General features: G+C 69.9%; 52 protein-coding genes (1 of these 52 cut by a window edge). 17 read left to right on the forward strand and 35 right to left on the reverse strand.

All coding sequences use genetic code 11. From position 1 onward, the window contains the following. Positions 1-7 precede the first annotated feature (7 nt). Positions 8-2,020 carry a DNA helicase RecQ gene (gene recQ, locus V2S04_RS07805; RefSeq protein ID WP_413637945.1) on the reverse strand — a complete coding sequence of 671 codons (2,013 nt, stop codon included), beginning with the start codon at positions 2,018-2,020 and terminating at the stop codon, positions 8-10. A gap of 60 nt (positions 2,021-2,080) precedes the next feature. Between recQ and V2S04_RS07810 the strand changes: the two genes are divergently transcribed. Then, on the forward strand, positions 2,081-2,623 hold the full coding sequence (locus tag V2S04_RS07810; protein ID WP_413637946.1) for an ECF transporter S component: 543 nt from the start codon (positions 2,081-2,083) through the stop codon (positions 2,621-2,623). 75 nt (positions 2,624-2,698) lie between these two features. Beyond that, complete coding sequence (locus V2S04_RS07815; protein ID WP_413637947.1) at positions 2,699-5,095, forward strand: ATP-binding cassette domain-containing protein; 2,397 nt, start codon at positions 2,699-2,701, stop codon at positions 5,093-5,095. A gap of 103 nt (positions 5,096-5,198) precedes the next feature. Here the strand turns inward: V2S04_RS07815 and V2S04_RS07820 are convergent, their stop codons facing one another. Then, the gene (locus V2S04_RS07820) at positions 5,199-6,362 is read right to left on the reverse strand and encodes an acyl-CoA dehydrogenase family protein (RefSeq protein WP_413637948.1); all 1,164 of its coding nucleotides are present in this window, start codon (positions 6,360-6,362) and stop codon (positions 5,199-5,201) included. Between the two features lie 138 nt (positions 6,363-6,500). Beyond that, on the reverse strand, positions 6,501-7,430 hold the full coding sequence (locus V2S04_RS07825) for a D-alanyl-D-alanine carboxypeptidase family protein (RefSeq protein ID WP_413637949.1): 930 nt from the start codon (positions 7,428-7,430) through the stop codon (positions 6,501-6,503). A 95-nt stretch (positions 7,431-7,525) separates the two neighbouring features. Here V2S04_RS07825 and V2S04_RS07830 point away from each other — a divergent pair, with 95 nt between their 5' ends. Next, a complete protein-coding gene (locus V2S04_RS07830) occupies positions 7,526-8,578 on the forward strand; it encodes an Rv2578c family radical SAM protein (RefSeq protein WP_413637951.1) in 1,053 nt (350 codons plus the stop codon). Here V2S04_RS07830 and V2S04_RS07835 read toward each other — a convergent pair. Both V2S04_RS07835 and V2S04_RS07840 read right to left on the reverse strand, forming a co-directional pair. Further along, a complete protein-coding gene (locus tag V2S04_RS07835; RefSeq protein WP_413637952.1) occupies positions 8,557-8,790 on the reverse strand; it encodes a hypothetical protein in 234 nt (77 codons plus the stop codon). The genes V2S04_RS07830 and V2S04_RS07835 overlap by 22 nt on opposite strands. Before the next feature lie 108 nt (positions 8,791-8,898). Further along, positions 8,899-11,172, reverse strand: a complete 2,274-nt coding sequence (locus V2S04_RS07840; protein ID WP_413637954.1) for a DEAD/DEAH box helicase — start codon at positions 11,170-11,172, stop codon at positions 8,899-8,901. 249 nt (positions 11,173-11,421) lie between these two features. On the opposite strand from V2S04_RS07840, the gene V2S04_RS07845 reads away from it, so the two are divergent. Further along, positions 11,422-12,339 carry an aldose 1-epimerase family protein gene (locus tag V2S04_RS07845; protein ID WP_413637955.1) on the forward strand — a complete coding sequence of 306 codons (918 nt, stop codon included), beginning with the start codon at positions 11,422-11,424 and terminating at the stop codon, positions 12,337-12,339. A gap of 115 nt (positions 12,340-12,454) precedes the next feature. On the opposite strand, the gene V2S04_RS07850 is transcribed toward V2S04_RS07845, so the two are convergent. From V2S04_RS07850 to V2S04_RS07865, 4 genes are all read right to left on the reverse strand, one after another. Continuing rightward, positions 12,455-15,604, reverse strand: coding sequence for an efflux RND transporter permease subunit (locus tag V2S04_RS07850; protein ID WP_413637956.1), 3,150 nt, complete (start codon positions 15,602-15,604; stop codon positions 12,455-12,457). 11 nt (positions 15,605-15,615) lie between these two features. Next, positions 15,616-16,188 (reverse strand): TetR/AcrR family transcriptional regulator, encoded by a 573-nt coding sequence (locus tag V2S04_RS07855; RefSeq protein ID WP_413637957.1) that lies wholly within the window; start codon positions 16,186-16,188, stop codon positions 15,616-15,618. An 85-nt stretch (positions 16,189-16,273) separates the two neighbouring features. Further along, the gene (locus V2S04_RS07860; RefSeq protein WP_413637958.1) at positions 16,274-16,636 is read right to left on the reverse strand and encodes a fluoride efflux transporter FluC; all 363 of its coding nucleotides are present in this window, start codon (positions 16,634-16,636) and stop codon (positions 16,274-16,276) included. Then, positions 16,633-17,022 (reverse strand): CrcB family protein, encoded by a 390-nt coding sequence (locus V2S04_RS07865; protein ID WP_413637959.1) that lies wholly within the window; start codon positions 17,020-17,022, stop codon positions 16,633-16,635. The genes V2S04_RS07860 and V2S04_RS07865 overlap by 4 nt, the downstream gene beginning before the upstream one ends. A 110-nt stretch (positions 17,023-17,132) precedes the next feature. Here V2S04_RS07865 and V2S04_RS07870 point away from each other — a divergent pair, with 110 nt between their 5' ends. Beyond that, positions 17,133-17,849 carry a Pr6Pr family membrane protein gene (locus V2S04_RS07870; protein WP_413637960.1) on the forward strand — a complete coding sequence of 239 codons (717 nt, stop codon included), beginning with the start codon at positions 17,133-17,135 and terminating at the stop codon, positions 17,847-17,849. Here V2S04_RS07870 and V2S04_RS07875 read toward each other — a convergent pair. The 10 genes from V2S04_RS07875 to V2S04_RS07920 all read right to left on the reverse strand — a co-directional run bounded on the left by V2S04_RS07875 (position 17,773) and on the right by V2S04_RS07920 (position 30,575). Continuing rightward, on the reverse strand, positions 17,773-19,158 hold the full coding sequence (locus V2S04_RS07875) for an FAD-dependent oxidoreductase (protein ID WP_413637961.1): 1,386 nt from the start codon (positions 19,156-19,158) through the stop codon (positions 17,773-17,775). The genes V2S04_RS07870 and V2S04_RS07875 overlap by 77 nt on opposite strands. A 50-nt stretch (positions 19,159-19,208) precedes the next feature. Next, positions 19,209-20,270, reverse strand: a complete 1,062-nt coding sequence (locus tag V2S04_RS07880; RefSeq protein WP_413637962.1) for a LacI family DNA-binding transcriptional regulator — start codon at positions 20,268-20,270, stop codon at positions 19,209-19,211. Beyond that, the gene (locus V2S04_RS07885; RefSeq protein ID WP_413637963.1) at positions 20,267-21,772 is read right to left on the reverse strand and encodes an arylsulfatase; all 1,506 of its coding nucleotides are present in this window, start codon (positions 21,770-21,772) and stop codon (positions 20,267-20,269) included. The genes V2S04_RS07880 and V2S04_RS07885 overlap by 4 nt, the downstream gene beginning before the upstream one ends. Then, positions 21,769-22,998 (reverse strand): Gfo/Idh/MocA family protein, encoded by a 1,230-nt coding sequence (locus tag V2S04_RS07890; protein ID WP_413637964.1) that lies wholly within the window; start codon positions 22,996-22,998, stop codon positions 21,769-21,771. The genes V2S04_RS07885 and V2S04_RS07890 overlap by 4 nt, the downstream gene beginning before the upstream one ends. After that, a complete protein-coding gene (locus V2S04_RS07895; protein ID WP_413637966.1) occupies positions 22,995-24,854 on the reverse strand; it encodes a glycoside hydrolase family 35 protein in 1,860 nt (619 codons plus the stop codon). Before V2S04_RS07895 ends, V2S04_RS07890 begins: the two co-directional genes overlap by 4 nt. A 110-nt stretch (positions 24,855-24,964) precedes the next feature. Then, positions 24,965-26,617, reverse strand: a complete 1,653-nt coding sequence (locus V2S04_RS07900) for an ABC transporter substrate-binding protein (protein WP_413637967.1) — start codon at positions 26,615-26,617, stop codon at positions 24,965-24,967. Between the two features lie 74 nt (positions 26,618-26,691). After that, positions 26,692-27,513: an ABC transporter ATP-binding protein gene (locus V2S04_RS07905; protein WP_413637968.1), complete on the reverse strand. Its 822-nt coding sequence runs from the start codon at positions 27,511-27,513 to the stop codon at positions 26,692-26,694. After that, positions 27,510-28,550, reverse strand: a complete 1,041-nt coding sequence (locus tag V2S04_RS07910) for an ABC transporter ATP-binding protein (RefSeq protein ID WP_413637969.1) — start codon at positions 28,548-28,550, stop codon at positions 27,510-27,512. The genes V2S04_RS07905 and V2S04_RS07910 overlap by 4 nt, the downstream gene beginning before the upstream one ends. Then, positions 28,547-29,461, reverse strand: a complete 915-nt coding sequence (locus V2S04_RS07915) for an ABC transporter permease (RefSeq protein WP_413637970.1) — start codon at positions 29,459-29,461, stop codon at positions 28,547-28,549. The genes V2S04_RS07910 and V2S04_RS07915 overlap by 4 nt, the downstream gene beginning before the upstream one ends. Before the next feature lies 1 nt (position 29,462). Continuing rightward, on the reverse strand, positions 29,463-30,575 hold the full coding sequence (locus V2S04_RS07920) for an ABC transporter permease (protein WP_413637971.1): 1,113 nt from the start codon (positions 30,573-30,575) through the stop codon (positions 29,463-29,465). Between the two features lie 277 nt (positions 30,576-30,852). Here V2S04_RS07920 and V2S04_RS07925 point away from each other — a divergent pair, with 277 nt between their 5' ends. Then, entirely contained in the window at positions 30,853-31,950 is a 1,098-nt protein-coding gene (locus V2S04_RS07925; RefSeq protein ID WP_413637972.1) for a hypothetical protein, read from the forward strand. A gap of 45 nt (positions 31,951-31,995) precedes the next feature. Here V2S04_RS07925 and V2S04_RS07930 read toward each other — a convergent pair whose 3' ends face one another. Next, on the reverse strand, positions 31,996-32,763 hold the full coding sequence (locus V2S04_RS07930; protein ID WP_413637973.1) for a MerR family transcriptional regulator: 768 nt from the start codon (positions 32,761-32,763) through the stop codon (positions 31,996-31,998). A gap of 154 nt (positions 32,764-32,917) precedes the next feature. Here V2S04_RS07930 and V2S04_RS07935 point away from each other — a divergent pair, with 154 nt between their 5' ends. Together V2S04_RS07935 and V2S04_RS07940 are read left to right on the forward strand one after the other, a co-directional pair. Then, positions 32,918-33,757: a DUF4097 family beta strand repeat-containing protein gene (locus tag V2S04_RS07935; protein ID WP_313366314.1), complete on the forward strand. Its 840-nt coding sequence runs from the start codon at positions 32,918-32,920 to the stop codon at positions 33,755-33,757. Next, positions 33,754-34,389, forward strand: a complete 636-nt coding sequence (locus V2S04_RS07940; RefSeq protein ID WP_413637974.1) for a PadR family transcriptional regulator — start codon at positions 33,754-33,756, stop codon at positions 34,387-34,389. The genes V2S04_RS07935 and V2S04_RS07940 overlap by 4 nt, the downstream gene beginning before the upstream one ends. 54 nt (positions 34,390-34,443) lie before the next feature. Here the strand turns inward: V2S04_RS07940 and V2S04_RS07945 are convergent, their stop codons facing one another. Then, entirely contained in the window at positions 34,444-35,625 is a 1,182-nt protein-coding gene (locus V2S04_RS07945; protein ID WP_413637975.1) for an MFS transporter, read from the reverse strand. A 77-nt stretch (positions 35,626-35,702) separates the two neighbouring features. Continuing rightward, positions 35,703-36,245: a universal stress protein gene (locus V2S04_RS07950; RefSeq protein ID WP_413637976.1), complete on the reverse strand. Its 543-nt coding sequence runs from the start codon at positions 36,243-36,245 to the stop codon at positions 35,703-35,705. Between the two features lie 154 nt (positions 36,246-36,399). Here V2S04_RS07950 and V2S04_RS07955 point away from each other — a divergent pair, with 154 nt between their 5' ends. After that, positions 36,400-36,585 (forward strand): DUF3073 domain-containing protein, encoded by a 186-nt coding sequence (locus V2S04_RS07955; protein ID WP_099194886.1) that lies wholly within the window; start codon positions 36,400-36,402, stop codon positions 36,583-36,585. Between the two features lie 107 nt (positions 36,586-36,692). On the opposite strand, the gene V2S04_RS07960 is transcribed toward V2S04_RS07955, so the two are convergent. From V2S04_RS07960 to purM, 3 genes are read right to left on the reverse strand one after another with little or no spacing between them, the layout of a single operon-like run. Then, complete coding sequence (locus V2S04_RS07960; protein WP_413637977.1) at positions 36,693-38,003, reverse strand: MFS transporter; 1,311 nt, start codon at positions 38,001-38,003, stop codon at positions 36,693-36,695. Continuing rightward, positions 38,000-39,466, reverse strand: coding sequence for an amidophosphoribosyltransferase (purF, locus tag V2S04_RS07965; protein WP_413637978.1), 1,467 nt, complete (start codon positions 39,464-39,466; stop codon positions 38,000-38,002). Before purF ends, V2S04_RS07960 begins: the two co-directional genes overlap by 4 nt. 5 nt (positions 39,467-39,471) lie before the next feature. Beyond that, positions 39,472-40,587, reverse strand: coding sequence for a phosphoribosylformylglycinamidine cyclo-ligase (gene purM / locus V2S04_RS07970; protein ID WP_413637979.1), 1,116 nt, complete (start codon positions 40,585-40,587; stop codon positions 39,472-39,474). A 231-nt stretch (positions 40,588-40,818) separates the two neighbouring features. Here purM and V2S04_RS07975 point away from each other — a divergent pair, with 231 nt between their 5' ends. Both V2S04_RS07975 and V2S04_RS07980 read left to right on the forward strand, forming a co-directional pair. After that, positions 40,819-41,148 carry a hypothetical protein gene (locus V2S04_RS07975; protein ID WP_413637980.1) on the forward strand — a complete coding sequence of 110 codons (330 nt, stop codon included), beginning with the start codon at positions 40,819-40,821 and terminating at the stop codon, positions 41,146-41,148. A 73-nt stretch (positions 41,149-41,221) separates the two neighbouring features. Next, complete coding sequence (locus V2S04_RS07980; RefSeq protein WP_413637981.1) at positions 41,222-41,821, forward strand: zinc-binding alcohol dehydrogenase; 600 nt, start codon at positions 41,222-41,224, stop codon at positions 41,819-41,821. A 34-nt stretch (positions 41,822-41,855) separates the two neighbouring features. On the opposite strand, the gene V2S04_RS07985 is transcribed toward V2S04_RS07980, so the two are convergent. Then, on the reverse strand, positions 41,856-42,179 hold the full coding sequence (locus tag V2S04_RS07985) for a potassium transporter Trk (protein WP_313366308.1): 324 nt from the start codon (positions 42,177-42,179) through the stop codon (positions 41,856-41,858). Positions 42,180-42,273: 94 nt separating this feature from the next. Further along, positions 42,274-42,630, reverse strand: coding sequence for a sterol carrier family protein (locus V2S04_RS07990; protein ID WP_413637982.1), 357 nt, complete (start codon positions 42,628-42,630; stop codon positions 42,274-42,276). 126 nt (positions 42,631-42,756) lie between these two features. Between V2S04_RS07990 and V2S04_RS07995 the strand changes: the two genes are divergently transcribed. Both V2S04_RS07995 and purD read left to right on the forward strand, forming a co-directional pair. After that, positions 42,757-43,437 (forward strand): NUDIX hydrolase, encoded by a 681-nt coding sequence (locus V2S04_RS07995; protein ID WP_413637983.1) that lies wholly within the window; start codon positions 42,757-42,759, stop codon positions 43,435-43,437. A 67-nt stretch (positions 43,438-43,504) separates the two neighbouring features. Further along, positions 43,505-44,782 (forward strand): phosphoribosylamine--glycine ligase, encoded by a 1,278-nt coding sequence (purD, locus tag V2S04_RS08000; protein WP_413637985.1) that lies wholly within the window; start codon positions 43,505-43,507, stop codon positions 44,780-44,782. Positions 44,783-44,905: 123 nt separating this feature from the next. Here purD and V2S04_RS08005 read toward each other — a convergent pair whose 3' ends face one another. From V2S04_RS08005 to V2S04_RS08020, 4 genes are read right to left on the reverse strand one after another with little or no spacing between them, the layout of a single operon-like run. After that, complete coding sequence (locus V2S04_RS08005; protein ID WP_413637987.1) at positions 44,906-46,744, reverse strand: heavy metal translocating P-type ATPase; 1,839 nt, start codon at positions 46,742-46,744, stop codon at positions 44,906-44,908. Between the two features lie 36 nt (positions 46,745-46,780). After that, positions 46,781-47,317 (reverse strand): GNAT family N-acetyltransferase, encoded by a 537-nt coding sequence (locus V2S04_RS08010; protein WP_413637989.1) that lies wholly within the window; start codon positions 47,315-47,317, stop codon positions 46,781-46,783. A gap of 31 nt (positions 47,318-47,348) precedes the next feature. After that, a complete protein-coding gene (locus V2S04_RS08015; RefSeq protein ID WP_413637990.1) occupies positions 47,349-47,783 on the reverse strand; it encodes a hypothetical protein in 435 nt (144 codons plus the stop codon). Further along, complete coding sequence (locus V2S04_RS08020) at positions 47,770-47,964, reverse strand: helix-turn-helix transcriptional regulator (protein WP_271638758.1); 195 nt, start codon at positions 47,962-47,964, stop codon at positions 47,770-47,772. The genes V2S04_RS08015 and V2S04_RS08020 overlap by 14 nt, the downstream gene beginning before the upstream one ends. Before the next feature lie 109 nt (positions 47,965-48,073). Here V2S04_RS08020 and V2S04_RS08025 point away from each other — a divergent pair, with 109 nt between their 5' ends. Then, positions 48,074-48,559 carry a hypothetical protein gene (locus V2S04_RS08025; protein ID WP_413637991.1) on the forward strand — a complete coding sequence of 162 codons (486 nt, stop codon included), beginning with the start codon at positions 48,074-48,076 and terminating at the stop codon, positions 48,557-48,559. Between the two features lie 33 nt (positions 48,560-48,592). Here the strand turns inward: V2S04_RS08025 and V2S04_RS08030 are convergent, their stop codons facing one another. Beyond that, entirely contained in the window at positions 48,593-50,071 is a 1,479-nt protein-coding gene (locus V2S04_RS08030; RefSeq protein WP_413638123.1) for a DHA2 family efflux MFS transporter permease subunit, read from the reverse strand. A 74-nt stretch (positions 50,072-50,145) separates the two neighbouring features. On the opposite strand from V2S04_RS08030, the gene V2S04_RS08035 reads away from it, so the two are divergent. The 3 genes from V2S04_RS08035 (at position 50,146) to V2S04_RS08045 (ending at position 53,001) form a co-directional block, all read left to right on the forward strand. Next, a complete protein-coding gene (locus tag V2S04_RS08035; protein ID WP_413637992.1) occupies positions 50,146-51,009 on the forward strand; it encodes a phosphoribosylaminoimidazolesuccinocarboxamide synthase in 864 nt (287 codons plus the stop codon). 107 nt (positions 51,010-51,116) lie between these two features. After that, complete coding sequence (locus V2S04_RS08040; RefSeq protein ID WP_099196106.1) at positions 51,117-52,445, forward strand: uracil-xanthine permease family protein; 1,329 nt, start codon at positions 51,117-51,119, stop codon at positions 52,443-52,445. Positions 52,446-52,524: 79 nt separating this feature from the next. Then, on the forward strand, positions 52,525-53,001 hold the full coding sequence (locus V2S04_RS08045) for a CinA family protein (RefSeq protein ID WP_413637994.1): 477 nt from the start codon (positions 52,525-52,527) through the stop codon (positions 52,999-53,001). Here the strand turns inward: V2S04_RS08045 and V2S04_RS08050 are convergent. The 3 genes in view from V2S04_RS08050 to V2S04_RS08060 are tightly spaced (at most 43 nt apart) and all read right to left on the reverse strand, a layout consistent with a single transcriptional unit that may run on beyond the window. Further along, positions 52,995-54,620: a carboxyltransferase domain-containing protein gene (locus tag V2S04_RS08050; RefSeq protein ID WP_413637995.1), complete on the reverse strand. Its 1,626-nt coding sequence runs from the start codon at positions 54,618-54,620 to the stop codon at positions 52,995-52,997. The two genes, V2S04_RS08045 and V2S04_RS08050, sit on opposite strands and share 7 nt — an antisense overlap. Before the next feature lie 13 nt (positions 54,621-54,633). After that, a complete protein-coding gene (locus V2S04_RS08055; RefSeq protein WP_413637996.1) occupies positions 54,634-55,398 on the reverse strand; it encodes a LamB/YcsF family protein in 765 nt (254 codons plus the stop codon). A gap of 43 nt (positions 55,399-55,441) precedes the next feature. After that, positions 55,442-56,256, reverse strand: partial view of a LacI family DNA-binding transcriptional regulator gene (locus V2S04_RS08060; RefSeq protein WP_413637997.1) — the 3' portion only. It continues 184 nt past the right edge of the window; only the last 815 of its 999 coding nucleotides appear in the window; its start codon lies beyond the right edge, outside the window — the gene reads right to left on this strand; its stop codon occupies positions 55,442-55,444.

Here is a 56,256-nt window from a genome sequence, read left to right on the forward strand (position 1 = left end):
CACACGGTCAGTGCGCCGCGATCACCTCGAGCACGGCGGCGCCGTAGGCATCCCGCTTCTTCTCGCCGATGCCGCTGATGCCACCGAGGCCGGCGACGGTCGTCGGCCGGTGCTCCGCGAGCGCGCGCAGCGTCGCATCGCCGAACACGATGTAGGCGGGCACACCCTGCTCGCGTGCGGTCGCCGCGCGCCAGGCGCGCAGCGCCTCGAAGAGGTCGCGGTCCGCGGCATCCAGGACATCCGCCGCGCTCGTCTTGCGGGCGCGCGACGAGCCACCTGAGCGCCCCATCGTGTCTTTGCGCAGCGGCACCTCGGTCTCGCCGCGCAGCACGCCGGTGGCGGCCTCGCCCGGCGCGAGGGTGCCGTACTCGCCCTGGGCGACGAGGATGCCCCTCGCCAGCAGCTGCCGCACGACGCTGCGCCAATCCTGGTCTGACAGGTCGGCGCCGATGCCGTAGGTGGCGAGCTGCTCATGGCGCATCTTTCGGATGCGGTCGTTCGAGGCTCCGCGGAGGATGTCGATCAGGTGGCCCGCACCGAACGCCTGGTTGCGCTCGCGTTTGAGGCGCACGATCGTCGACAGCAGCTTCTGCGCGGGGATGAGCCCGTCGAAGGTGTCCGGTCGCTCGAGGCAGGTGTCGCAGTTTCCGCACGCCGCGCTGTCCTGCCCGAAGTACCGCAGCAGGTTCTGCCGCCGGCAGGCGACCGTCTCGCACAGCGCGAGCATGGCATCGAGGTGCTGACCCATGCGCATCTTGAAAGTCCGGTCCCCCGGGCTCTGGTCGATGAGCCGACGCTGCTGCACGACGTCGCCGAGCCCGTAGGCCATCCAGGCTACCGACGGCTCGCCGTCACGGCCCGCACGACCGGTCTCCTGGTAGTAGCCCTCGACCGACTTGGGCAGATCGATGTGCGCGACGAAGCGCACGTCGGGCTTGTCGATGCCCATGCCGAAGGCGATGGTCGCGACCATGACGACCCCGTCGTCGCGCAGGAAACGGGCCTGGTTCGCCGCCCGCACCTCGGCCGGCAGGCCGGCGTGGTAAGGCAGAGCGTCGAAGCCCTTGGATGCCAGGTGCTCGGCCGTCTGCTCGACCGACTTGCGACTGAGGGCGTAGACGATGCCGGCAGCACCCGCGGGTTGGGATGAGATGAACTCGACGAGCTGTCGGCGCACCTCCACCTTGGGCACGATGCGGTACTGGATGTTCGGCCGGTCGAAGCTCGCCACGAAGTGCTGCGCGGTGGGCAGATGCAGCCGCTCGGTCAGCTCCTGGTGGGTCGCTCGCGTGGCGGTGGCGGTGAGTGCCATGCGCGGCACACCGGGGAAGCGCTCTGCCAGATCGCCCAGGGCGAGGTAGTCGGGGCGGAAGTCGTGCCCCCACTGCGACACGCAGTGCGCCTCGTCGATCGCGATCACGCTGAGCGTGCCGCGCTGCAGCAGCTGCGTGGTCTGGGCCGACGACAGTCGCTCGGGAGCGACGTAGATGAGATCGAGTTCACCGGCGACGTAGGCGCGTTCGACCTCGCGCCGCTCATCCGCCGCCTGGGTGGAGTTGAGGTACGCGGCACGCACGCCGTTCGCGCGCAGGGCGTCGACCTGGTCGTGCATCAGCGCGATCAGCGGACTGATCACAAGCCCGGTGCCCTCCCGCACCAGTGCGGGCACCTGGTAGGTGATGGACTTTCCGCCACCGGTCGGCATGAGCACGACGGCGTCGCCGCCCTCGATGACGTGCTCGACGATCGCGGCCTGGTCGCCGCGGAACGCGTCGTACCCGAACACGGTGCGCAGCGCCTCGATGGCGGTCGGGAACCGCGACGGTGCCGCCGCCGGGGGGCCGGATGCCGGGGTGCGCCCGGCCGACGCAGGCGGCGTCATCGGGCCGGATCCCCAGTCGAGCGGCGGCTCCCAGCCGTCTTCCGGCGGCACCCAGTCGAGTTCCTCCGGCGGAAGATCATCGTACGGGTCGTCGGGGTACGGCACATCCTCGTACGGGTCACGGGGAGGCTGCGGCATCCCTCCAGCGTAGCCACCGGCACCGACAGGAAGGTCTGCCCCGCCCGATAGCCTGGGAGGGTGGCATCCCGACCCGCGCTCAGCACGCGCACCCTCCTCGTCTGCGCTGCCATCGGCGTGGCCACCGGGATCCTCGGCGGCGTCGCCGGCCTCGTCACCGTCGGCGTGATCACGTTCGTGCCGTTCGTGTACGGACTCGTGCTCGGTGTGCACGTGCTTCCGGGCATCATCGCGCAGGAGGTGCTGCGCAAGCCGATGGTCGCACTGATCACGCACGTGATCGCGGCACTGATCTCGAGCGCCTTCACCCCGATGTGGGCGATGCGCTACATCGGCACGGCTCTGCTCTTCGGCGCGATCCAGGAGGGCGTCGCCGCCCTCACCCGCTACCGCGCCTGGGGCCGGTGGCGGTTCTTCGTGTCGGCGGGGATCATCGGAGTGCTGGTGGCGATCGTGGTCGGAGTCATCGTCGATCTGGCGCAGTTCGCACTGTGGGTGCAGGTGAGCTATCTGATCGTCTCGGTGCTCGGGCCGGTGGTGTGGACGGCGATCGGCATCGCCATCGGCAATGCGCTGCGCCGAGCCGGCATCGCCCCGCGCTGATCGACTCCCGCGCCGCGCGATGACGGTCAGGTCGGGCTAAATTAGGGGAACCACCCGCTCACAGAGGATCCGCCCGTGCGCCCTTCCGCGCCCCTGCTCCGCGTTCGCGACCTGAGCGTCACGCACGAGGGCGCCGCGCACCCCGCGCTGCGGGACGTCTCGTTCGACGTCCATCCGGGTGAGGTGGTGCTGCTGCTCGGTCCGAGCGGATCGGGCAAGTCGACTCTCACCCTCGCGCTGAACGGCCTGATCCCACAGTCGGTCGAGAACGCGGCCATGACCGGATCCGTGCAGGTCTCCGGTCTCGACTCCCGCTCTACCGCGGTGGCGCAGCTGAGCACCGAGGTCTCGATGGTCTTCCAGGACCCGGACTCGCAGCTTGTGACCGGAACGGTGCTCGACGAGGTCGCCTTCGCGCTCGAGAACCTGCGGATGCCGGCATCCGAGGTGCTCGTGCGCGCCGAGCAGGCGCTGCGCCGCATGGGACTCTGGGGGCGCCGCCGCTGGAACCCCGACCTGCTCTCCGGCGGGGGACGCCAGCGTCTCGCGATCGCTTGCGCTCTGGCCCTGCGCTCGCGCGTCATCGTGCTCGACGAGCCGACCGCCAACCTCGACCCGCAGGGTGTGCGCGACGTGTACTCCGCCCTCGGCGAGCTGATCCGGGATGCCGAGGAGCGTGCGATCGTGCTCGTCGAGCACGACGTCGATGCGGCCGCCGATCTCGCGACTCGCGTGATCGTGCTGGATCACGACGGACGCGTGCTGCTCGACGGCCCGGCGAGACAGACGCTGCGTCAGCACGCTGGGGCTCTGCGAGAGCTGGGCGTGCTCTCTTCCGACGACCGGACGACCGGCACCGGCGAGCGGGTGCCCGCCGCGGCTGAAGGCCGTGCACGAGAGGCGATCCCGCGCGCCCTCGACGCCGCCCCGGCGATCACCGCCCGCGATCTCATCGTCGACAAGCGCGGCGCACGCCTGCTCGACGTGCCCCACCTCGACATCGCGCGCGGCTCGTTCACCGTGATCATGGGGGCGAACGGCGCGGGCAAGACGACGCTGCTGCAGGCGCTCGGCGGCGTGGTGCCGCCGACGCACGGCACGGTGCTCATCGACGGGCTCGATGCCGGGCGCGCCTCGCCCCGTGCGCTCGCCGCGCACGTCGGCTTCGTCTTCCAGAACCCCGAGCACCAGTTCATCGCGGCGACCGTGCGCGACGAGCTGGCCCACGGCCTGCGGCTGCAGCGGATCGGCGCCGCCGAGATCGACGAGCGCGTCGACGAGATGCTGGCCCGCTTCGATCTCAGGGCCAAAGCTCACGTGCATCCGTTCCTGCTCTCCGGCGGCGAGAAGCGGCGGCTGTCGGTCGGCACCGCCCTGATAGCCCGCCCATCGGTCATCGCGCTCGACGAGCCGACCTTCGGCCAGGACAGAGCGCGGGCGACCGAGCTGCTCGGCCTGCTGCAGGAGCTGCAGCGGTCGGGTACGACCGTCGTCATCGTCTCGCATGATCGACGATTGGTCGCCGACTACGCGACCGACGCCGTGCTGGTCGCCGGCGGCGAGGTGATCGCCGTGGGTCCGGCGGCCGAGGTGCTCGCGCAGACGGAACCGGATGCGCTGGCACCCGGCCCGGCGGCCGGCCCGGCGACACCGGTGACCGAGCCCACGCCGATCGATCCCTACGCCGACGTTCCCGCACCTGCGCGCTTCTGGCTGCACGGGGTCAACCCGCTCGCCAAGTTCGGCGCCGTCATCCCGGCGATGGCGCTGCTGGCGTTCACTCGCGACCTGTTCACCCCGGCGATCCTGCTCGCTGCGGCGTACGCGGTGATCCTCACCGGCGCACGCCTCACGCGGCGCACCGCCGCGGTGCTGCTGCTCGGCGTGCCACTCGCCGTCGCCGTGCTGAGCGTCGGCTTCGGCGTGTGGGTCGACGCGGAGCAGGTCGCCGGCACGGCCACCGTCGTGCGGATCGGCGACTGGACGCTGCACTCGGGAGCCCTGCTCAGCGGACTGGCCACCGCGCTGCGCCTGGCGGGAATCCTCACCCTCGCCCTCATCGGCGGGCTCACCACTCGCGGCCCCGACCTCGTGCGCGCGACCGTGCAGCAGCTGCGGGTGCCGTATCGGATCGGCTACACCGCCCTCGCCGCCTACCGGTTCGTGCCGCGATTCGCCTACGAGCTGTCGATCATCCGTGCCGCGCACCGCGTGCGCGGCCAGGGCGGCGGACGCGGCCCGCTGGCGCGCGTCGCGCGAGCGTGGGGCTACATCGTGCCGCTGCTGGCATCGGGCATCCGGCATGCCGAGCGGGTGGCGCTGGCGATGGATGCCCGCGCCTTCGGCGCCCACGCGACCCGCACCGAACGGCACATCGTGCCGTGGCGCACCCGCGACACGGTGTTCACGGTGGCGGTACTGCTGGCATCCGCCCTCGTCTTCGGCTTCACCTTCCCCTGGCAGCCGAGCTGACCCCCGGGCGCAGCCGCTCAGAGATGGGAAGTGCGGGTTCCCGACATCGGAAACCCGCACTTCCCATCTCTGCACCGCGGCGGCAGAGTCAGCCTGCCTGGTCTCAGCGCTTACCGGCGATCTGACGCCCGACGATCTCGCGCATGATCTCGTTGGTGCCGCCGTAGATGCGGTGCACCCGGGCGTCGGTGAAGGCGCGCGCGATCGGGTACTCCATGATGTAGCCGTAGCCGCCGTGCAGCTGCACGCCCGTGTCGAGCACCTCCCACTCGCGCTCGGTGACCCAGAACTTCAGCTGCGCGGCCTCTTCGGCGGTGAGCTTCGAGGCGGCGTACGCTTTGAGCCCGCGGTCGACATAGGCCCACACCGCGTCGGCCGTGGTGGCCATGTCGGCGATGCGGAAGCGGGTGTTCTGGAAGTCGATGACCCGCTCGCCGAACGCATCGCGATCCTTCGTGTAGTCGACCGTCCACTTCACGGCCGCCTGGATAACGGCGGCGGCGGAGACGGCGATCGACAGGCGCTCGAGCGGCAGGTTCATCATCAGCTGGATGAAGCCCTGGCCCTCCTTGCCGCTGATGAGGTTCTCGTCGGGCACGAAGACGTCGGTGAAGCTGAGCTCGGCGGTGTCCCAGCCGTGGAAGCCCATCTTGCTGAGCTTCTTGCCCTGGTCGAAGCCCTCCATGCCCTTCTCGACGATCAGCAGGCTGAACGCGTCGGGCCGGTTGCCCTCGCCGGTCTTGACGAAGGTGACGACGATGTCGGCGGTGGTTCCCGACGAGATGAACGTCTTGGCGCCGTTGAGGATGTAGCCGCCGTCGACCTTCTTCGCGTTGGTCTTGATGCCGCGCAGGTCGCTGCCGGCACCGGGGTCGGTCATCGCCAGCGCTCCGAGGATCTCACCGGTGGCCATGCGCGGCAGCCACTTCTCCTTCTGCTCCTGCGTGCCCATGTGCACCAGGTAGGGCACGGCGAGGTCGTCCTGGATGCCGAGCGCACCGGCGAGCGATCCGGCGCCGGCTCCGATGACCTCCTCGTTCACGATCGCGCGGAAGCGGTAGTCCTGCAGCATGCCCGCGCCACCGAACTCCTCCGGGACGGAGAGACCGATGATGCCGGCCTCGCCTGCGGCCCGCATGGTCTCGCGGTCGACCTCACCGGCGGCATCCCACCGCTCGATCGACTCGTTCGAGACGTGTCGCTTGACGAAGTCCTTGACCAGGTCGCGGAAGGCCTCGTGGTCCTCTTCGTAGATGTCGCGTTCCATGGCATCCTCCTGAAAGTCGTGTGCGTCCTCGCACCGCGAGTCTAGGTCGGAAAGCCACCGCCGGACACTCATTTGTGGGAACAGGTCTCACAGATGATGACACTGCGTTTCGCGTTTGTGGGATGCCGCAGTCTGGCGTCAGTGCTCGTAATCGGGTGCCGCGGGCAGTCCGAAGAACTCCTCGAGAGTGTGGAATCCGCCATCGTGGTAGGCCTTCGCCAGCTCGGGGCCGATGTACCGGATGTGCCACGGCTCCGGCGCGTATCCGGTCGTGCCGGTGTGGCCGTGCTCGTAGCGCACGATGAACCCGTAGCGCCAGCCGTTCTCGGCGACCCAGCGCCCCTGCGAGGTCGGACCGAACGCCTCGATCCCCCCGCAGCCGGGATCGCACGCGACGAGATCGAACGCGAGCCCGCTCTGATGCTCGCTGAACCCGGGGCGCGCGGACACGGCATCCGCCCCGCTCTGCCCCCGATCGCGGACATGCTCACCGTAGGTGCGCTGCTGGAGCCCGTACGAGCGGTAGCCGTTGTTGACTCCGACCGTGCCCGCGCCCGCCGCGCGGGCGTCGGCCGCCATAGTCTCGAGCGCGCGCTTGGGCTCCGGACGCAGCTCGTTCGACAGCGTCGTGGTGCGCAGGCCGATGCCGGAGAGGGATGCCGGGGCGAAGCTCTCCGGCTGCAGCGGGCGCTGCTTGTTGACGACGACCCACGATCGCGACGGATCGGACAGCGAGATGCAGGGCGCATTGCCGCTGACCACGGCCTCGCGGAACTCGACGCCACCACCGAACGCCGCGACGGCGGCCGCGTCGTCACCCGCCTCGAGGTGTGCGCGCACCTGGTCGTCGGCGCATGGGTTCGCGGCGACGCGCGCGTCGACCTCGACCTGGGGGATCGTCATGGCGGCGGCCGGTGCCGGCAGCTGCGGCGGAGCCGACGGCTGGGCGGCGACGACGCCGCAGAGGGTCGCCAGCGACGCGATCGCCGTGAACAGCACGCCGATGGGGGTCGCCACCCGCACGGCGAGCGGTTCACGCGCGGCATGTCGAGATTGCGCGGCGCTCACCGATCCATTCTCTCCCACGGACTGGACGACCACTGCTCGAACAGAACTACGGCTTGCTGGTTGACAGAGATTGGTTTCTTTGTTCGAATAGTCCGATGAGGTGGCAAGGGCAGGCGATCGACGATCGGGACGCGGACGCGCTGCCGGGCCTCGAGAGCCGCACCGGTGTCGTGCGCTCTGTGACCACACCGGAGTTCGCCGGGATGACGTTTCACGAGGTTCTCGCCAAGTCGGCGCTGAATGCGGTGCCGGGCGCCTCGCGCATGCCGTTCGCGTGGACAGTGAACCCGTATCGGGGATGCAGTCATGCATGCGTCTATTGCTTCGCTCGCGGGACGCACGAGTACCTCGACCTCGACGGCGGTGCGGACTTCGACTCGCAGATCATCGTGAAGACGAACGTCGTAGAGGTGCTGCAGCGCGAACTGCGGCGCGGCTCGTGGAAGCACGAGACCGTCGCCCTCGGCACGAACACCGACCCCTACCAGCGTGCGGAGGGGCGGTACAAGCTCATGCCCGGCATCGTGCAGGCCCTCGCCGACTCCCGCACACCGATGTCGATCCTCACAAAGGGAACGCTGATCCGCCGCGACATCCCACTGCTCGTCGAGGCGGCGAAGCAGGTGCCCATCGACATCCAGATGTCGATCGCGATGTACGACGATGCTCTGCAGCACGCCGTCGAGCCGGGCACGCCGAGCACGCAGGCTCGGCTCGACACGGTTCGGGCGCTCAGCGACGCGGGCTTCCGCGTCGGCGTGTTCCTGATGCCGGTGCTGCCGCACCTGACCGACTCGCTCGGCGCCATCGACGAGGGGCTGCGCCGCATCAAGCAGTCGGGAGCCGACCACGTCGTCTACGGGTCGCTGCACCTGCGCCCCGGCGTGAAGCCGTGGTTCTTCCAGTGGCTCGAGCGCGAGCATCCGGAACTGCTCTCCTCGTACCGCGGCCTGTACCCGGGCGTCTCGGTCGAGGCGCCCAAGGCCTATCGCCAGTGGCTCGCGCGACGAATCCGGCCGCTCATGCGCGTGCACGGGCTCGATGCCCGCTCAGAGGAAGAGAACGACAGCATGCGCGGCCGGCGGATGCGGCAGCGCCCGGCTCCGGCATCCGTCCGCACGACGACTCAGTCCGACATGCTCTTCTGAGCGCGGCCGGCACTGCCGGCGGGAAGCTCTTCACGCGTGGCCTGCGGCTGAATGAGGAACACCAGCAAGAGCAGCGCAAGAGGGCCGAAGATCATCCCGAGCACGAACCACCCGAGTTTCGTGCGCCCCTGCATGCCGGCGAGCGCACTGATCACCAGAGCGATGCTCAACCATACGGTGCCCCCGGCTGTCGCCCACTCGTTCCAACCCATGGGTCCACACTATGTGGCGCTCACAACTCAGGACGAATGCGCAGAGACCGCCGGGCCCCGGCCCTGAGGGCGCGTATCCCGACGGTCTCTCCTGAGTTGCGAACCGGCTCAGGCGGTGAGCTCGGCCTCGCTCGGCATGCGGCCCGTGATCTCCTCGATCACGTCGTCGCCGGGGGCCGCCTGCTCGAACGGAGCGTCGATCTCGGCGCGGCCGAGCAGATCCTCCATCCGACGACGGCGGTGACGGGTGATCAGCGTCACGACACGGCCGGAGCGGCCGGCGCGACCCGTGCGACCGGCGCGGTGCAGGTACGTCTTGTACTCGTCGGGGGCGTCGGCCTGCACGACCAGATCGATGTCGTCGACGTGGATGCCACGAGCGGCGACGTCGGTGGCGACGAGCACCTGCACCTTGCCCGCGGTGAGCTTCTGCAGGTTGCGGGTGCGCTTGGCCTGGTTCAGGTCGCCGTGCAGCGAGACGGCGGCGATGCCGGCGTCTTCGAACTGCTCAGCGAGCATCTCGGCGTAGGCGCGGGTGCGCGCGAAGACCAGCGTCTGACCGTCGCGGTCGACGAGCGAGGTGAGCACGTCGGCCTTATCACGGTGCTCGATCACGAGCACGCGGTGGTCGATCGTGCTCGAGTCCTGGTCTTCGCCGGCGACCTCGTAGACGGCCGGGTCGATCAGGAACTCGTCGACGATCGCGGCGACCTCGCGGTCGAGGGTCGCCGAGAACAGCAGCTTCTGGCTGGTCGCTCCGTCTTCGAGGGCCGTACCGGTCTTGCGCAGGATGCGCTGCACCGGCTCGGCGAAGCCGAGCTCTGCCATGTGGTCGGCCTCATCGAGCACGGCGATGCGCACCTCGGAGAGGTCGAGCTTGCGCTGCTCGATGAGGTCCTCGATGCGTCCGGGCGTGCCGATGATGATGTCGACGCCCTTGTTCAGCGCGCCTACCTGGCGTGCCTGGGGCACGCCGCCGTAGATCTGCGTGGTGAACAGCCCCACGCTGCGCGCGATGGGCTGCACCGTGCGGTCGATCTGCAGGGCCAGCTCACGCGTGGGGGCGAGGATGATCGCGCGCGGCTTGCGGCCGATCTCGCGACGCTTGCCCTTCTGCGACAGCAGGATGCTCTCGACGAGCGGGGCGCCGAAGGCGATCGTCTTGCCCGAACCCGTTCGGCCCCGGCCGAGCACGTCGCGACCCTGCAGGATGCTGGGGATCGTTGCGGCCTGGATCGGGAAGGGCGTCTCAGCACCCATGTTCTTCAGGATCTCGACGATGTTCGACCCGAGACCCAGGTCGCCGAAGGTCACGTCCGCGACCTCGGTCGCCTGCACGGCCTCTGCCTCGAGCCGCTCGTGCACGACGTCGACCTGCTCGTCGCGCGCCTTGGCGGTCGATGTGGCATTCCAGTCGCTGCGGTTCGGACGGTCGTCGCGGTTCTGACGCGCGGGGCGTGCGTCGCGGTCAAAGCGGGGACGCTCGGTGCGATCGAAGCGCGGGCGCTGGGTGCTGCCGCGGCGGTCGTCGCGAGCGGGACGCTCGTTGCGGTCGTTGCGCACCGGACGGGCGTCACGGTCGACGCGGTCGTTGCGCACCGGACGGGCGTCACGGTCGAAGCGGTCGTAGCGGCCGTAGCCACCACGGTCGCCGCGTGCCGGACGAGCATCCCGATCGAAGCGGTCATCGCGGCCGTAGCCTCGGTCGTCACGTCCCGGACGCGCGTCGCGGTCGAAGCCGCCGCGACGGTCCGCAGCGCCGGCGCGAGCCGAACGGTCGTTGCGGTCGAATCCGCCCCGACGGTCGAAGCCGCCACGGTCATCGCGAGCCGGACGGGCGTCACGGCCGAACCGGTCGTTGCGAGCCGGACGCGCATCCCGGTCGAAGCGGTCGTTGCGGTCGTTGCGGCCGTAGCCGCGGTCATCGCGCGCGGGGCGAGGGTCACGGCCGAACCGGTCATCGCGCGCCGGACGCGCATCCCGGCCGAAACGCTCGCCGCGGTCGAAGCCGCGGCCGGCCTGACGGTCGTCGCGATCGTTGCGGTGGTGCGGGGCCTCGCGGCGACCGGACTCGGCGCGATTGCGGATCGAGCGCGACTCATCGCGGCCGGCGCGCTGCGCGTCCGACCAGCGGGCCTTGGGCGCCGAGCCTTCGGCGTCCGCCGGACGGTAGCCGCGGTGCTTCGGGCTGACGCTTCCGGGGCGACGGTCGGCGCGGGCATCCGACGAGAACGAGCGGCGCTCTCCGGAGTCCCGCCGATCGCTGTCACGCGACGGGCGTCCGCCTGCGTGACGCTCATGGAACGAGGGTCCGCTCTTGGCGTATCGCGGCTCGAAGTTGCGCGACGGGCGTCCGCCCTTGGGCTTGCCGTTCTTGGGCATGGTGTTTCCTGACTGTCTCTGACACGAGAACAGCGTCCGCTCCGCGGGCACAGAGATCAGCGCGCGAGGGACATACCCGGGCATCCGTCGGCCGGGGCCATTCATGTGATGGTTATGAACCATCGGCCCCTGGGCTCACAATGAGCGCTCTCGCTGCTCGGAAGAAACCGCCTGTGGCGGGTGCCCGAAGCCGACTGCCGTCCACGATACCGGTCTTTGCTGAGAGAGCGCCCGTCGTACGATGGCGACATGGCTCTTGACGACGCGATCGGCTCCCCCACCGGCATCCAGATCCACCTGCGCCGCGGCGACGTCACCGCGCAGATCGCACAGGTCGGCGCTTCGCTGCGACACCTCACGATCGGCGGTGTCGACATCGTGCCGCCGTACCCAACCGACCAGCCGACCCCGTCGTGCTCGGGCGTCGTGCTCGCCCCGTGGCCGAACCGCATCCGCGACGGCATCTGGCAGGACGGTGACGCCGAGCGCGCCCTCGCCATCAGCGAGCCCAAGTTCCGCAACGCCAGCCACGGGCTGCTGCGCTACACCGCGTACGAGATCGCCGAGCACACCGACGAAGCGGTCACGCTGGCGGCGAAGATCGTGCCTCAGACGGGATATCCGTACCTCGTCGCGACGTCGGTCACCTACGCCCTGACGGATGCCGGGATCGACGTCACCCACACACTGACCAACCATTCCGCAGACCCTGCCCCGGTGGCGCTCGGCACGCACCCGTTCTTCATCATCGACGGCGTCGACGCGCGTGAGCTCGTGCTGCGAGTGCCCGCCGAGACGCACTTCGAGACCGACGACCGGATGCTGCCGATCGGCGAGAGCCCGGTCGATTCGGCGACCGATCTGCGTGACGGCCGCCGCCTCGGCGACGTGCAGCTCGACACCGGGTACGCGAACCTGCATCGCGACGCCGATGGTTTCGTGCGCAGCACTCTCACCGCGCCAGACGGTCGCACGGTGACGCTGCAGCAGGGGCCCGGCTTCGACTACGTGCAGGCGTTCACGACCGTGAAGTACCCCGGTCAGCCGCTCGCTGTCGCCATCGAGCCGATGACGGCACCCGCCGAGGCCTTCAACTCGGGCCGCGGCCTGCGCCGCCTCGCCGAGGGCGAGTCGTGGACGCTGGAGTGGGGCATCCGCTTCTCCTGAATCGCGCAGTCCCTCAGGTTTGACGGATGGGAAACGCCGGCAGCGGATGACGGCCACCAGCGTTTCCCATCCGCCGCGCAAACTGACGGATGGGAAGAAGGCGGGGCGCTCACGCTCAATCGTGAGCGTCACCGGCGCGCAGCTGCCGGCGGGTGAGTGAGCCGCCATCCGCCGGCGCGGCCCCCGGCGTCGGCTCCCCGGCATCCGTGCCCGCGGCCCGCTTCGCGCGGCGGCGCTCCTTCGCCCCCTCGACGAGGTTGTAGAGCGTCGGCAGGACGATGAGCGTCAGCACGGTCGACGACACGAGTCCGCCGATCACGACGATCGCGAGCGGCTGTGAGATGAACCCGCCGTGACCGGTGATACCGAGCGCCATCGGGGTGAGCGCGAAGATCGTCGCGAGGGCCGTCATGAGGATCGGCCGCAGACGCTTCTCGCCACCCGCCATCACGGCCTCCGGAGTCGTGAGCCCCTTCGACCGGTACTGGTTGACCAGGTCGACGAGCACGATCGCGTTGGTCACCACGATGCCGATCAGCATCAGCACGCCGATCAGCGATGCGACGCCGAGCGGCACGCCGGTGACGATCTGCAGCAGGATCGCCCCGGTCGCCGCGAACGGCACCGACACGAGCAGCAGCAGGGGCTGGCGCAGCGACTTGAACGTCGCGACCATCACCACGTAGACGATGAGGATCGCGGCGAGCATCGCCAGCCCGAGCTGCGAGAACGACTCGGCCTGCTGCTCCGCGACACCGCCGATCTCGGCCCGGGCACCGTCGGGCAGATCGACCTCGTCGAGTGCGGCTGCCACCGATGAGGTGGCGACGGCGAGATCGTCGGATGCCGGGGGCACTGTGATCGTCGCCGTGCGGCGGCCCTGCTCGGTGGAGATGGAGGTCGGGCCGTTGCGCTGCTCCACCGTCGCGAGGTCCTGCAGCTGCACCGGGCCGGTCGCCGTCGGGATCGTCAGCTGCTTCAGAGCGTCGACGGATGTCGGCGGCTCGGGGTCGACGAGATACACCGTGAGCGCACTGTCGTCGACCTCGATCGAGCCGATCTGCTGCGGGCGCATCGTGTTCGACACGATCGAGCCGACCGCCACCTCCGACAGTCCGCGCGCGGCGGCCGCGTCACGGTCGACGATCACGGCGATGTACGGCAGCGACGCCGCCAGATTGCTCGTGACCTGGCCGATGCCGTCGCGGCCCTTCAGCTCCTTCATCAGGGCGTCGGTGCCGGCCTGCAGGTCGGCGGCGTTCGGGGCCGTCACGGTGATCGCGATGTCGCTCGAGCCGAACCCGCCCGAGGTCGCCGCGACGGTGATCTCGCCGGCGCCCTCGACGCCGTCGACCTTCTTCTGCACGTCCGCGCGCAGCTGCTCCTGGTCGGCGTCGTCGCTGGTCTGGATGGAGTAGGTGATGCCCGCGCCGCCGGAGAACGCGTCGCGCAGCGGCGAGCCGCTCGAGCCGATCGACGCCTGCACGTGCGTGATCCCGTCGATGCCGTCGAGCGCCTCCTCGACCTTCTTCGCGGCCTCGGACTTCGCCTCCAGGCTCGCGGTCTCGCCGATGTCCTGCGTGACGGTCATGGTGTTCTGGCCCGAGTCGCTGAGGAAGTTGATCTTCATCAGCGGCGCGGCAGCCAGCGTGCCGGCGAGCACGACGACCGCCAGCACGACCGTGATCGCGGAGTGCTTGAGCGTCCACCCGAGGATCGGCCGGTAGAGACGCTGGAGGAGTGTGGGAGGGGCGTCCGGATGCTCCGGATCGATCGGCGAGCCGTCGTCGGCGACCAGGGGCTTTCCGGGCCGCAGGAACCAGTACGCGAGCACCGGAACGATGGTCAGCGCGACGAGCAGCGAGGCGACCATCGCGATCGTCACGGTCATCGCGAACGGTCGGAACAGCTCGCCCACCATGTCGCCGACGAACACGATCGGCAGGAAGACGGCGACGGTGGTGATCGTGGAGGCGGTGATGGCGGATGCCACCTCGCGCACCGCGAGGCGGATCGCGGCGCCCTTGTCGGCGCCCTCGACGTAGTGCCGCTTGATGTTCTCGATCACGACGATCGAGTCGTCGACGACGCGCCCGATCGCGATGGTGAGCGCCCCCAGGGTGAGCACGTTGAGCGAGTAGCCGAACGCCTGCAGGCCGATGAACGTGATGAGCACGCTGGTGGGGATCGAGATCGCGGTGACCAGCGTCGAGCGGATGGAGAGCAGGAACACGAGGATCACGATCACCGCGAACGCGAGGCCGAGCATGCCCTCGGTCGCGAGCGTCTCGATCGACTGCTGGATGTAGGGCGCCTGGTCGAAGATGACGGTGAACTCGGCGTCCGGGAAGGCGTCGCCGAGCTCGTCGAGCGCGGCGAGCACGCCCTGGGAGACCTCGACGGTGTTCGCGGCTGGCAGCTTGGTGACGGCGATCGACAGGGCGTCCTCGCCGTCGACTCGGGAGATCGAGGTGACCGGATCGGAGACCTGCGCGACCTCGGCGACATCGCCGATCGTGAGATCCGTGCCGCTGAGCGGCAGCGCCGCGACGGCGTCCGCGGAGGTGAGCTTCGCGCCCGACTGCACGGTGAGCGTCTCGTCGCCCTGGGTGATCGCGCCGCCGGGGAGCAGCACGCCGTTCTGCTGCAGCGCCTGGCTGATCGCCTGGGTGCTCTGCCGAGCGGCGGCGAGCTTCTGCTCGTCGGGGGTGATCGTGATGCGCTGACCGACGCCGCCGACGATCTCGGCGGCGTTGACGCCGTCGACGTCCTCGAGGTCGGGGATGACCGTTGTCTCGAGATCCTGCTGCGCCGTCTCGGAGTCGTCGAAGCCGGTGACCGCGATCTGGATCACCGGGAAGTCGTCGATCGAGACGCTGAGCACCTGCGGGCTGACGTCGTCCGGCAGCTGGCGCGAGATCCTGTTGATCGCCTGCTGCATTTTCTGCTCGGCGGTGGCGAGGTCGGTGCCGTAGGCGAACATCGCCTGCACGATCGAGGCGTCGGTGGTGCTCGTGGCGCTGCTGGACTCGAGCCCGGGTACACCCTGGATCGCGTTCTCGATCGGTGTGGAGACGTCGTTCTCGACCACCTCGGGCGACGCGCCGGGGTAGGTGGTCATGACGACCAGGGCGGGAAGCTCGAGCGACGGGATCAGCTCCTGCTTGAGATTCGTCAGCGCGAGCCCGCCGAACACGGCGGAAACGATGGTGATCAGCGCGATGAGTGCGCGGTTGCGCAGGCTGAGGTTGGCGAGGTTCGACACGCGGTGCTCTTTCAGTCGCTCGTGGTCGTGGATTCGGTGCCGAGGATGCCGGCGAGGGCCCCCTCGATCAGGGTGGCGTCGAGGGGCTCGTCGTGGATGCGCGCATGCCAGAGCACCCCGTCGATGAAGACGGATGCCGCGGTGGCGCGCTGCACGCCGTAGTCGGGGACGAGGAACCCGATCATGCGATCGGACCATCGGCGGGCGAGCGCCCTCAGCTGCGGATCGTCGATGGCCGCGGTGACGACGGCCCGATCGGCTTCGAGCGCGCGGGCGTCGGCGAGTCCGCGCAGGATCAGCTCGGTGAGCACGGCGGGTGTCGCCCCGCGCTCTTCCAGTGCCGTCCGGATGCCGTCGATGCCGGCGTCGACCTCGGTGACCAGGTGGTGCAGCGCCTCGGATCGCAGGTCGTCGAGGGTGGCGAAGTACTGGGTGGTCGCGCCCAGCGGCACGCCCGCACGACCGGCGATGAGCCGATGCGTCACCGCGCTGACGCCGACCTCGACGATCAGCTCGGCTGCGGCGATGACGATCTGCCTGCGGCGCGTCTCGGGATCGCGGCGACGGCGTGGCGAGTCGCTCATGATCCCTCCTCGGCCCTACGAGATGTACGTCTGTACATTATGTGCCCGGGAAGCTGTGCCCCGACTGGCAGCGAGCGCCCGCGGCTCAGGTGAGGATGCCGCCGACGGCGAGCCCCGCGGCCGCCGCCGCGAGGGAGAGCACGAGCATCCCGATCACGTCGAACACGGCCGCCCGCTGCTCGCCGTCGCGCCACAGCGAGATCGCGTCGATCATCGCCGTGCTGAAGGTGGTGTACCCCCCGAGGAAGCCGCTGCCCACCACGAATGCGGCGCCGGGAAGCATGCCGACCACGAGCCCGAGCAGCAGCGATCCGGTGATGTTGATCAGCAGCACGCCCCACGGGAATCGCGTGCCGGCGATCCGCGCGACGCCGAGGTCGACGAGATAGCGCGTGGCTGCCCCCAATCCACCGCAGGCGGCGGCGAGCAGGAAGATCACCGGGCTCATCGGGCCTGGCGTCTCGTGAGCGATCCGCCGAGCCTCAGCCCGAGCCACGCCGACAGCAGGCCGCCGACGATGCTCGCGGCGACGTAGCCGACGGCGAGCGCGGGCGACGCCGCCCACAGCTCGACGCTGTCGATCGCGAAGGCGCTGTAGGTGGTGAAGCCGCCGAGCAGGCCCGTGCCGAGCAGGATCCGCAGATCGGAGGAGGGCAGGCGTGCGGTCAGGATGCCCAGCAGCAGGGAGCCTGCGAGATTGGCGACCAGCACCGCTGCGGGGCCATCGGCGATGAGCGCCCCGAGGGCGAGCCGCCCGGTGGTGCCGATCGCCCCACCCGCCGCGGCGAGCGCGGCGCGGCGCAGCACGGTGCGCGCGGGGAGGGGCGTGGTCACTGCGCCACTCTAGCCGCGCCCTCGGACTCGTCTGCGGCCGGCATGCATAGACTCGAAGCGGTGGCGCGGCCCTCCCGATGCCGCCTGACCACCGGGAGGACGACGCTCGAGTGCTCACGCGAAGGATGTTCGGCTGGTCGCGTCTGCTGACCGCGGCCGTGTGCATCGTGGCGCTCGTGCACCGAATGCTGTGGGGCATGGGATCGCAGACCCTCGCCGGCACCAACTTCTTCGCCTATCTGACCATCCAGTCGAACACCGTGTTCGCCGCCCTCGCGGTGGTGGCGGGGGTGATCGCGCTGCGCCGTGACGAGGACCCGGCGTGGCTGACCTCTGCACGAGTCCTCGTGCTGAGCTGGACGATCACCGCTGGTCTCGCCTTCGCGCTCATCGTCTGGCAGGCCGGCGAGCGCGGCATCCCGATCACAGTGCCGTGGTCGGATGCCGTGCTGCACTTCGTGCTGCCGGCGTGGACGGTCGTCGCGTGGGTGTTCGGGCCCGGCCGGAGGGCGGCGTCGTGGCGGGTCGTGCCGTTCGTGCTGCTGTACCCGCTGCTGTGGGGCGTGTTCACGATCTGGCGCGGAAGCGTGATCGGGTGGTACCCGTACTACTTCCTCGATCTGCGGCAGGTGTCTGGTATCGGCGAGATGGCGCTCAGCTGCGCACTGGCGCTGTCCATCTTCGCTGTGGTCGCCGTCGCCCTCGTGCTGCTCAGCCGGGTGCGCCCGACCGTGCCGTCGTGGGGCGAGATCAGCCCTCGTCCTCGTCCGACGGTGCGAAGAAGACGAGAGACGCGCGCGCGGCGACCGCCGCGTCACGCTCGTTGAGCTCGGCGAACTGCTCGGCTGCTGTGCCGCCGACGAGCCCGACGAGCACGGGCTCCCCGGTGAACGGCTGCAGATTGAGCCAGGTGCGGATCAGAGCGTCTCCGCCGATGACGTGCCAGACGGTCGCCTCGGTCTCCCAGAAGGCCTCGTCGAAGCGCATCCAGACCGTCTCGACGAAACCGGATGCCAGTGCCGAGATCGCCCCGCGGTGCGAGAACGGCAGCGCCGGCGCGAACTCGATGCCCTGCTTCTGCAGCACCCCGAGGGGCGCGGTGACGACCACCCGGTCGTACGAGAGGGCCTCGCCGGTGCCGAGGCGCAGGCTGACCCCACGCTCGTCGTAGGCGACGCGCACCACGGGGGACGCCGTGGTCACATCGATCCCGTCGAGGTGGTCGTGCAGGAACGAGTCGAGGTCGCCGATCACGCCGTGCACGGCGTCGGAGGGGAAATCGGGTGCGTACCAGCTCGAGGCGCGTGCGGGGTCTGCGCCGGTCATCGCCGCCATCCAGGCAAGGGACGCCGCCAGAGCCGGGTCTTCGGGGTCGGCGCCGTTCGCCGTGAGCGCGTCGATGATCGGCAGGTCGGACGCCTGCGTCTCGGCGCGCTGCAGCGCCTGGGCGATGGGCGCTCCGTCGACCGTCGGCGCCTCGCCCTCGGCGGTCCACCCGGTCGCATCGTCGAGCGTGAGCGTGCGGTCGCTGATGTCGATGAGACGGTGCGCGAGCGCATCCAGCTCGTCCTCGCCGAGCAGCCACGCGCCGAGCTGCGGCGCGATGGGCCACGTGTCGTCGTCGGCGTCGCTGCGGATGCGTCCGCCGAGCCGGTCGCGCGCTTCGAGCACGGTGACGTCCAGACCGGCATCCGCGAGCATCCGGGCGGTGACCATTCCGGCGACGCCTGCGCCGACGACGGCGATGCGCTCGGACTCGTCGGCTTCGCCGATGAGGGCGAGCGCGGCGCGACGCGCGGCATCGACCGCCCCGATCACCGTTCCCGGATTGGCGGTGTCGGTGGCTTCGCCGGCGAAGAAGACCCGACCAAGCACGGGTTCGGCGAGACGCTCGCGCTCGCCCGGATCGGCACCCGCGGGCAGGTAGCTCATCGAGCCCAGCGAGTACGGGTCCCTGGTCCAGGTGCTGCGCACCCATCCGGCCGGTTCCGGCACGGCGGCGGGGGCCGTGGGCCGCGGGCCGGGCGTCTTCGTGCGCGTTGGCGAGGGCTTCGGCTCGGGCGTGCAGGCGGCGAGCAGCAGCCCGACGGCGCCCGCTCCGGCGCCGACGAGCAGAGTGCGGCGCGTGATGCTCATCGTGCTTGCCAGACTACCCGCGGGCGGGGCGGGCGTCAGGCCACGGCGCGTCAGCGTCGACGAGGACCGGAGGAGTCCAGATCCGTGGACCCACCGGGCACCAGCGCCCAGGGGAACTCGTGCACCCGGTACGGGTCGGAATCGCCTGCGACCGCCCTGCCGACGATGATCTGAGCCTGGCGTCGATAGAAGTCCGTAGGGCCGACAGTCGTGAGCGTCGGCGCCACATCGCGCGCCAGCGGCGTGTTGCCGACTCCGACGATCGACACGTCGTGCGGCACGCTGAGTCCCAGCATGTGCGCTGCGTTGATGGCGGCGATGCCGGCGAAGTCCGTGGTGGCGTAGATGGCGGTCGGTCGACGCTCGCCGGTGAGCAGCCGCACCGCGGCCTCGAACGCGCTGCCCTGCGTCTCGCTGAATTCCTGGGTCCAACGGGCATCCGGCTCAAGCCCGTGCGCCGCCATCGATTCGGTGTACACCGAGTATCGGGTGCGCTGGCGAACGGCGCGCTGGCGGGCGGATGTCGCCGTCAGACACCCGATCGTCGTATGCCGTTCGAGCAGGTGCGCCATCGCGATCTCGCAGCCAGGCAGGGCCTCGGAGCGGATCACGTCGAAGCCGTCGGCCTCCAGCTTCTCGTCGAAGACGACGAGGCGCTGTCCACGGGCGGCGAGGTCGCGCACGCGATCCCGCGCTTCATCATCGTCGCCCAGGCCGTCGACGTACGCGACGTCGCTTTCGAGTCGGTCGAGGGCCGTGTACCAGTCGCCGCTGGCGAGGATGAGAGTCGTCAACCCTCTGCGGTCGGCCTCGATGTTCACCGCGTCGGCGACCGCCAGCGACCACGGGTCGCTGAGCATGTTCAGCGACAGCTGCACCGTGCCGCTGCGGCCGGTGCGCACGGTGCGTGCCGCACGGTTCGGGCGGTAGTTGAGCTCTTCGGCTGCGGCGAGCACACGCGCGCTCGTCTCTGCGCCGACGCCCGAGCCGGATGCCGATCCTGACCGCCCCGAGAACACGTACGACACGGTGGCGATCGACACGCCCGCTCGCTCGGCCACCATGCGAAGCGTGGGACGCCGCTGCGCGGCTCGGGAGGAAGACGACATCATGGCACCGATGCGCCCTGATCCGCGATGCGCTCGCGAAGGTGCGGCAGCACCGCCGACACTGGCCGTCCGGTCACGAGCGAGCCGTCGAACACGAAACCCTCGGGACGATCGCGGAGCGCCTCGATCAGGGCAGCTCGGCAGCGCTGCAGCTCGTCGGGCGCATCACCCCCGGCGACGAGGTCGTGCGTCTCGCCCGGATCCGCAGCGAGATCGAACAGCTGCTCGACGCCCTCCCCCGAACCCCAGACGTACTTGAACCGGCCGTCGGTCACCCAGTGCAGCGACTGGCCCCAGTAGACATGTTCGCCGTGCAGCCATTCGCGATGGCCTGCGCCGGCCTCGGACGGACTCGTGATGACGGCGGCGAGCGATCGCCCGTCGACCGTGTCCGGGACATCGACCCCCGCAAGATCGAGCAGGGTGGGCATGACGTCGCGCAGTTCGGCGAGCGCGTCGCTGACCGAACCCCGGCCGACCGAGGCGCGGTTCGGCGCGTCGGCGATGATCAGCGGCACCCGAGCCGAGCCCTCGTAGGGCACGGCCTTGCGGTAGATGTCGTGGTCGCCGAGCATCTCGCCGTGGTCGCTGGTGAACGCCACCACGGTGTTCGCGGCCTCGCCCGACTGCGCGAGCAGCTCGAGGAACCGCCCGATCTGGAGATCGACGTGAGCCATCGCTCCGTAGTAGCCCGCGCGAGCACGGCGGATCATGTCATCGGGCATCGTACCGAGCGCACTCTGGTGCCCGCCGTCATTGCGGTGCGCATCCCAGACGCCGTTCCAGTCACCGGTGAGGGGGCGGTGCTCGTCGGCCGCGAGGAACTGCTCGAGCGCCCAGGCAGGCGGGTCGTACGGCGGGTGCGGGCGGTGGTACGACAGGTAGAGGAAGAACGGGCGGGTCGGGTCGCGGCGCTCGAGGAAGCGTCCGGCGGTCGTGGTGACCCAGTTCGTCGGATGCAGATGCTCTGCCTTGTCCCATGGACGGGTGGCGATCGAGTTGCAGCCGGCACCGTGGTCGAAGTACTCCTCATCGGGAGTGACCCCGGGCTGTCGGCGCAGCCAGTGCACGTAATCGTCGATGTCCTCGAGATGACCCCGGCGCTCGCGGCGCGCATGGTGCAGAAATCCGTCGTGCAGCTGCACGTCGTCGAAGCCGATGCGCGCACGCTCGGGCCAGACGTGCATCTTGCCGATCGCATGGGTCTGGTAGCCCGCGTCGCGGAACACCCCGGGCAGGGTGACCGGGTTCGCCCGGGGGAAGTCGATCCCCTCGACATAGCCGACCAGTCCGTGGCGATCCTGCGACTGCCCGGTCATCAGCGCCGCGCGTGCGGGGATGCAGGTCGGCGTCGCCGAATACGCGTGGTCGAAGCGCACTCCCGCCGCTGCCAGCTCGTCGAGGATCGGGGTGCGCACGACCGGGTGCCCCGAGCAGGAGAGGGCGTCGCCGCGCCACTGGTCGGCGACGATGAGGACGACGTTCGGGCGGCGCACGTCGCTCATCCTATTGCGGCCTTCTCATCCGCAGGCGGATGGTTCGTGACGACCCGCCGGGCTGCCCCGGGCTGCCCCGCGTCGAAGTACTCGATCAATGCGGCGTCGAGCGGGGGCACCTCGAGCAGCTCGCCGGTGCCACGGATCGACTCGGCACCGGTGGCCGCCACAGCGACCGCCTCGCGCGCGGCGACCATCGACACGTCGGTGCGACCGCCGTCGCGCACGAAGCGAAGGAACTCGTCGATCAGCGCAGGGTCCGCGCCGCCGTGCCCGCCGTCGCCGCGGGAGATGACTTCGACCCGATCGGGGTGCAGCGGCCCGGCGTGACGCGAGGTGTACACGTGGATGCGGTCTCCGCCGCCGTCGCCGATGTTCTCGATGCGCCCGGCATCGCCGATCACGGTGTAGTTGCGCCAGTAGTCGGGTGTGAAGTGACACTGCTGGTACGAGGCGAGCACCCCGCCCTCGAGCTTCATGGTCAGCATCGAGATGTCTTCGACGTCGATCACCGGATTCAGGTCGCGCTGCGCGGTGGGGGGCCAGTTCTCGCGGGAATGCCAGTCCCACATGCGTCGATCGGAGTTGTCGCGGCGGTCGGTGATGTCGCCGTACACAGCGAGGTCGCCCACGCCCGACACCCTGCGCGTGTACGCGCCGGCGAGCCAATGGATCACATCGAGGTCGTGTGCGCCCTTCTGCAGCAGCAGCGTGCCGACGTTGCGGCGTTCGGCGTGCCAGTCCTTGAAGTAGAAGTCACCTCCCTCTCCCACGAAGTGCCGGCACCAGATCGCACGCACGCGGCCGATCTCTCCGCTCTCGATGATGGACCGCATCTGGCGCACCACGGGCATGTGCCGCATGTTGTGACCGACGTACAGCGGCACGCGCAGCCGGTGCGCGGTGGCCAGCAGCGCGTCGGCGTCGGCGACGGTCGTGGTCAGCGGTTTCTCGCAGAACGTGGGCAGTCCCTGCTCGAGCGCCCAGGTCGCGACGCTCAGGTGAGTGTGGTCGGGCGTCAGCACCATGACCGCGTCCACCTCGGCAACCGGGATCTGCTCGACCGACGAGACCAGAAGCACATCGGGGCCGAGCTTTCCGGCTGCCTCTGAGCGAGCGCGCTCCGAGGGGTCGCACACCACGGTGATCGCGGCGCCCGCGCCGGGGCGGTGCGCGCGCATCGCCACCGAGCTGCGCAGGCCGAAGCCGATGACGGCGATTCTCAGGTCGATCATGAGTGTGCCTTCTTTTCCGGTGCGGGGGCACCGAGGTCGGGGGCGGAGAGCAGGCGGATGCCGGCTGCGGCATCACCTTCAGGCGGGTCGGTCTCGAGGATGGTGACCGTGTGCCGTCCGTCCGGAAGCAGCGGGCTCGGACAGTACAGACTCTGCTGCGGCCCGATGTGCCAGAAGCGTCCGAGCATGTCGGCATCCACCCACAGGAAGCCGCGACCACGTCTCGCGGTGCCGATGTTGGCATCGCTGCCTGCCTCGTCGGCGGTGACGTCGAGCGCGTACTGGCGGAAGGTCAGCCCGTTCCGGGCATCCGTCCCCTCACCCGCACCGGTCGACGAGCACAGCTCGGCGACCGCCGCGCCGATCACGTCGAGCGCGAGGGGATAGGCGCGCCATCCGTTGACGAAGCGATTGCCCCACCAGACGCCGCCGAGGATCCCCTTGCGGTCGCCGAGCAGGGGCCCGAAGTTGATCCGCCCGACCGACTCGACGACGACGTCGATTGCGAGCGTGCCGCGCTCGGCGGTGATGTGCAGGGTCTCGGGCACGCCCTCGTCGCGACCGAGAATCCCCGCAAGACGTCCGTCGACGAAGACATGCGCACGATCGTGCAGACCGTGCAGGCGCACCGGCACGGTGCCGCCGGCGTGGGTCACCTCGCCGCGAAGCAGCAGCATTCCCCGCTCGAGGTTGAGCTGCTCGAACGTCGGCGGCTCCGGCACAGGCTCCGCGATCGCGCGCAGCCCGGGCACCGCGTCGACGGTGTCCAGCGACAGCTGCTGCAGGTCGTCGCAGGTGAGCACGCCGGCGCCGAGCTCATCCAGCTCGCGCGGGGCGAGCGCAGGCGGCTGGGCGATGAGGTCGTCGGACAGCTCGGGCACCGGCAGATGCTCGGCGATAACGGCGCGGAACGCGTGGAACTTGGGCGTCAGCGAGCCGTCTTCGGCGATCGGCGCGTCGTAGTCGTACGAGGTGATCGTCGGCTGGATGGCCTGGTCGTGGTTCGCTCCGTTCCAGAGGCCGAAGTTGGTGCTGCCGACGCCCATGTAGAAGTTGACGCTCATGCCGTTGGAGAGCATGGTCTCGAGCTCCAGCGCTGTCTCCTCCGCGCTACGGGTGTGGTGCTCCTCACCCCAGTGGTCGAACCATCCGTGCCAGAACTCCATGCACATCGGCGGGGTGTCGGGCAGCTCGCGTCCGAAGGTCTGCAGGTGCTCGGCTGCGCGGGAGCCGAAGTTCATGGTGGGCAGGGCGCCGTCCACCATGCCCGCCATGAGCCAGTTCATACCCGGCCCGTCACTGGTGACCAGCGGCACGGTGATGCCACGGGCTCGCAGCCCGTCGCGCAGGTGCTCGAGTTGAGCGCGATCGTCGCCGAACGAGCCGTACTCGTTCTCGACCTGCACGAGCGCGACGCGCCCCCCGCGTCCGAGCTGACGCTCTGCGACCAGCGGGATGACCGCATCGAACCAGCGGTCCACCTCGGTCAGGTACTCGGGGCGGTGGGTGCGCAGCCGCATCCCCGGGTCTGCGAGCAGCCAGCCGGGGAAGCCGCCGTTCTCCCACTCCGCGCAGACGTACGGGCCAGGGCGGGCGATGATGTCGAGGTCCTGCTCGGCCGCGGTGTCGAGGAAGCGCCCGAGATCCGCAGCGCCGGTGAAGTCGTGCACACCGGGGGCGGGCGCGTGGAAGTTCCACGGGATGTAGGTCTCGACGGTGTTGGCGCCCATCATCCGCAGGCGACGCAGGCGATCCGCCCACTGCTCAGGGTGCACACGACTGTAGTGCATGGCGCCTGAGACGATCAGATGCGGCTTTCCGTCCCGGAGGAAGCGGTTGCCTGAGCGGGTGAGCATTGTGGCCTTTCGAGGTATGAGGAAGAAGCGTGCGGCGCGTCCGCTGCCGGTAGGTCGATCCGCGCCGTGAAGCACCCGGTCAGGGTCGTCTCCACGACGCGGATCCGGTGTCACTTGCGCGGCTCGAGATTCATGATCGTGAGCACTGCATCCGCCGGGAGTGTGGCATTGGGTGCGTAGTCGTCCTTCCCGGGAACCGGGAAGCCGGTCCAGCGGGTCTGATTGGCCACGGCCTTCCAGCCGGCGGTCGCCGTGGCGATGAACGGCGCCTCGTCGGTGAGGATCTCCTGCGCGCCGACCGAGAGCTCGGCCGCGCGGTCGGGATCGGTACCGGGAGCGATGCCACCGAGTTCAGCCACCAGCTTGTCGAACTCAGCGTTCTTCCAGCGGCCCTGATTCATCACCGCGGGTTCTCCGAGCGGCACGTACGAGATCGCCGCAACCGAGTTGAACATCTCGTAGGGTGTGTTCCCTGCCAGCGGCGAGCCCGACAGCATCCCGAAGTCGCCGGTGGTGCTCGCCTCGGTGAAGGGCGCGTCGGCCATCTGGTTCACGGTCACCTCGAGGCCGAGACTCTCACGCCACTGGTCGGCCATGATCGTGCCGGTGCTCACCCATTCGGCATACGGCTGGTAGACGTCGTAGCGCAGCTCGTAGCTCTTGCCGTCCTTGACGAGCTTGCCGCCCTCGACGGTCCAGCCACCTTCGGCGAGCTCCTGCTTCGCCTCCTCGACGTCCTGGTTCTGCTCCGAGTCCTCGGCGAGCTGGCTCTTGAAGACGTCAGCTGCGACCCCGGCCGCGGTGGGCACTCCGTAGCCGACCGCCACGACCTTCGCCGCGGTCTCGAGGTCGAGCGCATCACGCAGAGCGCGGCGCACATGCGGGTCGTTGTACGGGGCGACCTCGGTGTTGAAGATCACACCGTCCGATCCGCCGGTCGGGTAGAAGCCGTACAGGTTGACCTCGGGATCCTTCTGGACGAACTCCTCCTGAGCGTTGGTCCACCCGAAGGTACCGAAGTCCATCTTTCCGGAGAGCACCTGACTGCGCATCGCGTCGCCCGTGACGGCATGCATGTTCAGCTGCTTCAGGCCGGCCGACTCGCCACCCCAGTAGTCGTCGCGGATGCTGAACGAGATCTGCTGCGGCGAGAACTTGTCGAGCACAGCCGGGCCGGTGCCGACCGGCTCGGGGTTGGTCCACTCGCGCACGTTCTGCTTCGACCAGATGTGCTCCGGCACGATCTGGCGGGTCGCGAACGAGGCGAGGTCCGAGTACGACTCGTCGTCGTAGGTGACGACGACCGTGGTGTCGTCGGGTGCCTCCACGCTCTTGAAGGGATAGACCTTGGGCGTCTCGCCGGCGAGCACGAGGTTCCAGGTGTAGGCCACATCCTTCGCCGTGAAGGGCTCGCCGTCGGACCAGGTCACGTCATCGCGCAAGGTGAAGCTGAGCTGGGTTCCGTCGTCGTTGAACTTCCAGTCGGTCGCGAGGTACGGCAGCACCTCACCGGCCGCGGTGCGGTCCATCCGCACGAGCGGCTCGTAGACGTAGGCGGTGCCGGGGGTGACACTGACCCCGGTGGGAGAGAAGAGGTTGAAGTTCTGCGTCCAGGTCGTGCCGCCCCAGCCGATCTGGTTGAGCGTGGTGGGAACGCCGGAACCGGTGCCCTCCGGCTTGCCGGAGTCGAACGAGCAGCTGGTCAGGGTGAGAGCGGCAACTGCTGCCAGCGCCATCGCTGCCGTCAGTTTCTTCGTCTTCATGGGATCTCCTTGTTTGGGTGAGGTGAGACGTGCGTGGGGTGGGGTGCTGCGGGCTCTTCGAGGACCCGCAGGGGTCAGGCTGATGCCGGCTTCACACGCGAGGGATCGGGTGCGGCGTCCAGCAGCAGACGTGTGTAGGGGTGCTTCGGATCGTCGATGAGCTGCTCGGTCTCGCCGGCCTCGACCATCTCGCCGTGATACATCACGCACATGCGATCGGAGACGTACCGTGCGCTCGCGATGTCGTGGGTGATGTAGAGGATGCTCACGTCCTTCTCCCGACGGATCCTGTCGAGCAGGTTGAGCACATCGAGGCGAATCGAGACGTCGAGCATCGAGGTGGGCTCATCGGCGAGGATCACGCTCGGGTCGACGGCGAGCGCCCTGGCGATTGACACGCGCTGCCGCTGGCCGCCGGAGAGGGAGGTCGGGAAGCGGTCGATGTAGTCGCGGCTCGGCGTGAGTGCGACGAGTTCGAGCAGCTCGTGGATGCGCGTCTCGACCTGACGGCCCGAGAGCTTCGGGTGGTGGATCCGCACGACCCGGCCGAGAATGTGACGGATGGTCTTCAGAGAGTTCAGCGACGCGAACGGGTCCTGATAGACCATCTGCACCTCCTTCGCGTACGCCAGACGCTTGGTGTGCTTGGTGACGGGCTCACCGCGGAAGCGGATCTCGCCCTCGCTCGGAGTGAGGATGCGTGCCAGAGCCCGGGCGATCGTGGTCTTGCCGGAGCCGGACTCGCCGACCAGGGCGACGATCTCGCCCGCATGCAGGTCGAGGCTCACCCGGTCGCAGGCCCGCACCGCGGTGCGGCGGCCGCGGTCGTCTCTGCCGTCGAAGGTGATGGTCACCTGGTCTGCGGCGAGCACGACCGGGCGGTCGGTGGCGGTCATCGCTGTGCTCCCGTCGTCGAGAGTTCTTCGTCGCGCGCCCGCTCCTCTGCGCGCACGTGGCATGCCGCGCGCGAGACGGCGAGATCGTTGAGCTCGGGCCGCTCCGCCGCGCACCGCTCGATCGCCTCGCTGCAACGCGGGCGAAAGGCGCATCCGCTGGGCAGCATCCGCAGGTCGGGAGGGCTGCCGGGGATGCCGTGGCGCACCCGTCGCGGCTCGCGCAGCGAGGGGAACGAGTTGCGCAGGCCCTGCGTGTACGGATGCTGGGGGTCGTCGGCGATCGTGCGGGCGGGGCCGATCTCGACGATGCGGCCGGCGTACATGATGGCGATCCGATCGGCCATCTCGAGCAGCAGCGAGAGATCGTGCGTCACGAAGATGACGGCGAAGCCGAACTCCTTCTGAAGTCGGAGGATGTGGGTCAGGATCTGCCGCTGCATCACCACGTCGACGGCGGTCGTCGGCTCGTCCATCACGATGAGGTCGGGGTTGCAGGCCAGGGCGAGCGCGATCAGCGCCCGCTGCCGCATCCCGCCGGACAGCTCGTGCGCGAACTTGTCCATGGCGCCCGGTGCGATGCCGACCATCTCGAGGAGCTCGGCGGTGCGCTCGCGGATCTCGGCACGGGAGATGCGAGGCTGATGCGCCCGCAGCGTGTCGGCGAACTGGGTGACGAGGCGGGTGACCGGATTGAGGCATGCCATGGCCGATTGCATGACGATCGAGATGTCCGACCAGCGGAAGGCGCGCAGCTGGCGCTCGTCGGCCTGCACGAGATCGATGCCCTCAGGATGCCTGTCGTCGTAGAGCACGACCTCACCCTTCGGCGTGACCGCCGGCGGGTTCTGCAGGCGGGTGATCGCCGTGAGCAGCGTGGACTTGCCGGATGCCGATTCGCCAGCGATCCCGAGGATCTCGCCACGATGGATCTCCAAGTCGATGTCGGAGCATGCCTTGACGTTCTGCTCGTCGGTGAGTCCGAGGTACATCACGTCGAGATCCCGGACGCTGAGCAGGGGAGCCGATGCAGCGGTCATGCGAGCACCTTCCTTCCGCGCCGCGCGGCCGCGCGCTGACGGTTCGTGTACGCGCGGGTGCGCGCGGCGAGCGTGGCGTTGAGCTTCGGGTTCGTCACTTCGTCGAGGCCGAAGTTGATCATGGCGGTGGCGAACCCGATCAGGGCGATGCAGAGGCCGGGAGGCAGGAAGTACCACCACTGACCGCGCAGGATCGAGCCGGACGACTGTGCCTGGGCGATCATGGTGCCCCAGGTGATGCCGGAGGTGTCACCCAGGCCGAGGAAGGCGAGGGAGGCCTCGGCGAAGATCCCGCCGACCAGCGCATGCAGGAACATCGCCGAGATGATGCCGTACAGGTGCGGGATCACCTCGACCACGATGATCCGCGGCGTCGACTCACCCGACGTCCGCAGCGCGGAGGTGAAGTCGCGGCTGCGCAGGCTCAGGGTCTGCGAGCGGATCACGCGTGCTCCCCCTGGCCACGCCAGCAGACCGATCACCATCGCGACGAGGAGGTAGCCGGGGTTCTTCACGTACCCGGCGATGATGAACAGCAGCGCGAAGCCGGGCAGGGTCATCAGCACGTTCACGATCGCGTTGATCGTGCGGTCGGTGTGACCACCCAGGTACCCGGAGGCGGTGCCCACGAGCACCGCGAGCACCGTGGCGATCGTGCCGGACAGCGCGCCGACGACGACGGATCCCCGCGCGCCGATGACCAGCTGCGCGAACACGTCCTGGCCGCTCATGTTCGTGCCGAGCCAGTGCTCGGCGGACGGGGCCGCTGCGATGGCCTCGTAATCGACCGCGACCGGGTTGATCCCGAGGACGGATTCCACGAACCACGCCCCGAACACAGCGAGCACGGCGAAGAACGCGAGGATGATGATCCCCGTCGCGACCTTCGGGTTGAGGAGGATACGGGGCATCTCAGGACTCCCGGGTGCGAGGATCGAGCAGGACGTAGAGCGAGTCGGCGATGAAGTTCGCCACGAGCACGGCCAGGACGATGATGAGGAAGATCGCCTGCATCAGCGGGTAGTCCTTGGTGGTGATCGCCTGGTAGAGCAGGTACCCCATGCCCGGGTAGGTGAACACGATCTCGGTCAGCACGACGCCGCCGAGGATCCCGCCGATGGCGGTGGCCAGGCCCGTGACGTTCGGCAGCATCGCGTTGCGGGCGGCATAGCGGAAGATGACCCGCGAGCTGCTGAGCCCCTTCGCCCTGGCGAGCGTGACGAAGTCCTCGCTGGTGGTGGTGACCATCATGTTGCGCATCGAGAACATCCATCCCGAGAAACCGACGAAGACGCCCGTGAGGATGGGCAGTGCGGCGTACTCGAGGACCGAGAGCAGGAACCAGAAGTTGTTCAGCTGGAACGGCACGTCAGGGCTGTACCCGCCCGACGAGGGGAACCAGCCCAGAGTGAGCGCGAACACCCACAGCAGGATCAGGGCCACCCAGAATGACGGGGTGGACGAGAAGAACTGGGAGATCGGCGTCAGCCAGGTGTCGAGACGGGAGCCCGGACGGTAGCCGACCAGGATGCCCAGGGCCGTTCCGATGGCCCACGCCACGATGGTCGAGACGCCGACGAGGAAGAGCGTCCACGGGAGCGCACCGCCGATGAGCTCGATGACCGGAACCGGATACCGCGACACCGCGAGGCCGAAGTCGAGAGTGAAGACGCTCGAAAGATAGTCCAGATACTGCTGCAGCAGGTTGACGTTCGGGTCGCCGTAGAGGTTGCGGATCGACTGGATCATCTCGGGCGTGAGACTCGCGCCCGTCTGTCGCGTGATCTGCAGCGCCAGTGTCTGCGCGGGATCGCCGGGCATCAGGCGGGGCACGAAGAAGTTGATCGTGATCGCGACCCACGCTGTCGCCAGGTAGAAGCCGGCTCGCTTGAGCAGGAAGCCGCCGCCGCGTCGACTGCCCGTGCGGGGTGCGGCGTCGAGCTCGCCCTGCGGTTCGACCGGCCCGAGCGGAGCCGATGTGCGCGAGCTCACAGCCGCGGCATTGTCAGGTCTGATGGTGGCCACGTCGCCGCCTCTCGGTCCGTCTGTGGAGTGTCGGAACGGCGACGGCTGACAGCCGGGGGTGAGAATCGCCGCTGATTGCTTATGCGTTGTTAAACGATAAACACAGCATGCCTGACAAATCAAATTTGCACAATCAAACCGATACGGCATGACGCTCGCCCGGCGCGGATGCGCACTCGCCGACGCGATCTTCCCTCTTCTCCTGGGGACCTCCGACCCGGAGAATGAGAGGGTTGCGCTCTGCGCCGTGCGGGGCGGTGGACACCGGAGGAAGCACATGGCCAGAACAGGCCGATTCAGTCATGCCCGGATGATGGGGGCGCTCGTCGCCTCCGTCGCCCTGGCGTTATCCGGGACGAGCGCGGCGACCGCGCAGACCACGGCGCCCGCGAGCATCCGCGACGCCGACCAGCAGATGCTGCTGGGCTGGGCGTCGCACGATCTCAGCACGATGGCGGCCGAGGAGACCGCGTTCGGGCGCGCGAACGGCATGCTGTCGACGTACGTCGACTTCGTGCAGTCGCCGCAGTTCCCACACTCCTACGCCGATGCCGCAGCGGCACGGGGGTCCGCTCTGCTCATCGCCTGGGAGCCGTGGGACTGGAGCCGACCGGCCGACCAGCAGCCGGAGTTCGCCCCGCGTCGCATCGCGGCCGGCGCCTACGACGCGCAGCTGAAGGCCTGGCTGCGCGAGGCCGCCACCCGCACGGCGGACGCCGAGATCATCGTGCGCTTCGCGCCCGAGATGGACGACTCCGCGCGCCCCTGGTCGAGCCAGGCGGGGGAGAAGGCGACCACGACCCCGACCGACTACATCGCCATGTGGCGTCATGTGTACGCGCTCAAGCAGGCGATCGCCCCGCAGCTGGTCTTCCTCTGGAACCCGCTGAACTACGGCGCCGGGCCCTACCCGTTCGAGTCGTACTACCCGGGCGCCGCGTATGTCGACGCGCTGGCGCTGGACGGCTTCAACTGGGGCGAGGCCCGCCCGCAGTCGCCCGGATGGCAGAGCACCGAGGACGTGTTCGGATTCACCCGATCCGACGGCCCGGTCGTGCGCCTGAAGAAGCTCGCCGCCGGCAAGCCGTGGGGCATCGCCGAGGCGGCATCGGCGCCCGCCGACCCGACCTCGTTCCTCTCCGGCGGGTCGCAGTACGCGGCGTGGGGCACCTGGGTGTTCCAGTGGCCCGAGAACCCGCCCTACGAGGCGACGGCCGACGACTGGATCACGCAGGAGGGCTGGTCGCGGATGCTGATCCGCCGCGCCCGCGACGCCGGCGCATCGTTCGTGAACTTCTTCCACACCGTGAAGGAGACCGACTGGCGGCTCACCGACACGGCGGTCGGCCGACGGGTGTTCGACGAGGCGTCCTGACGCGAAACGGGCGGGGCGGGCGCGACCCCGCCCCGCCTGCGCGTCTTACAGGTTCGCCTCGGCGTAGACGCGCAGCGCGTCGCGCACGAACTCGGCGCCGGCCGTGCCGCCCGCGCTCGTGGCGTAGTTCGCGCCGAAACGCGGGTCGGCGACGTACATCTCACCGAGTCCGATCACGTACGCCTTGACGTCGTGCCCAGAGGCGGCCGGCGTGCCCGGGATGCCCGTGAGCCACTCGACGTGGCGGCGGGCGATGCCCTGCGCTTCGTCGGACGCGGGGTCGACGCCGCTCTCGGCGGCGGCGACCCACGCGCTGCCCAGGTCGGCGGCGCGCTGCTGCCAGTCGTGGCGCTCATCGGCGCTCATGCCCCGCCACCAGCGGTCGCCGTCAGCATAGGCCTTCCGACCCCAACGCTGTTCGACCTCGTCCTGGTACTGCGTGTGATCGAAACCGTCGAACATGTTCTCGGCCATGATCTCGTCCCCCTCTCTCAGTGCGGTGATGGTGTTCTCGACGGAGGCGATCTGCCGAAGCATCCGCTGCTGCTCCTGGCGCAGCCAGGCGAGATGCGTCTCGAGAGCGGATGCCTCCGACGTCGACCGCCCGAGCACCTCGGCGATCTGCGGCAGGCCCAGCCCGAGCTCACGCAGCAGCAGGATGCGCTGCAGTCGCACCAGCGCCGCCTGGTCGTAGTGCCGGTACCCGTTGGATGCGATGCGCGACGGTGCCAGCAGTCCGATCGCGTCGTAGTGCCGCAGGGTGCGACTCGTCGTGCCTGCCAGCCGGGCGATCTGCTGAATGGACCAGTCCACGGAATCCCTCCTCTCGTCGATACGCCCACGCTAGAGGTTGACGCTGCGTCAAGGTCAAGCGCCTTTATCTCAGGTCGGGGTTCCCATTCGAGATATATCGTGTTATCGTCGCAACACGCGATATATCTTGATATCGCTCGACAAGGAGAATCCCATGACCGAGAAGTGGCTCATCGCCCCCGGTGAGGAACGCGTCATCGACATCGAGTCCGCCTCCCGCCTGAAGGTGGGACTCGTCGGCGGACAGGTCGATGTGATCGCGCACGACGAACCGGGCATCCGCATCGAAGTGCACGGCGTCACCGTCAAGGATCTGCGCATCGAATCCGACGGCACCCAGGTCGAGATCGACCACCCGCAGATCGGGTGGGACAACTTCCTCGACGTGTTCCGCAACTTCGGTGCCGGCGGGCCGAAGGCCGAGATCAGCATCGCCGTCCCGCGCGCCATCGCGCTCACCCTCGGCGTCGTCAGCGCGGGCGCCCTCATCTCGGGCATCCGCAACGACGCCAAGCTCAACACCGTCTCCGGCGACCTCATCGCCGACGGCATCACCGGCGACCTGACCACCAACTCCGTGTCGGGCGACGTGCAGGTGCGCGGCCTGACCGGCTCGATCAACGCCAACAGCGTCTCGGGCGATGTCGCGGTGACCGGCAGCATGCGCAAGGCCACCGTCGACACGGTCTCGGGCTCGATCCTCGTCGACGCGATCGGCGACATGAACACCATCAACCTCAACACCGTCTCAGGCGGCATGACCGTGCGCCTCGACGAGACCCTGCCCGCCAACTACGTTTTGCGGAGCATGAGCGGCAGGCTCATGGTCGACGGCGTCGAGCGCTCCAGCGGCGGGCCGAGCAGCTACTCCGGTCAGGTGGGCGAGCTCGCGGGCAGCTTCGTCGACGTGCGGGCGAACTCGGTCTCGGGCGGCGTCACCGTGCTGCGTCGCCCTCAGGTGTCGGTGGCCGACGACGCGGAGTGGGAATCATGAGCCCCGCGGTGTTCTCGCACGGCGATCTGCGCCTGTACCTGCTCTCGCTGCTGGCCGAGGCGCCGCAGCACGGCTACGGCATCATCCAGGCGCTCACCGACCGCACGGGCGGCACGTACACGCCCAGCGCCGGCACGATCTACCCGCGCCTGGCGAAGCTCGAGGAGGAGGGCCTGGTCACCAAGACCGTCGACGGCCGCACCACCATCTACGCGATCACCGACGCCGGTCGGGCCGAGCTCGCCGCCCGTGAGGGCGACCTGGCCGGCATCGAGCAGGGTCTCGCCGACTCAGTGCGACTGATCGCGAACGAGGTGCGTCAGAGCGTGCAGGATGCCATGCGCAGTCTGCGCGCCGACCTCGCCACCGCCGCGCACGAGGAGCATCGCGCCTCGAAGTCGCGACCGCGCTTCGACGGCATGAGCGACGACCGCGCCACCAGCCGCGAGCACCTGCAGCGGGCGGATGCCTCGATCAATGCCTTCCGTGCGCAGCTGCGCACCGACCTGCGCACGCACGTCGCCCGCGGAGGCTCGCTTCCGGCATCCGTCGTCACCGACCTCGAGAAGGCGATGGACGACGCGGCCCGCGCGGTCACCCGGGCGCTGAGCACCCTGTCGACCGAGCAGTAGGCCGACGCGAGGCCCCGTCTTCCGCCCCTCGGGCGGGGGCGGGGCCTCGTCGCGTCAAGCTGCCTCGGCCTTGGCGGGCGGAGCGGATGCCAGCGCCAGGCCGATGATCCCCTGCAGCACCGCGCCGATGATCATCACGACGAGGACGGGGCCCCATTCGCCGCCCGCGCTGTACCAGGCGCCGGCCCCGAGCGGCCCGACGGTGGAGAGGGCGTAACCGAGACCCTGCGCCACACCCGAGACGCGGGTCGCCTCCGCCGCCCCGCTGCCCGCGCGTGCGATCAGCGCGAGGGTCAGGGGGAACGCCGCCATCCCGATGCCCATCAGCACGGCCCACAGCTCGGGAGCGGCCGACGGGGCGAGCCACAGTCCGAGCACGCCGGCGGCGGTGCCCAGCGACACGGCGATGACGCCCACGCGCACGCCGCGCAGCGTGTGCGCCATGCTCACGGCGACGATGCCGGCGGGGATGCTGACCATGATCACGATGCCGAGCAGCACGCCGGCGCGGGCGGGGCTGATCCCGGTCTCGACGGCGATGGTCGGCAGCCAGCCCATGATGACGAACGCCAGCAGGGCCTGCAGGGCGAAGAACCCGGTGAGAGCCCAGGTGCCAGGCGGCAGCGGGGTGCGCTTCTGCGACACGGGCGGGGCGAGGGCTCCGTCGACATCGCGACCGCGCGCCGCGGCGACCCACGCCACGAGCGCGACGACGGCGAACAGCGTCCAAGATCCGAGGCTGAGGGTCGCCGACCCGAACGCGTGCGCGACGGGCACGGCGGCGGCGGCGCCGATGGCCGCCGAGCCCGACAGAACCGTCGTGTACGCGGTGGTCACAGACCGCATGCGCCTGCCGCTCGTGGCGCGGACGAGCGCCGGCAGCATGACGTTGACGATCGCGATGCCGGCCGTGGCGAGCACCGTGCCGCCCACGATGGCGATCGAGTCGGGCACGAAGCGCACGAGCATCCCGATCGCGACGGCGGCCATCGCCCAGGTGACCGCCGCGACGGCGCCGATCCGCCGACTCAGCCATGGTGTGAACACACCGCCGACGGCGAACATCGCCGTGGGCAGCGCCGGGATGATGATCGCCGCCTGCGGCGTGAGCGCGCCCTCGTCGATCAGCAGCGGCAGCAGCACCGACGCCGTCGTCACCGCGAGCCGCAGGTTCACCGCGAGCAGCAGCAGCGCGATCAGCATGAGCGCGAACGCGCGACGGGTGGGGAGGTTCACTCGTCCATTGAAGTCCGTGACGATTGCCGCTCGCCAATCGGTTCCGCGGGCCGGAGCGGTCCGAGCACCCCGGGGTGCTACTCCGTCCAGATGTCCTTCTGGTCGTCGGGCACCGACTCCCCCTGCGGCACGACCAGCACCGAGCGATGCTGACGGTGCGCGAGGCGAGCGGCCACCGATCCGGTGAAGAACTCGCGGATCGACTCGCCGATGCCGCGCTTGCGGGTGCCGACCACGATCAGCTGGGCGTCGAGCTTGTCGGCCAGCTGCTTGATCGCCAGGGCGGGGTCGCCGACCAGCTGACGTGCCGTCCACGGCACGTCGACATCGGCGAGAGCCTGCTCGGCGGCGCGCTGCACTTCTTCGAACTCGGCGGCGCCGGCGTCGAGGTTGAGATCGATCGGCGCCGAGTGCACGTAGCCGTCCGGATCCTCGTAGGTGACGAAGCGCGTCACGTCGACGTGCACCACGACGAGCGGCGCGCTCAGCAGTCGCGCGTATCGCAGCGCCTCCTCGAGAACGTGCGGCGGCTGACCCGGCTGGATGCCCACGATCACCGCCTTCTGCAGTGCCGCATTCTGCGCCGCTTCCTCAGATGCCCTGGTCGTTGAATCCGTCATGTCGATCCTTCCGGCGGAGCGGCCGCAGGACGGCCGGATGCTCTGGCGTGCGTGCTATCCTGAATGCTACTCTTACCGGCCGCAAGCCGGTGCCGTGAATATCATCGGGCCCTGCACAAGCCCGCTGCTGAACTCGTAAAAGGGGGTCTCGCGCATGGGCCGTGGCCGTCAGAAGGCGAAGCACACCAAGATCGCCCGCGAACTCAAGTCGTACAGTCCCGACGTGAACTTCTCCGCACTGGAGAGTGAGCTCGGGCATCCGACTTCCGACGATCAGTACGTCGACAAGTGGGCTGACATGTACGCGGACGAAGACGAAGACGAACTCGAGCGAGCCTGATCTCGGCTTCATCTCGAACCCTGGCGACCGGCGCACGCCGTGTCGACCAGGGTTTCGTCGTTGCTCGGGAGCGTCGCGCGTGACCGCGCACCAGCCCCTGAGCCGGCTCACCAGCGCCCGTGCCGGCGCTCCCACTCGTCTTCGACGGTGACCCGGCGGCCGGCGATGATCCCCGCGGGGAAGGTGATCACCAGCACTGCCGCGACCGCGATGAGCGGCACCGTCCAGCCTCCGGTCGCGTCGTGCAGGACGCCGACGAGCAGCGGGAAGATCGCCGCGAGAACGTAGCCGGCACTCTGCACGAAACTCGACAGCAGCACGGCGCTCTCGGGGGTGCGCGAGCGGATGCTGATCAGCACCAGCGCCAGGGGGAAGAGCAGCCCCACCATGCCGAACAGGGTCATCCAGAGCCACAGGAGCTCGGGCAGGGGCGCGAGCATCAGGCCGACGAGGCCGGTCAGAGCCGTCAGCGAGCCGACGACGAACAGCAGACGCGTCGCCTGGAAGCGGACCACGAGCACCGGGACGATCAGCGATGCGGGCAGGCCGATGAACGCCCACAGCGACAATAGGAAGCCCGCGGTCGCGGCATCCACCCCGGCCGTGTCGATGAGGATCGACGGCAGCCAGGCGAACGACACGTACGCCATCGTCGACGAGGTCGCGAACGTCAGCGCCAGCGCCCACACCAGCGGGATGCGCGCGAGGCGCGCGAACAGGCGGAGGTTCGTCGGAGCGGTGGCGATCGGCCCGGTGGCGGCGAACACGGCCTCGGCGTCGTCGGGTTCCGTCGTCCGCGCAGCGACCGGATGCCCGGGTGCGCGGCGGTCCGCGACGGCCGGGGTGGCCGGGCGCAGCAGCATCACGATCCACGGGATGACGCCGGCGAGGGCGAACGCCGCCCACATCGCCATCGAGAAGCGCCAGCCCATGGCATCCGCCACCGGCACGGCGACCAGCGGCGGCAGGAAGGTCGAGAACGCCATCGTCGTCGTGTAGACGGTCATCATCACGCCGATGCGGTCGGCGAAGAACTTCTTCACCAGTGGCGGCAGGAGGATGTTCGCCATCCCGACGCCGGCGAAGATCACGGCGGTGCCGGCCAGCAGACCGACCGAGTCGACAGCCAGCCCGCGACCGACGAGTCCGGCCGTGATCGCGGCGAGGGCGATGACCGTGAGGCGCTCGATGCCCAGCCTGCGCTCGAGCATCGGCGTCAGGATGCCGAACACCGCGAAGCAGGCCGGCGGCAGCGTGCCGATCACGCCGAGCACGGCGGGCGAGACCTCGAAGTCGTCGCCGATGAGCTCGACGACGGGCGAGAGCGAGGCGACAGCGGAGCGCAGCGAGAACGCGCAGAGCAGGATGCCGATGACAGCCAGGGCCCTGCCGCGCCAGAGCGGCCGCGCCGACGTCACGACGACTGCGACTGCTCGACCCAGGCGAGATACTCGGGCGTGACGGTGCCCGTGACGTAGCGTCCGTCGAAGCAGCTCATGTCGAGATCGGTCAGCTCGGAGCCCTCGATGATCGCCTCCTTGAGGTCGTCGACCTCCTGGTACACGATGCGGTCGCAGCCGAGCTCCTCCGCGATCTCGGGGATCGTGCGGTCGTGGGCGATGAGCTCATGACGCGACGGCATGTTGATGCCGTACACGTGCGGGTGGCGCACGGGAGGAGCCGCAGACGCGAAGATGACCGACGTGGCCCCGGCATCCCGAGCCATCTGGATGATCTGCTTGCTGGTGGTGCCGCGCACGATCGAGTCGTCGATGAGCAGCACGTTCTTGCCGCGGAACTCCGCCGACATCGCGTTGAGCTTCTGCCGCACGCTCTTCTTGCGCACCGCCTGGCCGGGCATGATGAACGTGCGGCCCACGTAGCGGTTCTTGTAGAAGCCCTCGCGGTACTCCTTGCCGAGCTTGCGGGCGACCTCCATCGCCGACGGACGCGACGAGTCGGGGATGGGCATGACCACGTCGATCTCGTCGAGCGGCACGTGCTTCGCGATCGTGTCGGCCAGCCGGTCGCCCATGCGCAGGCGCGATTCGTACACCGAGACGCCGTTCATCACCGAATCCGGGCGGGCGAGGTACACGTACTCGAACGCGCAGGGCACCAGCTGCGGGTTCGCCGCGCACTGCCGGGTGAACAGCTCGCCGTCGTTCGTGATGAAGACGGCCTCACCTGGCTCGACCTCGCGGACGATCTCGTAGTCCGCGTTCTCGAGCACGAGCGACTCGCTGGTGACGACCCACTCGTCGTGACCGTCGGCGGATGTCGCCGCCCGGCGGCCGAGGATGAGCGGGCGGATGCCGAAGGGATCGCGGAACGCGAGAAGACCGTAGCCGGCGATGATCGCGATCACCGCGTACGCGCCCTCGATGCGCGTGTGGGTGCGCTCGACGGCGTCGAAGATGCGATCGGCGTCCAGATCGACCGTCGAGGTGGTGGTCTGGAGCTCGCCGGCGAGCACGTTCAGCAGCAGCTCGGTGTCGCTCGACGAGTTCAGGTGCCGGCGATAGCGCTCGGCCATGTCGGCGGTCAGCTCACGCGTGTTGGTGAGGTTGCCGTTGTGGATGAGCACGATGCCGTACGGCGCGTTCACGTAGAACGGCTGCATCTCCTCCTCGCTCGAGGCGGTGCCCTTCGTCGCGTACCGCACGTGGCCGAGGCCGGTGCTCCCCAGCAGCGAGCGCATGTCGCGGGTGCGGAACGCCTCACGCACCATGCCCTCGGCCTTCGCCATGTGCATGACGCCGTTCGGCTCCGCGGTGGCGATGCCAGTGGCATCCTGTCCGCGGTGCTGCAGCAGCAGCAGGGCGTCGTAGATGTCCTGGTTGACCGGTCCGTTGCCGACCATTCCGACGATGCCGCACATGGGTGTTACTTCGCTCCGTCCGCGTATGCGCCCACCAGGCGCACTGCCCCGCCGTCGACGCCCTTGGCGCCCTCTTCGAATTCACCTTCGGGACGCGCGCCGGTGCGCACCGTCGCGACCTGCCATGCGGCGATCCCCTGCGAGCCGATCGCGGCGATCGCGGCATCGGCTCTGTCTGCGGCGACGACAGCGAGGAATCCGATGCCGAGGTTCCAGGTGCCCTCGGTGTCGACGATCGGCGTGCCGGCGACATCGGCCAGAACCTGGAAGACGGGGCTGGGTGTCCACGTCGAGCGGTCGACCTCGGCCCAGCTGCCCTGCGGCAGCACCCGGGCGAGGTTGGCGGCGATGCCGCCGCCGGTCACGTGGCTCAGCGAGTGGATGCCGTTCGGCACGGCCTCGAGCAGCTTCAGCAGGGGGGTCGTGTACAGCCGGGTCGGCTCGAGCAGCGCCTCACCCCACGTGGTGCCGAAGTCGGCGGCGTTGTCGCCGTAGCCGATCCCCGCGTTCGCGACGATGTGGCGAACCAGCGAGTAGCCGTTGGAGTGCAGCCCGCTCGATCCGAGCGCGATCACCGCGTCGCCATCCTGCACCAGGTGCGCGCCGAGCAGGGCATCCGCCTCCACGACTCCGGTCGCCGCTCCCGCGACGTCGTAGTCGCGCGGTCCCAGCAGACCCGGATGCTCGGCGGTCTCTCCGCCGACCAGAGCGGTGCCCGTCGCCGAGCACGCCTCGGCGATGCCGCGCACGATGTCGGCGATGCGCTCGGGGACGACCTTGCCGCAGGCGATGTAATCGGTCATGAACAGCGGCTTGGCGCCGACCACGACGATGTCGTCGACGACCATGCCGACCAGGTCCTGGCCGATCGTGTCGTGCTTGTCGATGGCCTGCGCGATCGCGACCTTGGTGCCGACGCCGTCGGTGCTGCTGGCCAGCAGCGGACGCGTGTAGCCGAGCAGCGCGCTGGCATCGAACATGCCCGCGAAGCCACCCACACCTCCCAGCACCTCGGGGCCGTGCGTCGCGCGCACCGACGCCTTCATGAGCTCGACGGCCAGGTCGCCTGCAGCGGTGTCGACACCGGCTCGGGCGTAGGGATTGGTGGGAGAGTCTGCCACACGTCAAGCCTACCGGCCCACGGGATGCGCAGACCCCGCATTTCGACAGCGGCGAGCGCTGATGGCCTCTCATCTGATACCATGAGTGGTTGCGCGAAGTTCCGCCGTATCTCACCGGCGCAGCGCACGCATTCTGGCCGGGCATGAGTGGCCGATCCGCACCGACGCGGATCCTGGCGCCCCGGCTGACCCACAGGCGGCAGCATGCCGCCCGCCGACAGACCAGAGATCATGAGCAGTACCAGCACTTCCGCGCGCTCCGGCGTGCCCGTCCACGACCCGAATCCGACCCCCGAATCTTCGACCGCCGACACGGCCGCCCCCGCCGAGCTGGCGTGGCGTCAGGCCGACCACGACGTCTTCGTCGCGACCAGCCGGGGCGAGTTCGCCGGCTTCGTGACCGTCGACGACACAGCCCATGTGGTGCATGACAGCCACAGCCGCCGCATCGGCAGCTATCCCAGCCTCGCCGCGGCTCGGCAGGCGCTGGTGGATGCCACCCGCCCGCCGTCACGCAGCCGTGAGCGGCTGCGCCGCCGCATCCTCTCCCGCCGTCGCTGAGCATCCGACCGCACTTTCGTCGCCTCTCGCAAGAGCCGCGCGCAACGTCCCGAAGGACCCTACGATGGGGGCCATGGTCGACAAGCCGCAGTGGCTGATCCGCGAAGACGCCGGCACCTCGGTGCTGGTCGCGCTCGCGCTGCGCCAGCTGCTCGGCATCCGGGCCCCGGAGGATCTGCCGGCTCTGCGCGGCCTCGACGTGCGTCGCCCCGACGCCACCGAGGTCGACGACGCGCTCGAGAAGCAGTGGCGCGACTACTGGGACATGACGGTCGAGCCGCGCGCCCACCGCTCCGAGGTGCCGCTCGATCTCGTCGAGGGCTTCGACACCCTCATCGCACTGCCGACCACCGGCGCCGAAGAGCTGCGCGCGGCGATCGTGCCGCACGCGCAGACGGTGCTGCACTACGCCCAGCGCGCGCACAACAGGTACGTCGACTCGGTCAGCTCATCGGGCGGGGCGTATCGCGCTTACGCCAGCGCGATCGCCGAGTTCGAGCGCGACATCGGACGCCGCGCGCATTCGTTCGAGCTGAACGTGCAGGTACTGCCGTTCACGCAGCGCGGCATCTGGTGGATCGGCGCGCTGAGCGTCGCGGTCACCGACGGGCTGCGACGCGATGTGGTCGCCTTCGACGCGGCGATGCGACCGGTGATCGCGGAGCTGGCCTGATCGCGGAGCCGCCTGGCCTCAGAGTCGACCGATCTCAGGCCTGGTCGTCGTTCTCGACGACGCGCTCGTGCTCGACGGTCACCACGCGGGCGTGCTTGCGCGCGACCCGGTCGAGGACGACCGCCACGATGCCGCCGAGTGCGATGCCGATCGGCACGGTCCACAGCAGCGCGAAGCCGAACACCTGCCCGGGAGGGTAGACGACCCCGAGCGCGGCAGACGGCTCGTACGAGCCGAGCAGGGTCAGGATGCCGGCGACGATGACACCCAGCACGACGCCCGTGACCATGAACACGCCGTAGCGCGGCACCGGCCGGATCGTCGCTTCGACCGTGGAGTGGCTGGGTGTGCTGGACATGCTCCCATTCTCCCACGCCGCACCTATGTCGTCGCGGGATTCTCTCCCCCTTGCCCCCTCCGTCATGGCGTCGAGGGCGCCGAGGGTGGGGGCGTCAGGGGCGCAGCGGCAGGAGGTCGGAGAGGTCGGCGCGGGTGCCGGAGGCCGTCACTCGGCCGGCGGCGACGGCATCCGACCACTGCTCGGCGCCCGTCGCCAGCGCGATCCAGGTCGCGGCGTCCATCTCGACCACGTTCGGCGGGGTGCCGCGGGTGTGCCGAGGGCCCTGCACGACCTGCACGGCGCCGAACGGCGGCACGCGCACCTCGACGCTGTTGCCCGGCGCCTTCTCGTCGAGAAGCTGCAGCAGGTACCGCACCGCCGTCGCGGTGACCGGACGAGCGGCGTCGCCCGCCGCGACAACGGCCAGAGCGTCGCGCCCTGCGGCGATGTCGATCCTGCGTGCGGGCATGCCCCCCAGGCTACGCCGTCGCAGCTCCGGAGTTCCGGCCATGCCGGCAGCCGGGATGCCGGGTTCGCCGCAGTCCGATCGGATTTCTCCGAGGTTGTGACGCTCGCCGCGCGTAGGCTCGAACCGATGACTGGATCCGGGGAAGAGATGCGCGGCGCTCGCGCCGAGCTGCTCGCGGCTGCGGCACGCGCGGGCGAGTGGACTCCCCGCTTTCCGAGGACGGTCGACGACGCCTGGCCGGCATCGGTGCTGATCCTGTTCGGCCGACTCGACAGCATCCCGGCCCGCACCGATCACGAGACGGTGCCCGACGACCTCGACGTGCTGCTGCAGCGCCGCGCTGCGACGCTGTCGTCGCACCCCGGTCAGGTCTCATTCCCGGGCGGCGGGTACGAAGATCAGGACGCCGACGCCATCGCGACCGCTCTGCGCGAGGCGCAGGAGGAGACCGGCCTCGACCCGGACGGGGTGGAGGTGCTGGCGGCGCTGCCGGAGATCCCGCTGGCGGTGAGCAGCTTTCTGGTCACGCCCGTGCTCGGCTGGTGGCGGAAGCCCTCGCGGGTCGCGGCGGTCGACCACGCCGAGACGGTCGAGGTCTTCCGGGTTCCGGTGGCACAGCTGCTCGATCCGGCCAGCCGGTTCACCTCGGTGCTGCGCCGGGACGGCTACACCTACAAGGGCCCGGCGTTCGACGTCGACGGGACGATCGTCTGGGGCTTCACCGCGGGCATCCTCGATGCCCTGTTCGATGCAACCGGCTGGGCGCAGCCGTGGGATTCGGCCGTCGAGCGACCCGTCGTCGTCTGAACTCTCGTCGTCGTCCGAGCGCCGTCATCGTCTGAGCGCGCGTGTGCCGCGCCGGTAGGCTGGCCGCATGAAGATCCTCGTCCTCGGCTCGGGCGCGCGCGAGCACGCGATCATCCTCTCCCTGCGGTCGGAACAGGCCGCGCACGAGATCTTCGCGGCGCCCGGAAACGCCGGAATCGCGCAGGACGCGACCCTCGTCGACCTCGACCAGCTCGATGGCGCCGCGATAGCCGCGTTCGCGAACGAGCACGGTGTCGACCTCGTGGTCGTCGGCCCCGAAGCGCCCCTGGTCGCCGGGGTGGCAGATGTGCTGCGCGAGCGCGGCATCCCCGTGTTCGGCCCCGGTCGCGCGGCCGCACAGCTTGAAGGCTCCAAGGCGTTCGCGAAGCGGGTCATGGATGCCGCTGGTGTGCCGACCGGTCGCGCGGTGCGTGCGGCGACCGCCGCCGAGGTGGAGGCGGCCTTCGACGAGCTCGGCGCCCCGCACGTGGTGAAGGCCGACGGACTGGCCGCCGGCAAGGGCGTCATCGTCACGGCTGATCGCGCCGAGGCGCTGGCGCACGCCGAGCACTATCTGCCCAGCGGACCCGTGCTCGTCGAGGAGTTCCTCACCGGCCCCGAGGTCTCCCTCTTCTTCCTCAGCGACGGCGACACCGTGCGCGCTCTCAGTCCCGCGCAGGACTTCAAGCGCGCGCTCGACGGCGACGGCGGCCCCAACACGGGCGGCATGGGCGCGTACTCGCCGCTCCCCTGGCTCGCCGACGACTACGGCAGCGTCGAGGCCTTCGTCGCGGAGGTGACCGAGACGGTCGCCGTGCCCGTGGTGCGTCAGCTCGACGCCGAGGGCACCCCGTTCATCGGCCTGCTCTACGCCGGCCTGATCCTCACCCCGTCAGGCGTGCGGGTCATCGAATTCAACGCGCGCTTCGGCGACCCCGAAACCCAGGTCGTGCTGCCGCGGCTGCGCACTCCCCTGTCGCGGCTGCTGCTCGCCGCGGCATCCGGCACGCTCGAGGACGAACCCCAGCCCGAGTTCAGCGACGAGGTCGCGATCACCGTGGTGCTGGCAAGCGAGGGCTACCCGGAGGCGCCGCAGACGGGGCGGATGATCGAGGGGCTCGCCGATGCGGCATCCGTCGACGGTGTCTCGATCGTGCACGCCGCGACCGGCGCTCCGGACGCCCCCGGCGGGTCGCTCATCGCGACCGGCGGGCGGGTGCTGAACGTCGTCGCGACCGGGTCGGATTTCGCGGATGCCCGCGCCCGGGCGTACGACGCGATCGGCCGCATCTCGCTCGACGGCGCTCACTACCGGCACGACATCGCCGCGCGCGTCGCCGAGTAGATCTCTGCGGCGCCGGCACACATGTCGGTCGGATGGACGGATGTCGGCGGAATCACCTGATTCCTGCCGACATCCGTGTTCCCCGCCGACATCCGTGCGAGCCGCGCGTCGCCGAGTAGCCGATCAGCGCGACTTCGGGCCGGTCAGCGCGCGCAGCGCGTAGAGGATCGTGGCCAGGTCGACCAGCTCCTGGATGAACGCGCCCGCCACGGCGGGGATGATGCCGGTCGCGGCGATCAGCATGAGCCCCACGCTGAGCACGATGCCGATCCAGATCGCCGCGTACGCGACGCGCAGCGTGTGTCGTCCGATGTCGACGGCGCGCAGCACAGGCAGCAGCGAGTCCTTCAGCACGACGGCGTCCGCCGCCTCACCGGCCGCCGTCGAGCCGCGCGCGCCCATCGCGACGCCGATGTCGGCCGCGGCCAGCACCGGTGCGTCGTTGACGCCGTCGCCGACCATCAGCAGGGGGCGCGGCGTCATCTCGGCGGCGAGTGACACCTTCTTGCCCGGCAGCAGCTCGGCATGCACCTCGTTCACACCCAGCGGTGCGGCGATCGCGGCGGCTGTCGCGTCCGCGTCGCCGGTGAGCATCACGATCCGCTCGATGCCCCGCTGTCGGAGGCCCTCGACGACCGCTGCGGCATCCGGACGCACGGCGTCGGCCAGCACCAGGACACCCGCGAAGCGCCCGTCGATGGCGACGTACGCGGCCAGCTGGCCCGACGCGAGTTCGGTGCGCCGGGTGTCGGGGGCGAGCGAAGCGACGTAAGCGGGCTTGCCGACCACCACGACGCGCCCCTCGATCGTCGCGGTGACGCCGTTGGTCGCGATCTCCTCGGCGTGCGCCGCGGGCGCGAGCCGCAGGCCCCGGTCGACGGCGGCGCGGCGCACTCCCTCGGCGAGGACGTGGCTGGAGTACTGCTCCGCGGATGCGGCCAGTCTCAGCACCTCGTCCGCGTCCACGCCGCCCGCCGCCCGCACCTCGATGAGCTCGGGTCGGCCCTGCGTCAGTGTGCCCGTCTTGTCGAACGCCGCCGAACGCACTCGCGCGAGCTGTTCGATGACGCCACCGCCCTTGACGATCACCCCCTCTTTCGCCGACCTCGAGAGACCACCGAGGAACGCCACGGGAGCGGCGATCAGCAGCGGGCACGGTGTCGCCAGCACGAGAACCTGCGCGAAACGCAGCGGGTCGCCGGCGATCCACCAGGCGATGCCCGCGATGAGCAGGGAGACCAGCGTGAACGGCACGGCGAAGCGGTCGGCCAGGCGCACCGTCGGTGCCTTGCTCTCCTGCGCCTCGTGCACCAGCGCGATGATCTGTTGATACTGGCTGTCGGCGCTGCGGCGCAGGACACGGATGCGCACCGCGTTCGATCCGTTCACCACCCCGGAGAGCACCTCGTCGCCGGCCTCGCGCGAGACGGGCACGCTCTCACCCGTCAGGGACGACTCGTCGAAGCTGGCGTGGGCGCTGAGCAGGACGCCGTCGACGGGGACGATCTCGGATGGGCGCACCAGCAGCTCCATGCCCTGCACGACCTCGTCCACCGGCACGTCGCGAGGCGCCGAGTCCACGGACTCGTCCAGGACGTGCGCCGTCTGCGGGGAGCGATCGAGCAGCGCGGTGAGGTCGCGCGCTGCACGGCGGGAGGCGTAGTCCTCGAGCGCCTCGCCGCCGGAGAGCATCAGCACGATCACCAGTGACGCGATGTACTCGCCCACCAGCAGGGTGGCGATCATGGCGATCAGAGCGAGGATGTCGAGGCCGAAGTGCGCGCGCAGGATGTCGCGCACCATGTCCCAGGCCGTGATCGCGATCACCGCGCCGACGACGAGGATGGCGATCCAGCGGGCGACCTCGTGGAGACCGGCGAGCGAGAGCAGCGCCACGACGACGGTGGCGATCATGCCGGCGGTGAGCAGGGGGTACCGCCGCGCGAGTCGCAGAAGCCTCATGATCACACTCTGCCCGACATCCGCGCCGGCGAAGCGTCAGAGGGCGATCCAGTACCGGCGCAGGCGGCTGCCGGATGCCTCGGCGCCCGGTTCGTCGATGACATCCTCGAGCGCGCCGCCGGCGCTCTCGATGGTGCGGTAGGAGCCGACGTTCGTGTCGTCGCAGGTGAGCATCACGCGGTCATAGCCCTGCGCGCGGGCCCGGTCGAGCACGAGGCCGAGGGCGGCACGGGCGATGCCCTGTCGACGGCGCGACGGGCGCACCGAGTATCCGATGTGTCCGCCGTGCTGTCGCAGCCAGGCGTTCAGCTCGCGGCGGAACGCGATGAAGCCGACGATCTCGCCGTCGTCGGCGATCCAGAAGTAGTCGCAGGCGACATGCCCGTCAGGCAGCGTGGCCGTCGGGTCGGCGTAGAACTCAGCCTTCTCGACGAAGGCGGCACACGCGTCGCGGTCGACGCGCTGACCACGCTCGAGTCCCGCCCCGTCGATGTGCACATCGCCGAAATCGGCGATCGTCTCCGACCAGGAGTCGAAGAGCGAGAGGGATGGGGATGCGAGCGAGATCGTCATCCCGCCATCCCATCATGCGCGGGCGTCGCGTTCAGCCGCGGCGCACGAAGTACCAGTTCGCCCCGAACCAGCTGATCACCAGGGCGAAGTACAGGGCGATGGCTGTCCACCGCGAGACCGGGTCGGTGTCGACGACGGCGTGCACGACCAGCTGCACCGTGCACAGCACGAGCGCGACGACGCCGACGGCGGCGAGCCCCTTCGTGGCCGCCGTGCGGTCGCGCTCATCGGCGTACTCCAGCGCGTTCACGCGCTCGAGGTCGCCCGACGTGCCGCGGCGGGCGAAGATCGCGCCGAGCGCACCGCCGATCGCGCCCATCAGCAGCGTCACCGCAGCGATCGTCTGACCGAGCACGAAGCAGACCAGCGCACCCACCGCCAGCACCGCCACCAGCACGGTGTTGGTGCGCGACATGGGCCAGCGGCGGCGCGCAGGCTCGACTGCAGCGTCGTCATGAGTCGACATCGAAGACCTCCTCAACGGTCGAGCCGAAGTGCCGAGCCAGATGCACGGCGAGTATCAGCGAGGGGTCGTATCGGCCGGTCTCGATCGCATTGATGGTCTGGCGGGAGACCCCGACCGCGGTCGCGAGCGCCTGCTGCGAGAGACCGCGTGCGGTTCTCAGCTCTTTGACCCTGCTCTGCACGCTTCAAAGGTAGGCCGCCGACATCGCAATGTAAAGCCGACTTGACAGCGCGGAGTGATGTCAAGCATGCTTGTCATGTCAAACACGCTTTACACATCCGGAGGCCATCATGCAGGACGCACTCGTCGACTTCACCCAGTCCCTTCCCCTGTGGCTGCAGTGGGCCGGGGTGATGCTCGCCGCGGCGATCCCGTTCATCGAGTCCTACTTCGGCACGCTCATCGGTGCGATCGCGGGGGTGCCGCTCCCGATCGCCGTGCTCGCCGCCGTCGTCGGCAACGTGATCTCCATGCTGGTCTTCGTCTTCATCGCCTCCGCCGCCCGGCAGAAGGTGCTCGCCCGACGCGGTGCGGATGCCGCGACGGATGCCCCTTCGCCGCGACGCGAGAAGGTGAAGCGCATGTTCGACCGGTTCGGTGTTCCCGGGGTCAGTCTGCTCGGTCAGACCGTGCTGCCGAGCCAGATCACCTCGGGGATGATGGTGTCGTTCGGCGCGAGCCGCAACGCGGTGATCGTCTGGCAGATCATCTCGATCATCATCTGGGCGATCATCTTCGCACTCATCGGCCAGGCGGGCATCGCCCTCTTCCGCTGAGTCGGATGCACGGCGCGCCCCGGCGCCGCCACGTCAGTGCTCGGGCTGCGCCTCATCCACCCGGTGGCGCCGGAGGAAGAGTGCGGCGACGAGTGCGATGGCCAGCACGCAGGCCGGCAGCAGCATCGCCTGCGCCATGCCCGCCGAGAAGCCCTCCGCGATCTGCGAGGGCATCCCGCCGTCACCGGCGAGGCCCGCAGGAGCCTCGGACAGACCCGGCAGGTTCGCTTCGAGCCGCGACTGCATGAAGGCGGCGATGGCGGCCGAGCCGACCACCGAGCCGATCGTGCGCGTGGTGTTGTAGATGCCCGCGCCCGCACCGGCCTGGCGGGGTGGCAGGTTGCGGGTCGCCGTGGTGGCCAGCGGCCCCCACATGCCCGCGTTGCCGATGCCGAGCACGGCCGACGGCAGCAGGAACATCCAGGTCGGGGTGTCCATGTTCATCAACGACGCGTTCCACAGCTGTCCGCCCGCGACGCAGAGCAGCCCGGGGATGAGGATCCACCGCGGGTCGACCCGGTCGAGCAGCCTGCCCGCCGCCGGCGCGAGCACGCCCGAGAGCACCGCCATCGGGATCATCAGCAGCGCCGCCTCGGTCGGCGACAGGCCCCGGGCGAGCTGCAGGAAGAACATGAACGGCAGCGACATGCCGGTCACCGCGAACCCGACGACAGCGATCGCCGCGTTCGACCCCGAGAAGTTGCGATCGCGGAACAGCTCCAGCGGCACCAGCGGCTCGGTCTTGGTCACCGCCTGCTGCACGATGAACAGCACCAGCACGATCACGCCCGCGATGATCAGACCCCACACCGAGATGGGACCGACGATCGTGCCCCAGTCGTAGGCCTCGCCCTCCTGCAGTCCGAACACGATGAGGAACAGGGCGAGCGCGCTGAGCACGACGCCGACGAGATCGAAGCGGTGCGGATGCGTCTCGAGCTTCGGCACGAGCATCCAGGCCAGCACGAATCCGACGATCCCGACCGGGATGTTGACGAAGAAGATCGCCTCCCACCCGAACGCGTCGACCAGCACGCCGCCCAGCAGCGGGCCGACCAGCGTGGCGACGCCCGCGGTCGCACCCCACAGCCCCATCGCCGCGCCTCGCCGCTGCGGCGGGAAGGTGCGGGTGATGACGGCCATGGTCTGCGGCGTCATGAACGCGGCGCCCAGGCCCTGCGCTGCGCGTGCGGCGATGAGTCCGTCGAGGCTGGTCGACAGGCCGCACCACAGTGACGCCAGCGTGAAGATGGCGAGACCGATCAGGTAGATGTTCTTCGGCCCGAACCGGTCGCCGAGGCGACCCGTGATCAGCAGCGGAACGGCGTAGGCGAGCAGGTACGCGCTCGTCACCCACACGACGTTGTCGAGGTTGTTCGTGTCGGGGTCGAGCGCCGCCTTGATGGCGGGGTTCGCGACCGAGACGATGGTCGTGTCGACGAGCAGCATGAAGAAGCCGATGACCAGCGCCCACAGCGCGGGCCACGGGCTGCGGGTCGCGGTGCGGGGCATCTCAGTCGAAGTCACCCGGCAACGCTACTCCTCCCCGCCGACATCGGCGCCTCGCGTGATGGGAAGATGGGTGCGTGAGCGAAGCACAGAGCATCCCCGGCTGGCGGCACCTCTACTCGGGCAAGGTCCGCGACCTGTATGCCTCGGAGGATCCGGCCGACACCCGCATCCTCGTCGTGGCGAGCGACCGGGTGAGCGCTTTCGACCACGTGCTCTCGCCCGGCATCCCGCACAAGGGCGAGCTGCTCACCCAGCTGAGCGACTGGTGGTTCGAGCAGCTCTCCGACGTGCCGAACCACCTCGCCGAGGGCGAGATCCCGGATGCCGTGGCCGGCCGCGCCATGCTGGCAATGGCGCTCGAGATCCTGCCGATCGAGTGCGTCGTGCGCGGGTACATCACGGGCACCGGCTGGGCGGAGTACGTCGAGCACGGCACGGTCTGCGGCATCCCGCTGCCGGCCGGCCTCTCAAACGGCGACCGCCTGCCCGAGCCCCTCTTCACCCCGGCCTACAAGGCGCCGCTCGGCGAGCACGACGAGAACATCACCTTCGAGCGGGTCGTCGAGCTGGTCGGCGCCGAGCGCGCGGCGCAGCTGCGCGACGCCTCGCTGTCGCTGTACCGGCGCGCCTCGGCGATCGCCGAGCAGAAGGGCCTGATCCTCGCCGACACGAAGTTCGAGTTCGGGGTCGACGGCGAGGGCACGCTGCGCCTGGCCGACGAGGTGCTCACCAGCGACTCGTCGCGCTACTGGGATGCCGAGGCATGGAACTCCGGCACGACTCCCGAGGAGCGGATGGCGAGCTTCGACAAGCAGATCGTGCGCGACTGGCTCGCCGCGAACTGGGACAAGCAGGGCGAGCCGCCCGCGCTGCCCGACGAGATCGTCGAGCAGACCGCCGACCGCTATCGCGAGCTCATCGGTCGCCTGAAGGGCTGACCCCGGGCGCGCCACCCCACCTGCCCCCACTTCGTCGCACGACGGATGCCGGGCATCCGGGACGGTAGTGTTTCCTCGGCCCTGATCCCGACTCCCGAGGAGCCCCCATGCCGCTGTGGAAGATCCACGGCAACGGTCGCACCGTCGCGCCCGGCGCCGTCGTCCGCCCCGAAGAGCGCCTGAACTGGCCGGCGACCATCGCGATCGGCGTGCAGCACGTCGTCGCCATGTTCGGTGCGACGTTCCTCGTTCCCATCCTCACCGGCTTCCCCGTGCCGACGACGCTGCTGTTCAGCGGCATCGGCACGATCCTGTTCCTGCTGGTCACCCGCAACAAGCTGCCCAGCTACCTCGGCTCGTCGTTCGCGTTCATCGCGCCGGTCACCGCCGCGACGGCATCGGCGGGCATGGGCTCCGCGCTGGCCGGCATCGTCGCGGTCGGCGTGCTGCTGGCGCTCATCGGCGTCGTCGTGCACACAGTCGGCGTGCACTGGGTCGACCGCTTCCTGCCTCCGGTGCTCGCCGGCACGATCGTGGCGCTGATCGGGTTCAACCTCGCGGGCGCGGCGCGCGGCAACTACGAGCAGGCGCCGATCACGGCGACCTTCACCCTCGCGATCACGATCCTGTTCGCCGTGGTGTTCCGCGGCTTCCTCGGCCGCATCTCGATCTTCCTGGGCGTCATCGCGGGGTACGTCTTCGCGGGCATCCGGGGCGAGCTCGACTTCAGCAAGGTCGAGGCGGCCGACTGGATCGGCTTCCCGACCTTCCACCTGCCCGACTTCGCGACCCCGGGAACCTGGTCGGCTATGGCCATGTTCCTGCCCGTCGTGCTGGTGCTGATCGCCGAGAACGTCGGCCACGTGCGGGGAGTCGCCACCATGGTCGAAGATCCGTCGATCAACAAGCAGACGGGCAAGGCCCTCATCGCCGACGGCATCTCGACCTCGCTCGCCGGCTTCTTCGGCGGCTCGGGAACCACCACGTACGGCGAGAACATCGGCGTCATGGCATCCACCCGCGTCTACTCGACCGCGGCCTACTGGGTCGCCGGCGTCACCGCCATCCTGCTCAGCATGTCGCCGAAGTTCGGCGCCGTGATCAACTCGGTGCCGGCCGGCGTGCTCGGCGGCGTGACCACTGCCCTGTACGGCCTGATCGGCGTCATCGGCATCAAGATCTGGGTCGACAACCGCGTCGACTTCTCCCGCCCGGTGAACCAGTACACCGCCGCGGTGGGGCTGATCGTCGCCGTCGGCGGGTTCATGATCAAGGATCCGGAATCGGGCTTCGAGCTGGGCGGCATCGTGCTCGCCACCGTCGGCGCGATCCTCATCTACCACCTGGGCAACCTCATCGCGCGGCTGCGCGGCTCGGGCGCCGACGACCCGAAGCCCCTCGCCGGCGTCGGCGCGCCCGGCGGCGACCCCGCCTGACGCTCGGCGGCGGATCGCCTCGTCACCCGCATCTGTCAAGGCCCCAGCCGGCCATCCGATCGGGCGATAGCGTCTGCGCATGCTCGATGTATCCGGTCTCGCAGATCTCGCCCGCAGCCGCCACCTGCGCGTGGCGGTGGCCGAGTCGCTCACCTCGGGGGCGCTGGCCAGCGCCGTCGGCGGTGGCGAAGGCGCCAGCACCTGGTTCGGCGGCGGCATCGTCGCGTACCTGCCCGAGGTGAAGGAGCGGGTGCTCGGCTTCCCCGCCGATCGGGATCCGACCTCTGCGGAATGCGCCGAGCAGCTGGCCCGCGCGGCCCGCGAGCTGTTCGACGCCGACGTCTGCGTCTCAACGACGGGCGTCGGCGGTCCGGATGCGGAGGACGGGCATCCGGCAGGCGAGGTCTACATCGGCTGGGCGACCCGCGACGAGGTCGGGAACCGTCGGCTGGCGCTGGACGGCGCCCCGGAGGACGTGCTCGATGCGACGATCGAGGCGGCCGTGCAGCTGCTGACCTCTCACGCCGGCCGGGTGCACGGCACAACCGATCACTGATCGAACGGCCGCGACACGACACGGAACCGGACGCGAACTCCGGGCGGCAGCTGGCCGGCCAGATCGCGCGCGGCATCGGTGAGCGCGCCGATGACGGGGTACCCGCCGGTGGTCGGATGGTCGGGCAGGAACATCACGGGCTGACCGTCCCCCGGCACCTGGATCGCCCCGTCGACCGCGCCCTCGCTGGGCAGCTCGTCTCGGATCGCCCGCTGCAGCGGCCGTTCGCCGTGCAGCCGGATGCCCACTCTGTCGGAACGCGGCGTCACCAACCACTCCTGCGCGCTCAGCGTGCGCACGGAGTCCGGCGTGAACCAGTGCTCGCGAGGGCCGAGCGTGACGTCGAGCACGACGAGATCGCCCGGTGCCGGCAGCTCGCGCGGCAGCCGCGCAGGCTCGACCGCGAACGGGGCCGTGCCTCCGACCGGCACCACGTCGCCCGGCTGCAGGGGCGCGGGGCCGATGCCCGAGAGGGTGTCGGTCGCTTGGCTGCCCAGGTGCTCGGGCATCCGGATGCCGCCGCGCACACCGATCGCGAACCGCAGTCCGCACGAGGGCGCGCCGATCTGCAGCTCGTCGCCGTCGTCCACGGCGAACGGGATGCCGTGACCGACAGTGCGGGCACGGCCGTCCGCACCGGTGACCGTCAGCTCGGCGACGGCACCGGTGACCGCTGCGACGCCGTCACCGTGGAATCGCAGCGCCGCCAGGCCGATCCCCTCCAGCACGGCGCTGCCGGAGGCGTTCCCGACCGCCCGGTTCGCGTCGCGCAGGGCGACGCGGTCGGCGGCCCCGGAGGCGGGCACTCCCAGCTCCGCGAGGCCGGGACGACCGCGATCCTGCACGAGCAGCTGCAGGCCAGGGTTCACCACCACGAGCGCGGAGGTCGGAACCCTCGGAGCATCCGGCCCGGCATCCGCGTGTCGCAGCCCCACACCCCGCTCCGCGGCCGACGCATCCGACATTCCCGACACACCCGGCATCACCCCCGGCACGCCGCTCGGCCCGGCGTCGCGCTCGGCGACGGTGAACCGCACCACGGTTCCGGGCGACAGCAGCGCCGGCGGGTCACGATGAACGTCCCACAGCACGGCATCCGTGGTGCCGATCAGCTGCCATCCGCCCGGGCTCTCGCGCGGATACACGCCGCTGAACCGACCGGCGAGCGCGACCGAACCCGCCGGCACGCGCGTGCGCGGAGAGACCCGGCGCGGCACGTCGAACAGCGGATCGTCGCAGACGAGGTACCCGAACCCGGGAGCGAAGCCCGAGAAGGCGACCGTCCAGCGCGCGGCGCCGTGCCGCCGGATGACCTCCTGCGCAGAGACGCCGAGCTGCGTCGCCACCTCGGTCAGGTCGTCGCCCTCGTACCGCACCGGCACGGTCACCTCCGCTCCGGATGCCGGTGGCGCGGCGTCTGCGTCGGTCGCGATGAGCACGCGGGCCAGCCGCGCCGCCGAGGTGACCAGCGGGTCGAAGCGCACCAGCACGGTGCGCGCGCCCGGCACCCGCTCGAGCACGCCCGACACCCCGGCCCACGCCCGGTGCATCCGCATCGCCTCGTCGAGGTCGGCGCATTCGACGAGCACCGCTCGATCCGAGGCCGTCAGCACGCGCATGCATCCCCCTCGTTCAGACCGAGACGAACGGGGCGATGTCGTGACCGGCGTGCTGCAGCATCCGTCTCGTCTCGGCCGCCATCGCGACCGCCCCCGGGCTGTCGCCGTGAACGCAGATCGACTGGACGTCGATGCGCACATCCGTGCCGTCGACGGCGCGCACGACGCCCGACTCGGCAAGACGCACCATCCGCTCCGCGACGTCAGACGCGTCGTGCAGCACGGCGCCGGGCTGCGTGCGCGGCACCAGGGCTCCGTCGGGCAGGTATCCGCGGTCGGCGAACGCCTCGGCCGCGACCGACAGCCCGGCACGGGCCGCGACGTCGAGCACCGCGCCTCCGGCGAGGCCCAGCAGCACCAGATCGGGCGAGACCGCCCGCACGGCCGCGACCACCGCTCGCGCCTGGCGCTCGTCGCGGGCGATCGTGTTGTACAGCGCACCGTGCGGCTTCACGTACGCCACCCGCCCGCCGACGGCCCCGGCGAGCGCCATGAGCGCGCCGAGCTGGTATTCGACCTCGGCCTGCAGCGTTCTCGAGTCGGGGTCGCGCGCCGTGCGCCCGAAGTTCTCGCGGTCGGGATAGGACGGATGCGCCCCGATCACCACGCCGCCCGCCACGGCCGCGGCGAGCGTCGCGCGGATGCCTTCGATGCTGCCGGCGTGGAACCCGCACGACACGTTCGCGCTCGTCACGATCCGAAGCATCGCGGCGTCGTCGCTCACGATCCGGTCCGGGCTGTTCTCGCCGAGATCGGAGTTCAGGTCGAGGGATGCCATGGCTCGGATGCTACCGACGATCGGACGAGCGCGAGCGGACCGGTCAGACCGCGGGCGCCGACCCACGCACGATCAGCTCGGTCGGCAGTATCGTCAGCGCGTCCGGCCGTCGCCCGGCCAGCAGGTCGATCACCATGCCGCCGAGCATCTCCCCCTGCGTGAACATGGGCTGGCGGACGCTGGTGAGGTCGGACGCCGCGGCGAGCGGCGAGTCGTCGAAGCCGATGATCGCGACGTCTTCGGGCACCCGGAGTGCCGCCGACCCCAGCACGCCGATGGCCCCGCGGGCCATCAGATCGCTCGCCACGAAGATCGCGTCGGGGCGCTCGTCGCGCTGCAGCAGCCTGCGCGCGGCCTCTGCGCCGCCCTGCTCGCTGAAGTCGCCGTCGACCTCTCCGAAGGACTGCAGACCGGCATCCGCCAGCGCTGCGAGAAAGCCGTCGCGGCGGTCGACGCTCACCGACATCGACATGGTGCCGGTGATGGTGGCGATCCGCCGACGGCCGATGGCGATGAGATGCTCGGTCGCGGCGCGCGCGGCGGCCTCGTTGTCGACGTCGACGATGATGTCGCTGTCGCGAACCGTCGCCGGTCGTCCGCCGAACACCACCGGGACGGCCTCGGCGATGCGCTCGACGAACGAGTCGCTCGCATGATGCGAGACGATGATCGCGGCATCCACTCCGCCGTTGCGCACGAAACGCGTCATCTTGCCATCGGGATCGTCGCTGGCGATGAGCAGGTTGAGGATGTACTCCGACTCCGCCAGGCGCGAGCCGATGCCGGCGACGACGGATGCCAGGAACGGATCACCGAAGAAGCGCGTGGTGTCCTCTGGCACCACCAGCCCGATCGCGT

The organism is Microbacterium sp. OR21 (assembly GCF_047306785.1).
In the GTDB taxonomy this organism is placed as follows: domain Bacteria; phylum Actinomycetota; class Actinomycetes; order Actinomycetales; family Microbacteriaceae; genus Microbacterium; species Microbacterium esteraromaticum_E.

Bases quoted from the DNA above. Each gene is read 5' to 3' on its own strand.
- recQ (WP_413637945.1), bottom strand. From the start codon at position 2,020: ATGCCGCAGCCTCCCCGTGACCCGTACGAGGATGTGCCGTACCCCGAC.
- V2S04_RS07820 (WP_413637948.1), bottom strand. From the start codon at position 6,362: ATGGAACGCGACATCTACGAAGAGGACCACGAGGCCTTCCGCGACCTG.
- V2S04_RS07830 (WP_413637951.1), top strand. From the start codon at position 7,526: ATGAGGTGGCAAGGGCAGGCGATCGACGATCGGGACGCGGACGCGCTG.
- V2S04_RS07835 (WP_413637952.1), bottom strand. From the start codon at position 8,790: ATGGGTTGGAACGAGTGGGCGACAGCCGGGGGCACCGTATGGTTGAGC.
- V2S04_RS07840 (WP_413637954.1), bottom strand. From the start codon at position 11,172: ATGCCCAAGAACGGCAAGCCCAAGGGCGGACGCCCGTCGCGCAACTTC.
- V2S04_RS07845 (WP_413637955.1), top strand. From the start codon at position 11,422: ATGGCTCTTGACGACGCGATCGGCTCCCCCACCGGCATCCAGATCCAC.
- V2S04_RS07855 (WP_413637957.1), bottom strand. From the start codon at position 16,188: ATGAGCGACTCGCCACGCCGTCGCCGCGATCCCGAGACGCGCCGCAGG.
- V2S04_RS07860 (WP_413637958.1), bottom strand. From the start codon at position 16,636: ATGAGCCCGGTGATCTTCCTGCTCGCCGCCGCCTGCGGTGGATTGGGG.
- V2S04_RS07875 (WP_413637961.1), bottom strand. From the start codon at position 19,158: ATGAGCATCACGCGCCGCACTCTGCTCGTCGGCGCCGGAGCGGGCGCC.
- V2S04_RS07880 (WP_413637962.1), bottom strand. From the start codon at position 20,270: ATGATGTCGTCTTCCTCCCGAGCCGCGCAGCGGCGTCCCACGCTTCGC.
- V2S04_RS07885 (WP_413637963.1), bottom strand. From the start codon at position 21,772: ATGAGCGACGTGCGCCGCCCGAACGTCGTCCTCATCGTCGCCGACCAG.
- V2S04_RS07890 (WP_413637964.1), bottom strand. From the start codon at position 22,998: ATGATCGACCTGAGAATCGCCGTCATCGGCTTCGGCCTGCGCAGCTCG.
- V2S04_RS07895 (WP_413637966.1), bottom strand. From the start codon at position 24,854: ATGCTCACCCGCTCAGGCAACCGCTTCCTCCGGGACGGAAAGCCGCAT.
- V2S04_RS07900 (WP_413637967.1), bottom strand. From the start codon at position 26,617: ATGAAGACGAAGAAACTGACGGCAGCGATGGCGCTGGCAGCAGTTGCC.
- V2S04_RS07905 (WP_413637968.1), bottom strand. From the start codon at position 27,513: ATGACCGCCACCGACCGCCCGGTCGTGCTCGCCGCAGACCAGGTGACC.
- V2S04_RS07910 (WP_413637969.1), bottom strand. From the start codon at position 28,550: ATGACCGCTGCATCGGCTCCCCTGCTCAGCGTCCGGGATCTCGACGTG.
- V2S04_RS07915 (WP_413637970.1), bottom strand. From the start codon at position 29,461: ATGCCCCGTATCCTCCTCAACCCGAAGGTCGCGACGGGGATCATCATC.
- V2S04_RS07925 (WP_413637972.1), top strand. From the start codon at position 30,853: ATGGCCAGAACAGGCCGATTCAGTCATGCCCGGATGATGGGGGCGCTC.
- V2S04_RS07935 (WP_313366314.1), top strand. From the start codon at position 32,918: ATGACCGAGAAGTGGCTCATCGCCCCCGGTGAGGAACGCGTCATCGAC.
- V2S04_RS07940 (WP_413637974.1), top strand. From the start codon at position 33,754: ATGAGCCCCGCGGTGTTCTCGCACGGCGATCTGCGCCTGTACCTGCTC.
- V2S04_RS07950 (WP_413637976.1), bottom strand. From the start codon at position 36,245: ATGACGGATTCAACGACCAGGGCATCTGAGGAAGCGGCGCAGAATGCG.
- V2S04_RS07955 (WP_099194886.1), top strand. From the start codon at position 36,400: ATGGGCCGTGGCCGTCAGAAGGCGAAGCACACCAAGATCGCCCGCGAA.
- purF (WP_413637978.1), bottom strand. From the start codon at position 39,466: ATGTGCGGCATCGTCGGAATGGTCGGCAACGGACCGGTCAACCAGGAC.
- V2S04_RS07975 (WP_413637980.1), top strand. From the start codon at position 40,819: ATGAGCAGTACCAGCACTTCCGCGCGCTCCGGCGTGCCCGTCCACGAC.
- V2S04_RS07980 (WP_413637981.1), top strand. From the start codon at position 41,222: ATGGTCGACAAGCCGCAGTGGCTGATCCGCGAAGACGCCGGCACCTCG.
- V2S04_RS07985 (WP_313366308.1), bottom strand. From the start codon at position 42,179: ATGTCCAGCACACCCAGCCACTCCACGGTCGAAGCGACGATCCGGCCG.
- V2S04_RS07990 (WP_413637982.1), bottom strand. From the start codon at position 42,630: ATGCCCGCACGCAGGATCGACATCGCCGCAGGGCGCGACGCTCTGGCC.
- V2S04_RS07995 (WP_413637983.1), top strand. From the start codon at position 42,757: ATGACTGGATCCGGGGAAGAGATGCGCGGCGCTCGCGCCGAGCTGCTC.
- purD (WP_413637985.1), top strand. From the start codon at position 43,505: ATGAAGATCCTCGTCCTCGGCTCGGGCGCGCGCGAGCACGCGATCATC.
- V2S04_RS08005 (WP_413637987.1), bottom strand. From the start codon at position 46,744: ATGAGGCTTCTGCGACTCGCGCGGCGGTACCCCCTGCTCACCGCCGGC.
- V2S04_RS08010 (WP_413637989.1), bottom strand. From the start codon at position 47,317: ATGACGATCTCGCTCGCATCCCCATCCCTCTCGCTCTTCGACTCCTGG.
- V2S04_RS08015 (WP_413637990.1), bottom strand. From the start codon at position 47,783: ATGTCGACTCATGACGACGCTGCAGTCGAGCCTGCGCGCCGCCGCTGG.
- V2S04_RS08025 (WP_413637991.1), top strand. From the start codon at position 48,074: ATGCAGGACGCACTCGTCGACTTCACCCAGTCCCTTCCCCTGTGGCTG.
- V2S04_RS08030 (WP_413638123.1), bottom strand. From the start codon at position 50,071: ATGCCCCGCACCGCGACCCGCAGCCCGTGGCCCGCGCTGTGGGCGCTG.
- V2S04_RS08040 (WP_099196106.1), top strand. From the start codon at position 51,117: ATGCCGCTGTGGAAGATCCACGGCAACGGTCGCACCGTCGCGCCCGGC.
- V2S04_RS08045 (WP_413637994.1), top strand. From the start codon at position 52,525: ATGCTCGATGTATCCGGTCTCGCAGATCTCGCCCGCAGCCGCCACCTG.
- V2S04_RS08050 (WP_413637995.1), bottom strand. From the start codon at position 54,620: ATGCGCGTGCTGACGGCCTCGGATCGAGCGGTGCTCGTCGAATGCGCC.
- V2S04_RS08055 (WP_413637996.1), bottom strand. From the start codon at position 55,398: ATGGCATCCCTCGACCTGAACTCCGATCTCGGCGAGAACAGCCCGGAC.